40 protein-coding genes (1 of these 40 cut by a window edge) are annotated in these 57,671 nt (G+C 44.7%); 21 read left to right on the forward strand and 19 right to left on the reverse strand.

The genetic code is table 11. The features are described 5' to 3' along the window. On the forward strand, nt 1-2,764 hold the 3' portion of the coding sequence (locus KDM92_RS11485; RefSeq protein WP_212684545.1) for an efflux RND transporter permease subunit. It extends 323 nt beyond the left edge of the window; only the last 2,764 of its 3,087 coding nucleotides appear in the window; its start codon lies beyond the left edge, outside the window; its stop codon occupies nt 2,762-2,764. Between the two features lie 232 nt (nt 2,765-2,996). Here the strand turns inward: KDM92_RS11485 and KDM92_RS11490 are convergent, their stop codons facing one another. Further along, on the reverse strand, nt 2,997-4,724 hold the full coding sequence (locus KDM92_RS11490) for a cation:proton antiporter domain-containing protein (RefSeq protein WP_212684547.1): 1,728 nt from the start codon (nt 4,722-4,724) through the stop codon (nt 2,997-2,999). Nucleotides 4,725-4,914: 190 nt separating this feature from the next. Between KDM92_RS11490 and argJ the strand changes: the two genes are divergently transcribed. From argJ to KDM92_RS11510, 4 genes are all read left to right on the forward strand, one after another. Further along, entirely contained in the window at nt 4,915-6,153 is a 1,239-nt protein-coding gene (gene argJ / locus KDM92_RS11495; protein WP_212684549.1) for a bifunctional glutamate N-acetyltransferase/amino-acid acetyltransferase ArgJ, read from the forward strand. Between the two features lie 122 nt (nt 6,154-6,275). Next, nucleotides 6,276-7,139 (forward strand): ATP-binding protein, encoded by an 864-nt coding sequence (locus KDM92_RS11500; protein ID WP_212684551.1) that lies wholly within the window; start codon nt 6,276-6,278, stop codon nt 7,137-7,139. Nucleotides 7,140-7,161: 22 nt separating this feature from the next. Then, nucleotides 7,162-7,590: an NUDIX domain-containing protein gene (locus tag KDM92_RS11505; RefSeq protein ID WP_212684553.1), complete on the forward strand. Its 429-nt coding sequence runs from the start codon at nt 7,162-7,164 to the stop codon at nt 7,588-7,590. Between the two features lie 384 nt (nt 7,591-7,974). Then, nucleotides 7,975-10,980 carry a TonB-dependent receptor gene (locus KDM92_RS11510; protein ID WP_212684555.1) on the forward strand — a complete coding sequence of 1,002 codons (3,006 nt, stop codon included), beginning with the start codon at nt 7,975-7,977 and terminating at the stop codon, nt 10,978-10,980. A 158-nt stretch (nt 10,981-11,138) separates the two neighbouring features. Here the strand turns inward: KDM92_RS11510 and KDM92_RS11515 are convergent, their stop codons facing one another. From KDM92_RS11515 to KDM92_RS11525, 3 genes are all read right to left on the reverse strand, one after another. Further along, nucleotides 11,139-13,298, reverse strand: a complete 2,160-nt coding sequence (locus KDM92_RS11515; RefSeq protein WP_212684557.1) for an AsmA family protein — start codon at nt 13,296-13,298, stop codon at nt 11,139-11,141. A gap of 338 nt (nt 13,299-13,636) precedes the next feature. Beyond that, nucleotides 13,637-14,488: an SPFH domain-containing protein gene (locus KDM92_RS11520; protein ID WP_212684559.1), complete on the reverse strand. Its 852-nt coding sequence runs from the start codon at nt 14,486-14,488 to the stop codon at nt 13,637-13,639. Between the two features lie 13 nt (nt 14,489-14,501). Beyond that, on the reverse strand, nt 14,502-14,693 hold the full coding sequence (locus KDM92_RS11525; RefSeq protein WP_212684560.1) for a hypothetical protein: 192 nt from the start codon (nt 14,691-14,693) through the stop codon (nt 14,502-14,504). Between the two features lie 281 nt (nt 14,694-14,974). On the opposite strand from KDM92_RS11525, the gene KDM92_RS11530 reads away from it, so the two are divergent. Beyond that, a complete protein-coding gene (locus KDM92_RS11530) occupies nt 14,975-15,883 on the forward strand; it encodes an EamA family transporter (RefSeq protein ID WP_212684562.1) in 909 nt (302 codons plus the stop codon). Between the two features lie 63 nt (nt 15,884-15,946). Here KDM92_RS11530 and KDM92_RS11535 read toward each other — a convergent pair whose 3' ends face one another. Next, nucleotides 15,947-18,766, reverse strand: a complete 2,820-nt coding sequence (locus KDM92_RS11535; RefSeq protein WP_212684563.1) for a coiled-coil domain-containing protein — start codon at nt 18,764-18,766, stop codon at nt 15,947-15,949. A gap of 362 nt (nt 18,767-19,128) precedes the next feature. On the opposite strand from KDM92_RS11535, the gene KDM92_RS11540 reads away from it, so the two are divergent. From KDM92_RS11540 to KDM92_RS11550, 3 genes are all read left to right on the forward strand, one after another. Next, nucleotides 19,129-21,501, forward strand: coding sequence for a M1 family aminopeptidase (locus KDM92_RS11540; protein WP_212684565.1), 2,373 nt, complete (start codon nt 19,129-19,131; stop codon nt 21,499-21,501). Nucleotides 21,502-21,605: 104 nt separating this feature from the next. Next, nucleotides 21,606-22,127 (forward strand): DUF6702 family protein, encoded by a 522-nt coding sequence (locus KDM92_RS11545; protein WP_230408307.1) that lies wholly within the window; start codon nt 21,606-21,608, stop codon nt 22,125-22,127. An 86-nt stretch (nt 22,128-22,213) separates the two neighbouring features. Beyond that, nucleotides 22,214-24,250, forward strand: coding sequence for a TonB-dependent receptor (locus KDM92_RS11550; protein WP_212684567.1), 2,037 nt, complete (start codon nt 22,214-22,216; stop codon nt 24,248-24,250). Between the two features lie 118 nt (nt 24,251-24,368). Here the strand turns inward: KDM92_RS11550 and KDM92_RS11555 are convergent, their stop codons facing one another. After that, nucleotides 24,369-26,279 (reverse strand): M20/M25/M40 family metallo-hydrolase, encoded by a 1,911-nt coding sequence (locus tag KDM92_RS11555; RefSeq protein WP_212684569.1) that lies wholly within the window; start codon nt 26,277-26,279, stop codon nt 24,369-24,371. Nucleotides 26,280-26,855: 576 nt separating this feature from the next. Here KDM92_RS11555 and KDM92_RS11560 point away from each other — a divergent pair. Next, nucleotides 26,856-27,767 (forward strand): ATP-grasp domain-containing protein, encoded by a 912-nt coding sequence (locus KDM92_RS11560; RefSeq protein ID WP_212684571.1) that lies wholly within the window; start codon nt 26,856-26,858, stop codon nt 27,765-27,767. 3 nt (nt 27,768-27,770) lie between these two features. On the opposite strand, the gene KDM92_RS11565 is transcribed toward KDM92_RS11560, so the two are convergent. The 6 genes from KDM92_RS11565 to KDM92_RS11590 all read right to left on the reverse strand — a co-directional run bounded on the left by KDM92_RS11565 (nt 27,771) and on the right by KDM92_RS11590 (nt 35,844). After that, nucleotides 27,771-28,301 (reverse strand): DUF1697 domain-containing protein, encoded by a 531-nt coding sequence (locus tag KDM92_RS11565; protein ID WP_212684572.1) that lies wholly within the window; start codon nt 28,299-28,301, stop codon nt 27,771-27,773. Between the two features lie 34 nt (nt 28,302-28,335). Beyond that, nucleotides 28,336-29,910, reverse strand: coding sequence for a DUF3667 domain-containing protein (locus KDM92_RS11570; protein ID WP_212684574.1), 1,575 nt, complete (start codon nt 29,908-29,910; stop codon nt 28,336-28,338). A gap of 163 nt (nt 29,911-30,073) precedes the next feature. After that, nucleotides 30,074-32,902 carry an ATP-binding protein gene (locus KDM92_RS11575; RefSeq protein ID WP_212684576.1) on the reverse strand — a complete coding sequence of 943 codons (2,829 nt, stop codon included), beginning with the start codon at nt 32,900-32,902 and terminating at the stop codon, nt 30,074-30,076. Between the two features lie 6 nt (nt 32,903-32,908). Next, nucleotides 32,909-33,712 (reverse strand): hypothetical protein, encoded by an 804-nt coding sequence (locus KDM92_RS11580; RefSeq protein ID WP_230408308.1) that lies wholly within the window; start codon nt 33,710-33,712, stop codon nt 32,909-32,911. A 114-nt stretch (nt 33,713-33,826) separates the two neighbouring features. After that, the gene (locus KDM92_RS11585) at nt 33,827-35,188 is read right to left on the reverse strand and encodes a hypothetical protein (protein ID WP_212684578.1); all 1,362 of its coding nucleotides are present in this window, start codon (nt 35,186-35,188) and stop codon (nt 33,827-33,829) included. Between the two features lie 383 nt (nt 35,189-35,571). After that, entirely contained in the window at nt 35,572-35,844 is a 273-nt protein-coding gene (locus KDM92_RS11590; protein WP_212684580.1) for a hypothetical protein, read from the reverse strand. A 173-nt stretch (nt 35,845-36,017) separates the two neighbouring features. On the opposite strand from KDM92_RS11590, the gene msrA reads away from it, so the two are divergent. After that, on the forward strand, nt 36,018-36,581 hold the full coding sequence (msrA, locus tag KDM92_RS11595) for a peptide-methionine (S)-S-oxide reductase MsrA (protein ID WP_212684582.1): 564 nt from the start codon (nt 36,018-36,020) through the stop codon (nt 36,579-36,581). A 183-nt stretch (nt 36,582-36,764) separates the two neighbouring features. Here msrA and KDM92_RS11600 read toward each other — a convergent pair whose 3' ends face one another. Beyond that, nucleotides 36,765-38,156, reverse strand: coding sequence for an eCIS core domain-containing protein (locus KDM92_RS11600; RefSeq protein ID WP_230408309.1), 1,392 nt, complete (start codon nt 38,154-38,156; stop codon nt 36,765-36,767). Nucleotides 38,157-38,522: 366 nt separating this feature from the next. Here KDM92_RS11600 and KDM92_RS11605 point away from each other — a divergent pair, with 366 nt between their 5' ends. The 5 genes from KDM92_RS11605 to KDM92_RS11625 all read left to right on the forward strand — a co-directional run bounded on the left by KDM92_RS11605 (nt 38,523) and on the right by KDM92_RS11625 (nt 45,922). Beyond that, nucleotides 38,523-40,925 carry an eCIS core domain-containing protein gene (locus KDM92_RS11605; protein WP_230408310.1) on the forward strand — a complete coding sequence of 801 codons (2,403 nt, stop codon included), beginning with the start codon at nt 38,523-38,525 and terminating at the stop codon, nt 40,923-40,925. Nucleotides 40,926-41,017: 92 nt separating this feature from the next. After that, on the forward strand, nt 41,018-41,491 hold the full coding sequence (locus KDM92_RS11610) for an FKBP-type peptidyl-prolyl cis-trans isomerase (RefSeq protein WP_212684584.1): 474 nt from the start codon (nt 41,018-41,020) through the stop codon (nt 41,489-41,491). 376 nt (nt 41,492-41,867) lie between these two features. After that, nucleotides 41,868-43,544, forward strand: a complete 1,677-nt coding sequence (locus KDM92_RS18880; RefSeq protein ID WP_212684586.1) for a methyl-accepting chemotaxis protein — start codon at nt 41,868-41,870, stop codon at nt 43,542-43,544. A 360-nt stretch (nt 43,545-43,904) separates the two neighbouring features. Then, nucleotides 43,905-44,741, forward strand: coding sequence for a helix-turn-helix domain-containing protein (locus tag KDM92_RS11620; protein ID WP_212684588.1), 837 nt, complete (start codon nt 43,905-43,907; stop codon nt 44,739-44,741). 74 nt (nt 44,742-44,815) lie between these two features. Beyond that, nucleotides 44,816-45,922, forward strand: a complete 1,107-nt coding sequence (locus KDM92_RS11625; protein WP_230408311.1) for a serine hydrolase domain-containing protein — start codon at nt 44,816-44,818, stop codon at nt 45,920-45,922. A gap of 71 nt (nt 45,923-45,993) precedes the next feature. Here the strand turns inward: KDM92_RS11625 and KDM92_RS11630 are convergent, their stop codons facing one another. Beyond that, on the reverse strand, nt 45,994-47,250 hold the full coding sequence (locus KDM92_RS11630) for an RNA polymerase sigma factor (RefSeq protein ID WP_212684590.1): 1,257 nt from the start codon (nt 47,248-47,250) through the stop codon (nt 45,994-45,996). Nucleotides 47,251-47,256: 6 nt separating this feature from the next. Beyond that, complete coding sequence (locus KDM92_RS11635) at nt 47,257-47,604, reverse strand: YciI family protein (RefSeq protein ID WP_212684592.1); 348 nt, start codon at nt 47,602-47,604, stop codon at nt 47,257-47,259. Between the two features lie 373 nt (nt 47,605-47,977). Between KDM92_RS11635 and KDM92_RS11640 the strand changes: the two genes are divergently transcribed. Both KDM92_RS11640 and KDM92_RS11645 read left to right on the forward strand, forming a co-directional pair. Beyond that, nucleotides 47,978-48,394: a BLUF domain-containing protein gene (locus KDM92_RS11640; RefSeq protein WP_212684593.1), complete on the forward strand. Its 417-nt coding sequence runs from the start codon at nt 47,978-47,980 to the stop codon at nt 48,392-48,394. 148 nt (nt 48,395-48,542) lie between these two features. Next, nucleotides 48,543-48,926 (forward strand): VOC family protein, encoded by a 384-nt coding sequence (locus KDM92_RS11645; RefSeq protein WP_212684594.1) that lies wholly within the window; start codon nt 48,543-48,545, stop codon nt 48,924-48,926. Here the strand turns inward: KDM92_RS11645 and KDM92_RS11650 are convergent. Next, nucleotides 48,923-49,657, reverse strand: a complete 735-nt coding sequence (locus KDM92_RS11650) for a helix-turn-helix domain-containing protein (RefSeq protein ID WP_212684596.1) — start codon at nt 49,655-49,657, stop codon at nt 48,923-48,925. The two genes, KDM92_RS11645 and KDM92_RS11650, sit on opposite strands and share 4 nt — an antisense overlap. A gap of 133 nt (nt 49,658-49,790) precedes the next feature. Between KDM92_RS11650 and KDM92_RS11655 the strand changes: the two genes are divergently transcribed. After that, nucleotides 49,791-51,173: a hypothetical protein gene (locus KDM92_RS11655; protein ID WP_212684598.1), complete on the forward strand. Its 1,383-nt coding sequence runs from the start codon at nt 49,791-49,793 to the stop codon at nt 51,171-51,173. Nucleotides 51,174-51,363: 190 nt separating this feature from the next. Here KDM92_RS11655 and KDM92_RS11660 read toward each other — a convergent pair whose 3' ends face one another. Continuing rightward, nucleotides 51,364-53,736 (reverse strand): M1 family metallopeptidase, encoded by a 2,373-nt coding sequence (locus KDM92_RS11660; RefSeq protein ID WP_212684600.1) that lies wholly within the window; start codon nt 53,734-53,736, stop codon nt 51,364-51,366. Between the two features lie 240 nt (nt 53,737-53,976). Next, nucleotides 53,977-54,501 carry a DNA-deoxyinosine glycosylase gene (locus KDM92_RS11665; RefSeq protein ID WP_212684602.1) on the reverse strand — a complete coding sequence of 175 codons (525 nt, stop codon included), beginning with the start codon at nt 54,499-54,501 and terminating at the stop codon, nt 53,977-53,979. A gap of 708 nt (nt 54,502-55,209) precedes the next feature. Here KDM92_RS11665 and KDM92_RS11670 point away from each other — a divergent pair. Beyond that, a complete protein-coding gene (locus KDM92_RS11670) occupies nt 55,210-55,596 on the forward strand; it encodes a hypothetical protein (RefSeq protein WP_212684604.1) in 387 nt (128 codons plus the stop codon). Between the two features lie 108 nt (nt 55,597-55,704). After that, nucleotides 55,705-56,052 (forward strand): hypothetical protein, encoded by a 348-nt coding sequence (locus KDM92_RS11675; protein WP_212684606.1) that lies wholly within the window; start codon nt 55,705-55,707, stop codon nt 56,050-56,052. A gap of 105 nt (nt 56,053-56,157) precedes the next feature. Here the strand turns inward: KDM92_RS11675 and KDM92_RS11680 are convergent, their stop codons facing one another. Beyond that, complete coding sequence (locus KDM92_RS11680) at nt 56,158-57,594, reverse strand: MFS transporter (protein WP_212684607.1); 1,437 nt, start codon at nt 57,592-57,594, stop codon at nt 56,158-56,160. Between the last annotated feature and the right edge of the window lie 77 nt (nt 57,595-57,671).

Raw genomic sequence — 57,671 nt, forward strand, 5'->3', positions numbered from 1 at the left:
GCAGGCAGCATTGTTACGCGCGCAGCGATCTTTGCCTATCGAAATGACTTCGTTGCCATCGTATCGCAAAGTGAATCCCGCCGATTCCGCTGTGTTGGTATTGGCATTGACTTCTCCATCGCTCAGTTTGTCCGAATTAACCAATTATGCTGAACATTTGATCTCGCCTAATTTGTCGACTTTAGCTGGCGTTGCGCAGGTCAATATTTTTGGTATTCGTCGCTATGCGGTGCGTATTAGAGTTGACCCAGGTGCATTGGCAACACGCAATATCGGTTTCGATGAAATTACGACTAGTATCCGAGCTGCCAATTCGATTGCCCCTGTTGGCACTTTGGATGGTGACAAACAAACCTTAACCATCGTCGCGAATAAACAATTACAAAACGCTGCCGAGTTTGCCAATATTATTGTCAGCAATAAGGGCGGGCAAGTTGTTCGTTTGCGCGATGTCGCGAGTGTTGAAGATAGTTATGAAACCGTGAAGTCGGTTGGTAATTTCAACGGCGAGCCAGCGATTATGTTGGCGATTCAACGTCAGACCGACGCCAATACGGTGAAGGTGGTGGACGCGATTAAGGCGGCGATTCCAGGCTTTAAAGCGCAATTGCCAGCGTCGGTGAATATCACACTAGCGAATGATCGTTCGGTCTCGGTGCGTGATGCTTTACATGATGTGAATTTGACTTTGCTGCTAACGATTTTCCTCGTGATCGTGGTGATTTTCTTATTCTTGCGTCACATGGTCGCGACCATCATTCCGGCATTGTCTTTGCCCGTATCTTTGGTTGGCGCGGTCTTTTTGCTATGGGCGTTTGACTATACCCTAGACAATATTTCGCTACTGGGGATTACCTTGGCGGTGGGCTTGGTTGTCGATGATGCGATTGTGATGTTGGAAAATATTATTCGACATGTAGAAATGGGTGAGTCTCCGTTTGAAGCGGCATTAAAAGGGTCACGCGAGGTTGGGTTTACGATTATTTCTATCTCAACTTCATTGATCGCGGTGTTTATTCCGATTTTCTTTATGCCCGGCGTGATTGGTCAACTGTTCCATGAATTTGCGGTCGTGGTTAGTTTAGCGATCATCGTGTCAGCCTTTGTTTCATTGACTTTGGTACCGATGTTAGCAAGCCGTTTCTTGAAGGCAGAGCGTGACCATGCGGCGCCATCCAAGTGGATGGGTGCCTTAACACATAGTTTTGAACGTGGCTTTACCGCTTCTTTGCATGCTTACACGCGCGGTTTGGATATGGCGCTGGCGCATCGTAAGTTTGTGTTATTCGTTGCACTGTTGACGTTTATTGCAACTGCTTATTTGTTCCATACCATTCCAAAGGGTTTCTTCCCTGAAGAAGATATCGGACAGATTAATGTTTCTACCGAAGCAGCTGAAGATACGTCGTTTCCGGCGATGGTGATCTTGCAAGAAAAGGTCGCCAAGATTTTGCGCGAAGATCCTAATGTGTTGACGGTTTCTTCGTTTCATGGCGGTGGCGGTTCGCAAAATACTGGACGTGGTTTTATTAATCTGAAGCCGCGTGGTGAACGTAAGCCGATGAAAGAAGTGGTTGAAGGATTACGTAATAAATTGAAGGCGGTACCAGGAATCACGGTGTTCTTGCGACCAACCCAAAACTTACAGTTAGGTGGTCGTCCAAGTAAGAGTCAATACCAATTCATCATGCAAAGTGTGGATGCGAGTGAACTCAGTAGCTGGGCTTTCAAGATGCAGGACAAAATGCGTGCTGATCCTGGTTTTAAAGACGTTACGACTGATTCACAACTGAAAGGTTTGCAAGCGTCGATTTCAATTGATCGAGATCGTGCGAATTCTCTAGGCGTGGGTATCGATGCAATTCGTGCTGCTTTGTATAGTGCATTTGGTGAGCGACAAATTGCGACTTTATTTACCAGTGTTGATAGTTATGCCGTGGTACTTGAAGTAGGGCCAGAAAATCGTAAAGACGAGTCTGCAATTGGCAGTATCTATGTGCGTAGTAATACGGGTAATTTAGTGCCGATGTCGAGTTTTGCGACGGTTACGCGTACAGTGGGCCCAACGGCGATTAATCACGTCGGTCAGTTACAAGCAGTTACGGTGTCATTCAATCTTGCGCCGGATATGCCTTTAGGTGATGCGACCAATAAGATCGATAAGTTTAAAGATGAAATCAAATTACCGTCATCGATTATTACTTCGTATGGAGGTGATGCTGCGGTGTTTAAAGATTCGCAAGCTGGGCAAATGATTTTGATCATATCTGCTTTGTTGGTGATCTATGTTTTGCTAGGCGTCTTGTACGAGAGCTTCATTCATCCGATTACGATTTTGGCTGGTTTGCCATCGGCTGCGGTTGGTGCTTTGCTGATGTTAGAAATGTTTGGTAAAGACCTGACCTTGATTGCAACTATCGGTATCTTGCTATTGATCGGTATCGTCAAGAAGAACGCGATTATGATGATTGACTTCGCGCTCGATGCACAACGCAATCGCGGCATGAATCCGACTGATGCAATCCGTGAAGCCTGTATTGAGCGTTTCCGTCCTATCATGATGACGACTCTGGCGGCGCTAGTTGGTGCTTTGCCGATTGCTCTGGGATTAGGTGCGGGTGCTGAGTTACGTCAGCCTTTAGGTTTGGCGGTGGTCGGTGGTTTGATTTTCTCACAAGCGATCACGCTCTTCATTACACCGGTGCTCTATCTCGCTCTAGATAAGTACAGTGGTAAAGGACCAATTGTTGGGAATACGATTTAGGATTTACGTGATTGAATCAACACAAATTGCGTTCTGTTTTGCTTTGTGTTGATCATCTACTAGCAAGAGTGAAAGCTACGTCAAAAGTTAAATTAAAGCTGAAGTAAAACTGAAGTAAAACTGAAGTAAAAGTAAGCGGCTAAAAAAACAAAGCCCGCCATTCATCCTTTGTACAAATGATGAATGGCGGGTTTTGTCATTGCGGCGACCGTCCTAAGAAGATCGCTGGTGTTTAGTGAGTTTTGTGATCCTTAACTGTATCTGTTAAAAAGCGTGTTAGCACATGGTTCGCCATACCTTTTGCTAGCTCTTCTTCGCCCAAGAACACAATGTCTGAGTTCGCTTGAGTTTCTTCCTTGAGCAATTGCATTTCGTCGGCACTATCTGCCCGCATAATAATTTCTATGTTGGGATTGAGCGTGCGGGCAGTGTGAATCATTTGACGTGCGTTTAAGGTATCTGGTGTCGCGATCACCAGCATCGCGGCATCATGTATGTGAGCCTGCACCAAGACTATTGCATCAGCCGCATTACCAGATACCGCAACGATGCCTTGACCGCGAATTTTTTCAACCAGTTCGCGATTTTGTTCAGCCACTACAAACGGAATATGCTGTGCGCTTAATGCGGCACCGATTCTGCTACCTATTCGACCATAGCCAACCAATACGATTTGTCCCTGCAAGTATTTATTGTCTGTCGATTGCGGTAACTCGGCATAAGGATCTTGTCTTTGCTCTAGATTACGCGCTAATTGTGAGTTGGCCAGCGCCCATCGACGTATCGGCTCAACAGTGGCAAACAGAACCGGGTTGAGCGCAATAGAGATTAATGCACTCGCCAAAATTAAACTCATGCCTTCAGCTGGCATTAAGCCAAGACTAACACCAAGGCCAGCGAGAATAAATGAGAACTCACCGATTTGCGCCAAGCTCGCTGCCACTGTTAGTGCGGTATTGAGTGGATAGCGAAATGCAATGACCAAGGCAACTGCCGCTAAGGATTTGCCAAAGATAATAATTGCTACCACGCCCAATACACGTAATGGTTGTTCGAGTACGATCACAGGATCAAACAACATGCCGACTGAGACAAAGAATAAGACTGAAAATGCATCGCGTAATGGCAGTGATTCTTCGGCAGCACGATGACTAAATTCTGACTCGCGCATCACAGTGCCAGCGAAAAAAGCACCGAGCGCAAACGACACACTGAACAAGGCAGACGCGCCAAACGCGATGCCGATCGCGCAAGCAATCACCGATAAAGTAAATAACTCACGAGAACCGGTGCGTGATACCTGCCATAACAACCAAGGTAATACACGGCGACCAACAACCAACATCAAGACGATGAAAGCGGCCACCTGTAATAAGGTTTTTCCTAACGCCATCCACAGCGGTGTTTCTGGTGTTGCAGTGCTGACCGTACCACCCAACACGCCAGCCAGCGCTGGTAATAAAACCAAAAAGAGCACAGTCGCTAGATCTTCGACCACCAACCAACCTACTGCGATGCGGCCATTCATAGAATCTAAAATGCCACGTGCTTCTAATGCCTTTAGCAGTACTACGGTACTGGCACACGAGAGAGATAAGCCAAACACCAAACCGCTACCAAAACTCCAACCCAGCCACCATGCCATCAACATACCTAAGCCAGTGGCCAAGCCCATCTGTAATACCGCACCAGGAAGGGCGATGCGTTTGACAGCTAATAAATCTTTTAAAGAAAAATGCAGACCGACACCAAACATCAATAACATGACGCCGATCTCAGAGAGTTGCGAAGCGATATTGGCGTCGGCAACAAAGCCTGGTGTGGCTGGGCCTATCAAAATCCCTGCAACGAGATAGCCGACTAAGGCGGGCAGCTTAATCTTTTCTGCAATGAAGCCGAAGATCAGTGCAAAGCCAAAGCCTGCTGCTAAGGTGGTAATTAAGGAAATATTATGTGTCAAAGTGGACTCTCCTGAAATTGATGCTTAGCATTGGAAATGCATTTTAACATCATGATTTAATTCGATTTATTTTGGGCAAAATTCGCTGCGGATAATTTTTCCGAATTACAAAGAACATCCTTACTAAAACGTTCTGCAAATAAACTAAAATAGCGGCTTCATTGTTCATTTTTACGCTAGGACTGACACCATGGCCGTTAATTCTCCGATTCCACTCGCCGCCGATTTAAAACCAGTGAAAGGTATTGAACTGGGTTTTGCTCAGGCAGGTATTCGCAAGGCAAATCGTAAAGATTTGTTGGTGATGAAGTTAGCACCAACAGCGACAGTGGCAGGGGTATTTACAACGAATCGTTTTTGCGCAGCTCCGGTGCAAGTGTGCAAAGCCCATTTAGAGAGTCCGCACATGGCGGTTGGTCCAATTCGCGCACTAGTGGTAAATACCGGTAATGCCAATGCAGGAACTGGCGATGCAGGACTCGCCGCAGCGAATGCAACTTGCCATGCCTTGGCAGAATATTTGGGATGCGAGCCATCACAAATTTTGCCGTTCTCGACAGGCGTTATTTTGGAACAATTGCCGGTTGATCGTTTGATCGCTGGTATGCCGGCAGCAATTGCTAGTTTGAGTGAAGATAATTGGTTTGCCGCTGCAGAAGCGATTATGACCACCGATACGCAGCCAAAAGCAGCTTCAAGCTCAGTCGTTATTAACGGTATTCCAGTGACTTTGACTGGCATCAGCAAAGGTGCTGGCATGATCAAACCAAACATGGCGACGATGTTGGGTTACTTGGCTTTAGACGCAAAGGTGTCGCAAGCGGTTTTGGATCATCTGGTAAAGAAAGCGGCAGATCATTCTTTTAATTGCATCACGATTGATGGCGATACATCGACCAATGATTCCTTTATGTTGATTGCGACCGGCACTTCGGCCTTAGAGATCAACGAACTGGATACGCCAGAATATAACGCGCTCGCGGAAGCGGTGATCGCCTTGTCGCAAAAATTGGCGCACATGATTATTCGCGATGGCGAAGGCGCAACCAAATTTATTAGCATCGTTGTTGAAGAAGGTTTGGATGTAGATGAATGCCGTAAGATTGCCTACTCGATCGCCCATTCACCTTTAGTTAAAACCGCCTTCTTTGCATCCGATCCAAATCTTGGTCGGATTCTCGCTGCGATTGGTTATGCGGGTGTGAATGATTTGGATGTTAGTAAGATCAATCTGTATTTGGACGATGTTTGGGTCGCCAAAAATGGTGGTCGCAATCCAGATTATCGCGAAGAAGATGGACAACGCGTAATGAAGCAAAGTGAAATCACGATTCACGTCAAATTAGCGCGCGGCACGGCGAAGACCACCGTATGGACTTGCGATTTGTCGCACGACTATGTATCCATCAACGCTGATTATCGTTCTTGATTTTTGATTGGCTTCGTTCGCTTCTTCACCGATGAGGAGAAGAAGTGAGCGTGGAAGCCATTGTAATTGCCGTATAACCCATCCAGAATTTGTTCCTCTGCGACTTCATTGCGCCATTTCTTATGTCCCAACTTGATCAATTTTTGCAACGTGCAGAGCAGTTACTCAATCGTATCGAGATTTACTTGCCAGCGGCTTTGCCAGCACCCGATTGGCAGGCAGCGACGGCCTTTCGTTGGCGGAAACGGGCTGGTCAAGGATATTTGCAAGCAGTAAAACATACGAGTAAATTGGTGTTCGAAGATTTACAGCACATCAATACACAAAAAGAATTGATCGCCCAAAACACGCGCCAATTTGTGCAAGGGAAACCTGCGAATAATGTCTTATTGACCGGTGCACGCGGCACTGGAAAATCCTCGTTAATTAAAGCCTGCTTGCAAGAACTTGCGACGCAAGGATTGCGTTTAATTGAGATCGATAAGGCCGATATGAGCGATTTACCAGACATCATTGATCTGATCGCAGAACGCCCAGAGAAATTTATTCTGTTTTGTGATGATCTTTCATTTGAAGATGGCGAAGCTGGTTATAAAGCCTTAAAAGTTGCACTTGATGGCAGCATCTCAGCGCAATCAGACAATGTGTTGATCTACGCAACTTCGAATCGACGCCATCTAATGCCAGAAAAGATGTCTGACAATGCGAGCTATACGCATGATGAAGATGGTGATTTGCATCCAGGTGAAACAGTAGAAGAAAAGATTTCATTGTCTGAGCGCTTTGGTTTGTGGGTGTCGTTTTATCCGTTTAAGCAAGACGATTATTTAGATATCGTTGCATATTGGTTGCGAAGTTTTTCTTGTACACCAGCCCAGATCGAGGCGGCGCGAGCAGATGCACTGCGTTGGGCCTTGCAACGCGGTTCACGATCAGGCCGTGTCGCGTGGCAATTCGCCCGCGATTTTGCTGGTCGCCAAGCATAAATTTTCCTTACATTTTTCTGAAATGCAAACTATGAGCGCAAGCCCAGTGAATGTCGCTGTCGGCATTTTGATGAAGCCGAATGGCGACGTCCTATTAGGACAACGACCACAAGGCAAACCTTATGCGGGTTACTGGGAATTCCCCGGCGGCAAAGTGGAGCAAGATGAATCCATACTGGATACACTTAAGCGGGAATTTATGGAAGAGCTTGGGGTACAAATAATCCAAGCTGAACCCTGGTGTGGCGTTGAATACATTTACCCGCATGCCCACGTACGTTTGCATTTTTATATTGCACGTGAATGGCGTGGCGAGCCACAAAGCCTAGAAGGGCAAGCATTTGCTTGGCAAGGCACTGTCGCGGTTGAACCTTTATTGCCAGCCACCATCCCTTTGATTGAATTCCTCAATCAATTGCGTTATGAAATGGATGCTGCTACCAGTAAATAATTCTAACTAGCTTGCCAGCTTAGTTTGAAACTCCTTTTTATTTTTGATAATTCCCCCACAGGCCTTCGATTTTTATCGAGGGCCTTTTTGTTTCTACTTGAAACTATTTAGTCGCTGTTGAGCAGTAAAAAACCCGACAGCAAAATGTCAAAAAAGTTTCAATTAAGTTGTGTAAAAAAGCCTTCATTAAAAATAATTCAATGACGTTCAAATTTACTTGTTGTGAGAATGAGATAGATTGCGTTTTATTTTTTAAAATAGCCTATAAAGAAAGATTTTTGATTGTTCATACTTTTCTAGCTGTTTAATATATTCCTTCCATATGTGCAAATATCTTTTCATTTTTCATATATGGATTTTATAAAAACACAAGAAAGGATAAAAATGACAAACAACAAACAAGCAGCCTTTGCCAGAAGGTCTGCAATTGCCTTGGCTATCAGTATGTGTTTTGCGACAGCAGCAATGGCGCAAAGCTCAGAAGGGTCGATTTTTGGACGGGTTGCGACACCTAAAGCAAAAGTCACATTAGAAAACGTCGAAAACGGTAGCGTACGTCACATTGATGCGCACGCTGATGGTAGCTTCGCCATCAGCAAGGTGGCCCCAGGGCGCTACAAAATCACATCAGGCGGTATCACGCGTGAAATTGAAGTTGCGATTGGCACTGGTACCGAAGTCAAGTTGGATGGCACTTCTGTTGTGGTGAGTGGTTCGCGTACACGTAGCCCAATTGATGTTTCAAGTTCTGAATCAAATACAGTTTTCACGCAGGCTGAAATTCAATCTATGCCAATTGCACGTAACGCAACCGCAGTCGCGATGTTGGCACCCGGAACGGTACAGGGTGATGCTGGTTTGGCTAATTTACCGTCGGTCGCTGGCGCATCTATCGCCGAAAATGGTTACTACATCAATGGTATGGATGTGACGAACATTCGTAATTTGTTGACGTTCGCAAGTTTGCCATTTGATGCAGTTGAACAGCAGCAAGTTAAAACGGGAGGATATAGTGCGGAGTATGGACGTTCTCTTGGTGGTGTCATTAGTTTGACGACGAAGCGTGGTACCAATAAATGGAAAGGTGGCGCCTCGATTATTCATGCGCCTGAGAACTTCCGCGCCAAAGGAAAAAATGTCGTTGATAAAGAAGTTCTGGATAATCCAAACGGTTATTTCGTCTTTGGTCGCAACAATACAAGTCACTCAACTGAAATTAACGCGAATTTGGGTGGTCCGATTATTAAAGACAAATTGTTTATTTGGGGGATGGTGACACAACAAAGAAGTAGTAGTGACACTTACAGTAAGACATCGAGTCGGCTAGAAGAATCAGGACGTCCAAATGGTATGTTGAAGTTGGATTACGTCATTAGTGGCGATCATCGTATAGAAGGAACCGCAATTTCAAATCATAGTACTTTGCGTCGAACAGATTGGTTGCATCCGGCAGGCCAAAACTATGTGGTTGATCATCTAGGTGCGCCTCGAATCAGTAGTCAAGATGATTTATCGACGGTTTTTATTGGCAAATACACAGGTTCGATTACGGATGATTTGGCGGTTTCTCTTTTGACTGGTGGAACCAATGCTTATTATGGATTGTGGAAAGGGGTTAATGCCTCCCGTCCATATGATCCTACATGTCCAGCGGTAACAGGTCCATCTACAGGACAGCGTCAAGGTTGCTATGCTTTCCCAGCAGTGAGCACTCGTGATCCCAACTTTGGCGAGAACTTTGATAAACGCAGAAATACTCGCCTTGATCTCGAGTATAACTGGGGAACCCATACTATACGCGCGGGTATCGATAATCAGAAGTTCACCTCTGCCCAATCTGGATCAGTAAATAGCTCCGGCGGTAAGTCATATGCGTACGCTTATTCCTTAAACGGTGCAGTTAATGGCGTACCTAATGTTGTTGCAAAAGGTGGTGAGTATGTCGTTGTATCTTATGGATATAGTTCTTCAGGCATTTACGAAGTACTTAACGATGCTAAATACTTAGAAGATACATGGCAAGTTACACCAAATGTGCGTATGACGGGTGGCTTGCGCTGGGAGTCATTTGTTAATAAGAATGCAGAAGGTGTTGCATTCGCTGAAAAGAAAAATTTGTTTGCGCCACGCTTAGGTGTGTCATGGAATGTCAAAGGTGATTCGACCTTGAAGATCTATGGTAATGCTGGTCGTTACTATATTCCAGTCGCATCGAATACGAATATTCGTGGAACACAGATTTCGTATAGCGAACAAAAATTCTATACATTTACGGGTAAGGATCCAAAGAGTGCGGTGCCAACGGGTTTGACCGAAATTGGGCAAGCCATTATCAATGGATCAGAGCGCTTGCCGCATCCAGCAACCGTTGCTGATCCTAATCTGAAGCCAATGAACAAAGACGAGGTTATTTTTGGTTTTCAGCAATCGATTAACAAGTCACTTGCCTACGGCGTAAAGTACACCAAGAATCGTATTAATGCAGGTATGGACGATTATTGTGGTACCGCACAAATCGCAAAGTGGGCGAAAGATCAGGGCTATACCAAATTCAATCACAAATCTCTAGCAGGTTGTGTATTGATGAATCCGGGTGAAGATTTGACTTTGTTAATGGACTTGAATGGCGATGGCAAACTGGTTCGCGGAACAATTCCAGCGAAGTATTTGGGTTTGGCGACATACGAGCGTGATTACGATGCTTTAGAGTTCACATTGGAACGCCCGTTTGACGGCGCCTGGGGTGGTGGTGCATCGTATGTCTGGGCGAAGAGCCGTGGTACCGCCGAGGGCTACGTGCAGTCGAACTTGAATCAAACTGATGCGGGTATTACGCAAGACTTCGACTTTGGTTCGTTCACCGATGGTTCATATGGCTATTTGCCAAATGACCGCCGTCATCAGTTCAAACTGTATGGTTCATACAAGTTTAATGAGACATGGACAGCTGGTCTGAACTCTCGTATTACGTCAGGTCGTGCAACCAGTTGCTTGGGTTTTGTGCCAACTACGGTACCTGATTACTTGGGTGCAGATGGAACAACCAATGGAGGTTCTGGCGCATACACTAGTGCTTCGAGCTACTACTGCATGAATAAAGATGGGGTAAGCGAATTGCACCCACGCGGTACTGGTCCACGTACGCCTTGGACTGCGCAGTTAGATTTGTCGGTGAACTATAACAAAAAGTTCGGTGATCATTTATTGACTGTTCAATTCTCGTTGGTCAATGTATTTGATACACGCACTGTGCAAGAGTGGGCTGAACGTAGTGATTACAGTCGCAGCACAAGTAAAACGCCGCCAGGTCGTTTTAATCAAAACTATCAGTCACCAACTGTGTTTCAAACGCCACGTAATTTGCGTGTAACTGCACGTTATAACTTCTAATGCTCAGGTTTGCTTCACTGAGAAAAGCTAAGTTTTTTTGATGTGAAGTTGTGGGTTAGATGGTAGGGAAAAAGGCGAGTCTGCGCTGACAGATTCGCCTTTTTTCATGTTAGTTTAATTTCAAAATCAGATTTAAATTCTAGAAATAGCTTGGCATTTCATTGCCCAAACAATCCCTTCAATTTCCCTTTCAACTCCTCATTCACTTTCTCTTTTAATTCTTTTTTCTTCTCTTCAAGAACAGGAGCTGCTTTTGCTTTGAATGCTGATTTCAAGGCTTCGCTGCCGATTTGTGAGAATAAGATTTGATAGCCTAGTTTGTCGAATGGGCCGCTGATTCGTACTGGAATGCTTAGGTCTTTTAGTTGCGATAAATCAGCGCCATCTTGTCCTGCTGATGTATTCACAAGGGTTGTGCGTGCGGTGTAATCGAGGCTGCTATTGCGTAGATTCACTTGTCCTTTACCACCAACTCGCAAGAACGGTGATTTCATATCGAGATCGTCGCTGTTACCTATGCCGTCAACAAATTGCATTGAAACTGAAAATGCTGAGAAGTCGGTTTTCTCATTTTTGTTTGCAGCTTGTTGCTGATCTGCCTTATTGAGAATTTTCGCTTTAAAGTCGCGCAAGGATTTTGCTAAGTTAATCCCTTTCACCGCACCGTCAGTTAATTGCGTCCGTACGCTGCCGTTTAAATTATCTTTAAATTGCGATACGCGTTTGCCGTGGGTGTTGATGTTGAGGTTGAGGTTGCCGCGACCTTCAACAATATCTTTTTGCATGAAATCGACCAAGATAGGATTGATCTGCACATTACTTAAATTTTGTTGCATTTGAAAGTGGTTTCCGTCGACGTCAAATCCCATATTGCCAGCGACACTGCCTTGATACAGTTGTGCCGTAATACCGTTCATGGCGATCTTTCCTTGGTTTGCTTTAATTGGTAAAGCAACTTGATTGATCTTTAGGTTTTTAACTTGAAGCGCTCCGATGCGGATCAGACCATCTAGGTTCAAGGATTTGAATGCACTTAGATTGAGATCTTCTTCTTTGCTGTTATCTGCTTTTGCAGGTTCCGCTGCATTTTTAATATAACGATCTAGATTGATTTTATCGATATCGACCTTAAAGCTGATTGCCGGATTTGAAAAATTATTCACTTGTACTGATGTTTGCAATTTGGTTTCGTCAAATTTTGCATCCAGCTTGGTATCAAGTGACTTATCCTTTAGATTGGCACTGAATTGTCCATTGATAGGGATAAGGATTTCGGTTTGCGCGAGTTTTGGATCATTCAACTTAATTTGTAGCGCTAACTGCGGCAGTTGCACAACTTGGGTATCGAGCCCCATGCTTAGACTAGATTTCAAATTGACTTGTTTGCTGCTGCCAGCCTGTTTGCTTTGTGCTTGCGCACTGAGCTCGGCAATTTGCAATTGTTTATCCTGTATCTGTAACTTACTCAACACAATTTGCGTATTCAATTCTTGAGTACCACCTAGTTTGGCGGCTAGCTGAATTTGTTCGCTAGCACTTTTGTTCGGGCTGAGTTGCATTGCTGCTGTGCCGATTTCAACATCAAAAGGATTGCTGCCTAGTTTGCCGGCGATTTGTGTTTTGAGATCTTGCAGGTCGAGCAGTTTTTGTTCGATGTCGAAGCGCAATTGCGTATTGATGTCGATTTTTGCTTCCGCTTTGGGTTGCGCAAATTGGAATTGCGCGCTGAACTTGATCGGCGTTTTATTTTTGTCGCTGATTTTTCCGGTACTTAAATTGAGATCGTGAATGCGTCCTTTTAATTCACTTTTTTGATCGTCAATTGCAAAATTCGATTGTGCAATTTCAATACCTTCAATATCGAAACGCATTTGCTGCGTTGCTGAGCTAGTCGATTCGGCTTCTTTGTTTGTGGATTCTTGCTTGATTAAGTCGTCGATATTTGATTGACCTGCCGCATCACGTTGATAACGTAGTTGTAAGCCTTGTAGTGAAATTTTATCGACGACGATTTGCTTTTGTAGCAGAGGAAAAAGCGCGAGAGAAACTTGTGCTTTATCGACTGCGGCAAATTGCGTTGTTGATTCAAACTCGGACAGTTTGATCTTTTCTAAACTGACGCCCAGTTTAGGAAAAAACTTGAGTTGAATATTGCCATCAATCGCCAAGTCTCTATGTTTCTTGTTTTTAACCAGCTCAATCAATTGTGATTTGAATTGATTTGGGTCGAATACAAAACTCAGATAGGCGATACCAAGACCCAGTAAGAGTACGATAGCCGAGAGCGCGACGGCTAAAATCTTGAAAGGCTTTTTCATAGCAAATTCCTGATTGAGAAGAAGATCACAGCGATATGATCATAGCACCTTCACAACGATGAATTTGTTAAATGTTTTTACTTGTGGAATTTGAAATATTTGCTGCGCAAGTTTGGGAGATGAGTAAACAAAAAATGGAATTTGTGTCCTAGTGCTGTTTGGTTCAACCCTGCAAGTTGAGCTGTCATTCCCGCGGCGACGGGAATGACGAACCGAACTAATTTACTTGAGCTAATAAACACGAGCTAATCTAGCTTAGCTATTTAACCGATAGCATTTGAATGCTTGTCTCCGTTTAGACAAGCGCACTCCAAGCTTCGGATTATTTGTGTGTTTATTTACTTATTCACGTTCACTAAGGGCGTGGCATTGCCTAACAAAACCGTATTGCCCGCTTTTGAAGCGATTGCAATTGCCGCGTCTCGTTGGATTTCCGCCAAGCGTAGTTCTTTCAAAGCAGGTGTAAGTGATTCGCTGATAATTTTATTTGCCTTTGCTTCGCCTTCTGCTTGCACGATTAAGCGTTCTGCTTCTGCTCTAGCTAAATCAACTTCTTTAAGTTTCTTCTGAATCGCTTGATCCGTTTCTGCACGTTGACGAATCGCTGCCTCAATTGCTGGGTCGGTTAACAAGTTTCGTACATTCACCGCTGTGATTAAGAAAGCGCCTTTATCATTGTTGTCTAACTCTGCTTGCAAACTTGCTCTGACCATCTCGGCTAATTCGGTACGCTTGGTATGCATCGTAGTTGCGTCTAATTGCGCGATGGATTTATAGACAGATTCACGTGCTTCGCGTGAGACGCGACTATATGCCATCACCAAGTCGCTAGTACCATCTCTAACTACTTGTTTGTGTTGCACCACGTCACCTTGGTACTTGGTGTACAAAGCAGGAATTGCGGCTGGCATCGTCTTGAAATAAATATCGATGTCGACATCTTTCATCGTTAGATTATCGCGACTTTTTGGCGTCATATCTTGCAGCTGAAAATTCACTTCTTTTGCCGTGAATTCATCAACTGTCTTAAATGCAGTGAAGTAGATGCCTGGTGGTAGTGCATCTTTGCCGACTTTACCTAAAGTTCGTTCGACCCCGACATTACCAGTATCAATCTGGGTGCAACCAGTTAAGAATGCTGCAATTGAGATTAAACTTAGTGGCGCTAATTTGGAGAGGATTTTTTTCATTTTTCTTCCTATATCAAAGTAAGTGTAGAGCAGGTGTGTAATACGCGATGATTAACAAGATGAGTAGTAACATGCCAAACGCAATGAGTCGCAGTGCATGGCGGGCAAATGTCTTGCTTGCATTTTTTCTGGTGAGTGGCGAGGTTAATTGCCATCCTCCATAAATTAGCACTGCGCCTATCAGTATCATCACAAAATGTTTCATCACCACTCCTTTCTATTTATTTTTAAATTAAATCGCGAAACCAAAGTGTAGTTTTTTTATGGCGGACCTACTAGCAAAAACATGAGGTAATCGTTGCTAGAAAAAAACGGAATTCTTTGCTTGGATACGAGCCGCCGATTGATTGGATGTGGCAACGATATTCGCAGTAAGACTTAAATTGAGTCTAATTTGCTCTGATCGTAGTCTTAGTTTGTTACACTGTACTTACTTGCTTTGAACTGTGCTTAGGCATGGATTCGTAATTTTCTTCTAGGCTTTTTGTGTCACATTCCGCTTTTCTCTTAGTCATTCTTGCTGGTCTAATTCACGCCCTATGGAACATCGCCGCCAAAAAAGCAGGGGGCGATGTGCGCTTCGCTGGCTTTACTGCCTTAATCATGGCAGTAGTGTGGGCACCCGTTGGTATCTTTGTTGGTTGGGATGTGGTGCCGACTTGGGGATACCTAGAATGGGGATTTATCAGTGCGAGTGGCGTTTTACATGTCTTGTATTTTGTGACTTTGCTGCGCGGTTATCGCAAAGCTGATTTAACGGTGGTCTATCCAATAGCGCGCGGCTCGGGGCCTTTGATCTCTTCAGCAGTTGCCATATTGTTTTTAGGCGAGCATCTGAGTTTGCTAGGTGGGCTCGGTATCTTGGCAGTTGTTGGTGGAGTGTTTTTGATTGCGGGTGGTCCCAAGTTATTGCGTTCGCTACGTCAAGAGCAAGGAGAACGTGAGCAGCAGATAAGAGTGCGTGGAGAAAAAGTACGTAGTGGAATTTTCTACGGCTTATGCACAGGTTTATTTATCGCGGCCTACACGGTCCTAGATGGTTACGCCGTCAAAGTATTGCTGCTCTCTCCTTTGTTGGTCGATTACTTTGGCAATTTCATTCGTATCGCGCTGCTGTTGCCGGTCTTGCTACGTGACCGTGTTGCAACGCGTGTGTCGTGGAATAAAGAATGGAAATACGCGTTGATTGTCGCTGTGATCAGTCCTATTTCGTATGTGCTTGTTTTGTATGCGATGCAGGAGGCACCACTCAGTCACGTCGCTCCCGCACGCGAAGTTTCCATGCTATTTGCGGCACTGATTGGTGGTCATTTATTAGACGAGGGCGATCGTTTGCAACGCATCTGCGGTGCTCTATGCATTGCGGTCGGCGTGATTGCATTGGGAAGTTTTTAGTTGTGCCGCCTACACTTATTCGACTAGGAAATGAGCTCTGTATCCTTGGCGAGCTCAGCTAGATCATCGTGGGATTTGCTCGAAGCCTTTATCCAACCTAGGTTGGAATAATTGGCCGTCAGAGTTTGTTAGGTTTGAACTTGCGTTCGTATGCTCTTTTGTGTTTGCGCTGCTGGTGGCGCCCAGATTGCTGCGCGATTGTGGCTTGCCTGCTGTTGATGTCGCTTTAAGCGTTTTTTGTTCTGCAGGTTTGGGCTGATTTTCCACTTGTTGATTCCACCACCAATAAATGCCGATCGCGATAATCGTAGTCAGTAGCAGGGCGATTGTGCTGTTACTCCAACGCGATTTGGAGCGATTCGCTGTTTCGAGATAGAGTTCAAAATTATCTTTGCTATCAATGCAGGCTAAGGCGGTCTCGGTGGAGGTCGATGTCGATGCTGAATTGGTCTGGTATGCCGTGGAAGTGTTAGATGAAAAATTTTCGTCATGACTCGATGCTGCATTTTGCACAGTCTCGTCTGCCGCTTGCCGCTCTGGCGGTTGTTCTACTTCTATCGGTAAAGGTAATTGCGGATTTTCTAGTTCGGCAAGTTGTTGATTTTTCTCTGCCAGTGTTTGTGCTAATTGTTGGTGTTGATCAGCGAGCGCCTGTGCAGCTTGTTCTGCCGCGATTCTCGCTTGTTCAGCTTCAATCGCTAATTCTTGTTGTTTTATTTTATCTTGTGCTGCGTTGATGGCTTGCGTTTCGAGTGCTGCATTTTCTTGTGCTAATTGACGTAATTCTTGTTCGCGCAACAGGCGTTGTTGTGCGATGACAGTCGCTGCTTTTTCAGCTTGTAGTCGTTGTTTCGCTTTGCTAATACTTTCTTTTTCTTGTGCGATTTTTTGATGTGTCTGTGTTAGTAGCAGACGTTCTTGATCAGCTAGTTGTTCTAGGCTGTCTAATTCTGCCTCGGATTGTGTGATTTGCTGTTCTAGCTGTTCGCGTTCTAGAATTTTCGCGTCAAGGTTTTGATTATCTTGTTGGTGTTGTGCCGTTAATTCGGCGAGCGCTTGTTGCGCTTCTGCGATTCTGGTTTGTAATCTCTCTTGTAGCTCGTTCAGTTGCTGTAACTCTTGCGTGTGCGAATGCAGTTTTTGCTCTGCTGCCAAACGTTCTTGTATCAACTGTTCTGTTTCTGTGTCTAAAGCAAGCTGCGATTTCTGCACGCTTAGCAATTCAGCTTCGCTTAAAATTCTTTGCTCTAAAAGGCGCTTAGCGTCGTGCTCTGCTTGTTGCCGCTCTTGTGCCTGTTTTTGCGCTTGGATTGACACAGAAACGCGTTCACGTGCGACGGTTTCCGCTTCTAACTCTGCGGCGGCGAGACGCTGTGCCGCTTCCAGTAAGGCGGTTTCGTGCGCCAGTCTTTGTTGTTCTGCCAGAATTGCTAAACGGTCGTTCTCTTGCCTTTGTGTGGCGGCACTGATGGCGTCGAGTTCGGCTTGCAGGCGTTTTTGTAAGCTTTGCTCTGCTTCTTGTGCTGTTGCAAGTTGGGCCGCAGAAATTTGCTCCGCTCTTTGCTCTGCACTGGTTCTGGCCTCGACTTGACTTAACAGACTTGCTTCAGCCGCTAGTCTGCGTTGACTATCTGCTAGTGCGCGTTCTTCTGCGAGGATTTTCTCTTCGATTTTTTGTGCCGCGAGTTGTTCTAAGTTCTGTTTTTCTTTTGCTGCTTGTTCTGCGGTGTTTTCAGCGAGCGACAAGGCGACTGCGGATTCAACTAGTGCGGTTTCAGCTGCAATTTTTTCTTCGATTAGCTTGGCTAGCTCAGCTTCTGCGGCGATGCGTTCTTGTAATTTTTGTTCAGCTAAACGGCTGACAAGTAAACGTTCTGTACTTTTGAGTTTGGCTTCGCGTTCGACTGCGATTTTGAGTTTGTTTACGCGAATCAGTTCATTTTCTGCTTCGATCCTCGCATTTTCAGCATCTAATTGTGCGTTGGTAGTTGATTCTTGTTGAGTGAGTTGGGCGATGGCATCTTGTTCTTCCGCGATGCGTTGGCGCGCCAGTAGTTCTGCGGCTTGATCAGCAGCGATACGTTGTTGAATTTTTTCGTTTAGCGCGTGTTCTTGCGTTTGCTTTTTTTCAGTCAGCACCTGCAATTCTTGTTCAGCTTGTAGACGCTGCTGCGCTTGGCTTAGCGCTGCTTGTTCGGTCTGGGTTTTGCTTTCTATCGCTTCTAATAACGCGGCCTCGGCTTGTATTTTTTCTTGTAGCGCTTGCTTTGCTTGTTGTTCTGCATGTAAGCGTTCTGCCGCCACTTTTTCGATTTGACGTACTTCTTCTAGTTGTGTCTCGGCATTTGATTTCGCGAGATTTTCCGTGGCAATCAATTTTTCGGCGATAGCGCGCAATTCGGTTTCCATCGTTAGCGTCGATTGCACGGTTTTTTCGGATGCTTGTTCGGCGTTGATGCGTTGTTGATGTAGCTCGAGCGCTTGTCGTTCACTGTCTAATCTTTGCTGGGCTAACTTCTCTGCTTGTTTCTCTGCCATCAAGCGAGTTCTGACTTTGACCAATAACTCTTGTTCAAAGTCGATACGGCTATTGGCATCAATTAACAAATCACGCTCAACTTTGGCTCGCGCGTACGCCGCTTGCTGCAGATTCCATTCTTTGTCAATTTGATCCAAGATGCTTTGATCTGGTTTTTCGGCTGCGTCATGTAGTTCATTAGTCGCAACTTCATGTATTGCGCTTATAGCCTGCGCTGATGGCATCTCTTGAGCTGAATGATGGAAGGCGCTATTGATAGCGTCTTGGGTCTGATCACTGTTCGCATCTTCATCGCTACGGTTGAATGTACGATTGAGTAATGATTGCTTTAGTTGTTTGAACATGGAAAAGCCTAGTGATCAGAAGTCGTCAGAGATTGCAATTGCGAAGATGATAAAACCTTCTCATTTTACCGAAATTGACCTGTAATTTATTTATTTTATAGCAATCTTGTTTTGGATTTTTTGTGCTTCTGGCGGATAAAACCACAGATAGACGCGATTATGGATAAGCTGCGATCAGTTCGGTTTGGCATGAGTGCGTGATTTCGCTACTTTTTTGCTGTTTTTGCGCGGGTTCTGTCGTTATTTTTGGAATTATTCATGGTCTTTTGGAACTTTTCATCCGTGCTGCGCTCCAATTTGCGGGGAATTTTTATAAAATAATTCACACCTCCCATTTTCTTCCACTTCATGGAGTAAACATAATGCGTTTGCCAGTGTCATTAGGGCTCTTATGTCTGAGCATGTCTGCCTTTGCGGGTGGGCAGTCCGACGACAAGTTTCGTCAAATAGAAAATTTATTGCCTACACCAACCTCCGTGCGTACTGCATCTGGTGCGCCGGGTCATGCATATTGGCAGCAGCGTGCTGATTATGTGATTCGCGCAACTTTGGATGAGTCTAAACGTGCGATCACTGGCGCAGAGACCATCACGTATCACAATAATTCTCCGGATACTTTGAATTATCTGTGGGTGCAATTAGACCAAAACATCTTCCGTCCAGATTCGGATGCGAATAAAACCCGCACTTTACCGTCTCGTGATGCTTGGAAAAACCCGAATGCGGTCAGTTTCCAAGCGATGAGTGTGATGAATGAGCGTGATAATTTTGATGGTGGTTTCAAAATTACCTCAGTTAAAACCGCCGAAGGCCAAGCATTGAAGCATGTGATTAATCGTACGATGATGCGTATCGATTTGCCGCAGCCATTGAAACCAGGCGCGAAATATGTGTTCAGTATTGATTGGAACTACAACATCGGCAATGGCAAATTGCTAGGTGGTCGTGATGGCTATGAGCATTTCAAAGAAGACAAAAACGATATCTTCGAAATCGCACAATGGTTCCCACGTATGGCGGCTTATTATGATGTTTATGGTTGGCAACATAAGCAATTCTTAGGTTCTGGCGAATTCACATTGGAGTTTGGTGATTACGATGTGCAATTGACTGTGCCAAGCGATCACGTGGTTGCTGCAACAGGTGAATTGAATAACGCAGATAAAATTTTGACTGCAACTCAGCGCGAGCGCTTGAAGCAAGCGCGCACGGCAAAAACACCGGTAGCGATCGTGACGCAAAAAGAAGCGGAAGAAGCAGAGAAAACACGTGCAACTTCTAGCAAAACTTGGCATTTCAAAGCAAAAAATGTACGTGATTTTGCATGGGCAACTTCACGCAAATACATTTGGGATGCGCAAGGTTACAAGTCTGGTACTAGCAATGGCTTAGCGATGTCTTTCTATCCAAAAGAAGCAAATCCTTTGTGGGGACAATATTCTACGCAAGCGATCATCCACACGATAGAACAATACAATAAGTTCTCTTTAGATTATCCATATCCAACAGCGCAATCTGTGAATGGTCCACAAGGCGGCATGGAATATCCAATGTTGTCCTTTAACGGCGGCCGTCCGACCAAAGATAAAAAGACTGGTGAGTTGACGTATTCCAAGCGCACTAAATATGGTTTGATCAGCGTGATCATTCATGAAGTTGGCCATAACTATTTCCCGATGATCGTCAATTCAGATGAGCGTCAATGGACTTGGATGGACGAAGGTTTGAACTCTTTCGTACAAAGTTTGGCGGAACAAGCTTGGGAAGAAAATTATCCGGGTACACGTGGTGAGCCACGCGGCATTGTTGATTACATGAAGAGCCAAAATCAAGTGCCTATCATGACCAATTCTGAATCCATTTTGCAATTTGGTCCAAATGCTTATGCAAAACCAGCAGCTGGTTTGCACATTTTGCGTGAAACTATCTTGGGTCGTGAATTGTTCGACTTCGCGTTCAAAGAGTATGCGCAACGCTGGAAATTTAAACGCCCAACACCAGCAGATTTCTTCCGCACCATGGAAGATGCTTCTGGTACTGACTTAGATTGGTTCTGGCATGGCTGGTTCTACACAACAGATCCAGTCGATATCAGTATCGACGGTATCGTTGAATACACGATGTCAACCAAAGATCCAGAAGTGGAAAAAGCATGGCGTCGTGCGCAGTTTGCGTCTCAACCAACTTCAACTGCTAATCAGGCAGATAAAGGTAAGTTGGAACGTCGCTTGGATTCACACCCAGAACTCAAAGATTTTTACAATCAATATGATGACTTCACTGTCACCAATAAAGATCGTAACAATTACATGGATTTGATGAAGAGCTTGGAAGAAGATGAAAAAGCAATGCTGAAATCTGGCAAGTATTTTTATCTGGTGGATTTCTCCAACGTCGGTGGTTTAGTAATGCCTTTGATTTTGGAAATTGAATTGAAGAGCGGTAAGAAATTAATTCAACGCATTCCAGCAGAAATCTGGCGTTACAACTCCAAGAAGTTCACCAAGCTGATCGTTACCGATGAGCCTATGGTTGGTTTGACGCAAGATCCTTATTTGGAAACTGCAGATATTGATACCAACAACAATTCTTGGCCACGTAAGATCACGCAATCACGTTTGGAATTATTCAAAATGAATATGCAACCAAGCGACATGATGATGGATTTCAAAACACCTTTGAAGACAGATAAACCTGAATCCAAAGATGCAGCGAAACCAGCTGAGAAGAAGTAATGTAGTTCATCTGAGGTGCGCGTGTCGTACTTCAGATCGATTCTTCGTTGTGCATGCGCGCTAATGCGCATGCACAACAAACAAGATAGAAAATTGAGATAAGCATGTTGCGTCGTATTCAGGGTTTTAAATTCGTGTTGTTAACTTTCGTTGCTAGCACGCTCTTCTTTGCGTCTTTGGGCTTGAGTCCGCTCGCACACGCACATCGTTTTCATGCGGGCATCACCGATATCAGCATGAATCCCAACACCGGCAATACTGAAATCGTGCACACCTTCATGGCGCACGATGTCGAAGCGTTGCTAGAAAATTTATATCAACGTCAATTTGATTTGAGCGATCCAGAAGATATTGCGGTGTTCAAAAAATATTTCGAAAAGCAATTTGCGATGGCTGATACAGCAGGCGTTTTGCCGCTGAAGTGGGTGGGATTAAAAGTTGATCCGAATAGCGTGATTGTGTTTCAAGAGTTGGAACAACGTGCGCTACCTGAGCAAGTCAGTATTCGTCAGGCGGTATTAACGGATTTTTTGATTGATCAAGTAAACACCTTAAATATCACCCAGAACGGAGTGACACAAACGCATACCTTTACACGCAGTAAACGCGAGCAGCAATTACCTTGATTTGATCGCATAAGAGTATGAGCAACTAGCGCCAGTTGGCGCTTTTTTTTAGTTAGTGAATTAATTTTTAGACTTTTATTTTATTTATGAAACAACGATTATTGGTTGGCTTGATTGTCACGATGTTCCATCAAAGTGTGTTTGCGGACGACTCCGTTTTGCATCGTGTAGCGATTGATGGTTCTAAGATGAGTCAATTAGGTTTGTTGGATGCCGCAAATGCAGGCGTGATTGGTAAAAAAGAATTGGCATCAATGACCACCTATCGTCCCGGTGAATTACTCGAATCCATTCCTGGTTTGATCGTAAGTCAACACAGCGGAGAAGGAAAAGCGAATCAATTTTACTTGCGTGGTTTTAATCTCGATCACGGTACTGATTTACGCACGACGCTCGATGAGATGCCCGTGAATCAACGTAGTCATGCACACGGACAAGGTTGGACTGACTTGAATTTTCTCATCCCCGAATTAACGGCACGCATGGAATTCAAAAAGGGTCCTTATTCATCGACCACAGGCGATTTTTCTGCGGCGGGTAGCGCTGCCATGCTGTATGCCAATCGTTTGAGCCAAAGTATTGCCAGCGTCACTTTGGGGCAAAATGCTTATCGTCGTGCCTTGCTGGCTGCTTCACCAGATTTCGCTGATGGCAGTTTGTTGTATGCGCTGGAGTTGACCGGCAATGATGGCCCTTTTGTGAACCCAGACAAATTTAAAAAAGTAAATGCTGTGCTGCGCTATAGCGAAGGATTTGCAAATAATGGATTTAGTCTTAGTGCGATGCTGTATCGCGGCAAATGGAATGCAACCGATCAAATTCCCTTGCGCGCGGTAGAGCAGGGCGATATTAGTCGTTTTGATACGATTGATAATACTGATGGCGGTGAAGCGCATCGCTATAGTTTGTCGGGTACTTGGCGTCGTACCGCGACCGATGATGCATCGAAGATTAGCGCGTATTTGATTAATACGGGTTTGGATTTGTATTCGAACTTTACCTACTTTATGGATGATCCAATTAATGGTGATCAGTTCAGCCAGCCAGATCGCCGCGTGACCAGTGGATTGAATGCAAGTCATACTTGGCATTCGCATTTGAATGGAAAGAATACTGACTTCACTATCGGAACTCAGCTACAAAACGACAATATTTTTAATGGCTTGCATAAAACCAAAGCGCGTCAGCAATTATCGACAGTGCGACAAGACCATATCGTTGAAACTAGTCTAGGTTTGTATGCTGATATCAGTACCCGCTGGAGCGAAAGTTTCCGGACTAACTTTGGTGTGCGCCACGATCAGTATCGCTTTCAAGTCGACGGTGATCGACGCGAAAATTCAGGAAAGGCTAGTGATCACATTACTAGTCCAAGCGCCAGTTTGATTTTTGGCCCATGGAATAAGACGGAATTCTATTTTAACTTCGGTACAGGCTTTCACAGCAATGATGCCCGCGCCACTTTGACCACAATCGATCCACAAAGCTTGGAACCCACAGGTAAATCGCCGGGGTTAGTGCGTGCGCGTGGAACTGAATTAGGTATGCGTACCGAAGTAGTGCCGGGCTTACAAACTTCGATATCGCTCTATCGACTTGATTTCGATTCGGAACTCAGCTTTGTGGGGGACGCTGGAACAACCGAAGCAGGGCGCCCAAGTCGTCGTCACGGCGTTGAGATTTCTAATTCTTATCAGGCCAATGATTGGTTATCGATTGATTTTGATGCCGCTTATGCGAAAGCGCGTTCACGTGATTTCGACCCTGCTGGGAATCGTATCGTTGGCGCGGTTGAAGGTGTTGCGCAATTATCCGCAAGCGTCGATAAACTAGGCGCTTGGTCGGGCGCGCTACGTTTACGCTATTTTGGGCCGCGAGCTTTGCTTGAAGATAATTCCGTGCGTTCTAAAGCAAGTAGCACTTTGAATGGACGTATTGCTTATAAATTTAGCCCAACACTCAAATTGGAATTGGAAGGTTTTAATCTAACTAATCGTCGTGCCTCTGCAATCGATTATTATTATGAATCGCAACTCAAAGGTGAAGCGAGTCCAAAAGAGGATATTCATTTTCATCCCCTGGAATCACGTTCGTTCCGTTTGATGTTGGTGAAGACGTTTTAAATAATTGAACGTATTCGTCCGAAAAAAGCCAGTGAGACTAATGTCGCACTGGCTTTTTTACTGCCGACGTCTGCGTGAATATGTGCATCCGCGCAGAAGTTCTAGTATCAATACCTTGTTATTGGATCGTCGCCAACACACTAGCTCCGCTCATAGCTGCATAGGCTTTGATCAATAAATAGTAAGTGCCTGCTTGTGGAGTAGAAATCGTAATGGTTTCGGCATTGGTTGAACCATCGGATTTTTTGTCGTAGACAGTGGTGCTTGGTGCTGCACCAAATTTGGCATAGATATCACCATCACCAGTGCCACCTGACAATTTGAATGTCAGTGAAGTCTTACCCGCTGGAACGGAAATGGTGTAAGTCTTGGTCGCATTTTTCGCTAGACTGCCAACGCTGACTGCAACGCCGCTAGTTAATACATTTCCAGGAGTTATCCCTGTTTGATAGCTAGCCACTAAAGAAGCACCGCTTACGGTAGATGCCGCATTGGTGAGTAAATAATAGGTGCCTGCGCTTGGTGCTGCGATGGTGATGGTTTCTGTGTTTGTTGCACCATCTGATTTTTGTAAGTAAGAAGTGGTGGTCGGTGCGCTGCCGAGTTTGGTATAAATATCCAAGTCACCGCTGCCGCCAGTGGTTTTGAATGTCAAATTGCTGGCACCTGTTGGCACGGCAAAGGTATAAGTTGCTTGCGCATTGGTCGCACCATTGACGGCGACTGCCACATCTTTCGTTAACACCGTCGTAGCTGGCGGCAAACCAGGACCATCGCTACCCAACTCAACCGCAAATGAAGTTGCTAAGCGTCCAAATTTTAAGGCATGATTTGCTTGGCTTCCCATGTTCGCATAAGTATCGCCAGTGCCATGAATGCGTGGATTACTCTCGCTCATCGTAGTTTCAAATGGCATAGAAGTCGCATAGCCTTGGGCATGCCAAGACGCATGATCCGAACAGCCGTAACCGCAGCTGTCGTAACCAATCGTCAAGCTAGGTTGATATGTGCTGATCAAGTTGGCGACGAAGGTGTTTTGGCCTGCATTGGTGTAATCGGTGTACAGATAAATGTCTTTTGCTGAGCCTTTGTAGTTAGTCATATCTAATTGCATGACACCCACCACATTGATGCCGTCCGCTTTAAATTTTCTGGCGATTTCACCTGAGCCTTTTAAGCCGACTTCTTCGGCAGCATAAGCCATGAACTTGATGGTACGGCGTGGTTGGTAATTACTCGCCAACATAACCCGAATTGCTTCAGTCAAACTTGCGATGCCCGATGCATCGTCATCTGCGCCGGGTGCTCTGGTGGTCTCGGTGGTGCCAGCGGTGTTGATGGAATCTTGATGGCCACCAAGTACCACAACTTCTGACGCGTTATCGCTACCTTGGATCGTTAAGATTACTGATTTCTGCGGGAAACCAGTGTGCGTGAACTGTTCTACTGTGACATTGCTACGACCACTAGCAAGTTGTGTCCATTTATCTTTAATCCAATTAGAGCCATTCACCCCACCCGTGGTGGTGTAGTAGCGATTCACGAATGCGGAGAGGTCAACGATGGTTTGACCAATATTACTTGCCTGCATTTGCGTTAATAGTGGGTTCACGATGGTTTGATTGTCGATACTGTACGACGGTGCAATAGCCGCAATCGCTGGCGCAAAGCCATTCGCGGTACTGCTCAATGAATTGAGTCCAGTCGTTTCGCTATCATGCGCGATAAAGCCGCCACAACGTTTGAGTTTGTTATGGATGGCACCGGATAAAGCTTGCATCATCGATTCATTGATCTGAACTAAATGGACGCCTTCACTTTTTGCAAAACCAGCAGAGCCCGCATTGACCATACGGCTTTCTTTGATCACCAGTTTGGGTGAGATTTGTTTTAGCTCATTAAAAGCCGCGTCGCCGATGGTGATCCATACTTTTTTTTCGGCGCTGATTTCCGTGGTACTACCAGTAACGCTGGCTGAAGCGCTGAGGATTAAGCTCAGCATAACGCCAGATAAAATTTTCTTTTGCATCTGTCCCTCCCGGACTTTTTTGATATTGATTTGATGATGGTGATGAGCATGATTGTTTCGACTTAGAGAATGAGCGCTTCATTTCGCCGCATTGATTTGTGGTGTATGAAGTGTCTATATCGATTCGATTTTTTGACAATCAGCAGCGAGTAGAACAGAGAAAGAGATTGACGGAAAGTTATCAGTTGTTTTTTTAGAAAAATCAAATAAGTGATTTTTTCCTATAAACCAAACAAAATTTTGCAAAGGAATCATCTACCCATGAAATCGATACGCGACACTGATATACCTTGATTAATACGAAATTGAGTTGAAAAAAGTAAATGGTATTAATATTTTTTATGTCGTAATGTCCTCAATTCAGCACAATTCATCCTCAAATATGTATGGCGTAGCTTTTGATTGACTCGATGCGTCCGGTAGACTCAGTCTAGTTTTCATCCGTCATTTTTTTGAGTGTTATTGGTGCAAACGCATACTGATAAACTTAAATAGAAGCCGCAATCACGAGATTTTCTGTCTGTAAACCAGCCGCTTTCGGTATCATGTTGCCGATAATCATCATAGGAAATCTTCATGCAAGCGAACTTGGAATCTCAACAATGGTCGTCCCAAACTTCACCACACATCGCTTTGGTGACTAGCGCGGAATTGCCGGATTTATTCGGGGGTGAACAATTATTGCCGGCAGCATTAGCTGCTTTGGGGGCACAGGTATCTATTTGTATTTGGACCGATCCGCAAGTGCAGTGGAAATCCTTTGATGCAGTGATTATTCGTTGTCCTTGGGATTACCATGAAAAGCTGTCTGATTTTTTGACATGGCTAGATCGCCTGCGTGCATTGAAGGTCAAGGTCGTGAATGATTTAGATACTCTTGCATGGAACCTGAATAAAAAATATCTGTTCGAGTTAAGCCAACAGCAGTTAGCTGTGATTCCTAGTTTGTGCGTAATGCCAGATCAACAAGACAGTCTTACAGAATTGATGGCGCGATTAGATAGTTCACAGATCGTCGTCAAACCGGTTCAGTCTGCTGGAGCCTGGCGCACTTTGCGTGTTACTGCGGACAATCTGTTAGAAACCGAGCGTGATTTTTCTATCTGGCGACAACAGCAAGATTTTTTGGTGCAGCCTTTTATGCCAGAGATTATGTCGGAAGGCGAATGGTCTCTGATTTTCTTTGATGGTAAATTCAGTCATGCTTTGCTCAAACGCGCTAAAGCGGGTGACTTCCGTGTGCAGTCTGACCACGGTGGTACGGTGCATGCAGTTGAGGTTTCAGCGCAGATGCAAGCACAAGCACAAACGATTTTGAGTGCCTTAAAGCGAATGCCTTGTTATGCGCGTGTGGATGGCGTATTGCGCGATGGTCAATTTATGTTGATGGAATTAGAGTTGTTAGAGCCAGAATTATTTTTAGAATTAGATCCACAAGCGCCACAGCGTTTTGCGCAAGCGATTATGCGCGCATTGTCTGCGTCATAAACTTTACAATGCCAAGCCAAGTTCGCACAGTTTGCTCACGGTATTGATGTTACGTGCGGTGCCATTCTTCGCCGCAGGGATCAGCAGTTTTGAATTTGCCATCCCTGCGCCGTAATAGATGTAAAGCGCACCATCACCACATACCAGCTCTTCATCACGCTTATTTTTTACTGTATCGATGATTGCCGTGGTGATGGGTTCATCCAAAAATAGACAGACGCTACGATTACCTTCTTTATCGGCAAACGGATTGTCGGCTAGTAGTTTTTGTAGCTGTTGGGGTGTTCGTATGAAAACCCCCACAAACTTACCCGCATAATCGGCCAGTGCTTTTTCTAGTAAGTCTTGGCAAGCCTTCGCACTTAGCTTGCTAGTAAAAATCACATTGCCACTGGCAATATAAGTTTTTACCTGTTGAAACCCAAGCGCCTCACACATGCTAAGCAAATCTTTCATTGGCAATTTGCCAGTACCGCCTACATTGACTGCGCGCAGTAAGGCGATATAGGTATTGCTTGGGCTGGGATTATTCATCTAAGGATCTCTGTTTAAAGCTTAAGCCATCGTTTTAGGCGCTGGCAATAGTAACGACGGCGGCAAATAGCGACAGTGAGATCAGTGCGATAAATAGCAATGCAATCGTGCGCCATAGAGTTGCGAAGGTTCCTAAGCTATACGCATGCCGCAATTGTGCATACATATGTACTGGCGGAACGAATGCGAAGAGTAATGCGGTGATCATTTCAAAGCCAAAGTAACTGAGTATGGAAATCGTACTTAACAAAAGACACATGAAGGACAGTGAATAAAGTGCAAATACCGCGTGATCAAACATCACAAATTTCCGATTGAATGCGAATAGTAACCATAGGAATGGCAAGGTCAGCGGTACTAAAAGGAAAGCCAATCCTGAAGCATTCTTTTTCATCTTATACAGCGTCAACTCAGGATTACTCTTTGCATGGTCGATGAGGTCGGCGACATAGGGAATAGAAGACGAATTTTGAATATCTATATCTGTTCCAATACCTTTTTTTGCCTTCTCACCAGCAGCATTGCTCGCGCTTGCCTTGGTATCAGATGCTGTATCTGGGGACTGGTCGTCGCCATTTTTTATGGCCTTTAAAGCGTCCTCAATTTGTGAGTTTTCTTGTTCTTTAGCTTTATCCTTTTCGCCAGCCGCGATTTGTTTTTTTAAGTATTTCACTTCGCGCTCGGCAAGTTGAATACGCGGATTGATTTCCCACGGCTGTAATTTTTCGATAGGCAGAGTTGCCTTCGATGCGCTATCGTCTTTTGTTTGTTCATTCGCATTTTGAACAGAGCTTGATGCGGCATTTTCTTCAAGGCTTGCGCTAGCGCTACTACTAGCAATAGCACTTACACTTGATGTTGCTTCAGCAGCTACACTCTCTTTTCCTTTCCTTTTCAATTTGAGTTTTGCTTCTCTCAGTAATTTAAGATTGGCTTCAGTAATGGCTAACTCTTTATTGAGCGCTACTAAATCTTTTTTCTTGCCATCGCTTTCATTGAGCACATCTTTTAACTTTCGAATTTCAAATTGTGCATCGCTGATTTCAGATTGTAATTCGAATGCGTCTGCGCCAAACGGCCCTTGTTTTACTTGTTCTGCAAGTTGTTGGTTTAATTTTTCTTCTGCATTGCTTAATTCTTTGACGATCTCCTCACGTGTATTTGGTGAGCTCAGCAGCGCGTTACTGGACTCAGTGGAAGTATATGAAAAAATAAAAAACATCAAGAAGATTAAAAACAAAAACAAGGCGAGTGGTGACACAAAGGATGTGCGTTTACCTTCGATGTATTGCTTGGTCAAATGTCCCGGTCTAAAAATTAAGGCAGGAATAGTGCGCCATGCTTTCGTATCAAAATGCAGAATACCGTGCAAGGCTTCTTCCACCATATGCAATAAAGAACGATGGATGTGCGCAGATTGACCACAGGCATGACAAAACGCTCCTGTGAGTTGAGTACCGCAGTTAGCGCAATCTTTGTTTGCGTGATCATTCTGATCGCTGTGATCGTCCTTATGGCCGCTTGGCGATTTGCCGACTTCTTTACTTAGTTCATCGCTGACGACGATGGCTGTTAAGGCTTCACCTGCACCGCTGAGTTCAATTCCCATGACTTACCTCAATTTGTTGAGCTAGAGATTGTGCCTTATTCAGCTTTGAGTCTCAAGAAAAGCATCGCTGATGATGCAAAAAAAAGCGAATCTGCGCAGAACGCTGATTCGCTTATTTACTCGAATACACTTTAGGTGATGCGCTGGGTAGAGTTTGTATTGATCAAGCTCTAGCGTCTTTGACTTTCTCTACGCGTCTTTGCAATACAAAAATCGGTTGTGCCCATTCAGTGTCTTTCTTTTTCTTACTAGTAATTAGCGTCAATTCAGATGGGTCATAGACATCGGTGTTATGTGTCAATGGGGTTGTCATCAAGTATTGGGCGTCGGTATTTTTTAAGAACTCGCCGACTAATTGAATATTACGAATATCTAAATGCGCAAATGGTTCGTCAATGAAGACAAATCCGCCGGAACCATCTTCTGATTTCAAGAGCCCGATCAAGAGAATCAAGGATTTCATCACCTGTTGGCCCCCCGATGCTTCACCATCGTTCATGCCGATAGGCCCTTTGCCATCAAATTTGAAACGCACGTGTAAGCCTGCTTGCGCCAACATCACATCGTCATTTTCTAGTTTAACGGGATCGGTGTGTACTTCAATGCCCGCCAATTCGCCCAGTTGTTTGATGTTTTTACTGTAGGTCTTAATTGTGTAACGTAGTCGGTCCATGTACGCCGCACGCGCGTTGACAGTCGCTTCCATCGCGCGATTGTTTTGGTAGCGTCGCTCATCAGTTTCTGCTTGGCGGTTTTGCAGCAAATTATTCAGACGTGTGTATTGGTCAACCACCGTAGAGTCAGTCTCCCAGTCATCACGTGCCAAGTTATTGCCTAAACTACGCAAACGTAATTCAACCTGATGGACGTTTTCATGCTCTGCCACCAGTTCTTTGCGATGTGAACTACGCTTCCAATTGAGTGGCAAGGTATGCCAAGTTTCGCGCATACTGCGCAGCGTTTCAAACTGTGCTTTGCGTTCTTCAGCATGACGTTTTTCTGAAATACGTTGTTGAGATTCGGCGTCGGCAATTGCTGCCTTCGCTTGTTCCCACTTGAGGTGAGCGACAGTACGTTGTTCGGTGGCCGCTTTTAGTAGTGGTGCGATTTCACCAAGACGTGTGCCGACTTCGATGCGTTGTTGTTTGAGTGGCTGCGTATTGCGCGACGCTTCCTCAAACTCCGCATGTCGCGCGCTTAATTCCTTGGCGGCATCGACGCCCGCTAGGCGCGCTTTGTATGATGAAATTTCACCGGCTAATTTGCTGATTTTGATCGTTAGTTGATCTTCTTGTGATTGCAGTCGTGGCAGTGCTTTTTGTAGAGCTTCTAGACGCTGGGTACGACCCGCATTACCAAAGCGATAGCGTGACACTTCGACGAACAGAGAGCGCCCACCGCGACGTTCGAAGTGATACGCATCTGGCGTAATCCACTCTTGTGACTTCGGCAGTTTCATGCCGATATCAATACTGTCGACTGTTTCTATGCGTTCTAATTGTTCGATCAACCAAGCGGGTGCTTTGGCATTAAAACTGACGACGGATAATAAACTATCGTCTTTCACTACTGGCGCATTGATGCGATCAGGTACGATGAAGTGGCTGTAGCGTTGTTTTTCCCCGATGCGATAGGCAGCGCTGGCATCACTAGGATTGTCGAGCAGAATGACCGAGGTATAACCGCGCAGCACGCCTTCTACCGCGCCTTGCCATTTGGCATCGGTGACTTCGACGATCTCTGGCAACATGCTGTGCGGGATATTCGCTTCATTCAAGGCACGGCGCATTTGTCGCACGTTTTCTGGATCGGGCAAACTTGCTTTGCCTTGCAAGGCAGAGATGGTTTCCATATCCGCGGCAATCCGTTGACTCAAGGCATCGCGCTCTTGTTTTTGCTGCGCTAGTTCTTCTTCTTTCTTTTCTAACTCATCGGCGATATTCGCAATGTCGGCATCGGCTTCAGCAGCGAGCTTTTGCAAACGCGCTTTTTGTTCGAGCAAGCTTTCTTGTGGTTTGAGCTTGGCATTGACTTGTGCGAGTTTCTCGCGCAGGCTCGATTCTTCGGCTTCTAAAGCGGCTTCTGCTTGTTGTGCTTCGCTATGATTTTTTGCCTGTTGTGCCAGTGCTTGACGACGCTCAGACAGCGCTTCGTCCTGCGCTTTTAAATGACGCTTGCTGGCACGTAATGCCTGACTAGTCGCTGCTGCACGTTCCAAATCTTCGTGATATTGCAGGGTTGGTAAAATCTCTTCCTGCAAGTCACGTTTTTCTTTATTCAAACTTTCCCATTGATGGAAGTTGGCAACCTTTAAACGTAAACCTTCTAGATTGGTTTTGGCACCCTCGAGTTCGGTTTCAAAACGTTGTAGTTCGGATTCGGTATCGCGTTGATGGCGCTTCGCATCATCGTAGGCATCTAATACTTCTTTATCGCCAAATACTTGGAAAACCAGATCAAGCAATTGACGTGGCGCATATTCGCACAGCTTATCGGTTTCTCCTTGTTCCAGTGCCAGCACTTTACCCATCGCAGATGATAAGCCTGCGTGCGACAAACGTTTGCGGTAGGTTTCTACACCCAGCCAATCGCTCGCTTCTTGAATCTCCTCAATTTCAATACGACCGCTACGCATTAGATATTGGCGTTTCCAATCACCGCCATTTTTTTCGATTTTGCACAGTAGTGTCACTTCGTCTTCATACAGACCCGACATACGGAAAGGGCGGTTCGAAATTTGCGGACCGACTGCACTATTATCGACCACAGCGCGTATCCAAGCGGTTTGCTGACCAGAATGACGCGCGTAATGTTTGTAAGAACGTCCCATTGAACATTCCAAACCAAACAAGGTGCGAAGCGCATCCAATAAGGTTGTTTTGCCAGAACCATTTTGACCCGCAATCGTAATGATCTTTGCGTCGAGCGGGATATTCTTAATCCGTTGCCAGTAATCCCAATGAACCAGTTCGAGTGATTTGATATGAAACATGATGGCTTATTCTTTTTCTGTGATGTTAAGTGTAGCGTCGCTGGAATTTAATTCTGAGCTTGTGGCAGAAGTGTCTTGATTTCTTGGCTCGATTGCCTCATTTGGCTCAATCGTCTGAATTGCCTCAGTCGGTCCTTCTGCTTTACTTTCAGTCTGCTCGGCTTCGATTACCGCTGGCGTACGTGGCATAGGAATATGGAAGATATCAGAAAGCGCACCATTGATGATGCGATCTTTTAGTGCATCGGTATCCATCAATAAATCTAACAATGGACCCTCCATAATTAGGTCGGATTTACGTTCAATAAATCCCAAGCGTGCGAGCTGCCCTAGATTCATATCCATGCGTGTTTTCTTACCTAGTTTTTCGCCAAAATCCGCGAGTAGGGTACGGTAAGAAATTCCTATCGATGTATCTTCAGCGCGCGGTAAAGGTTTTTCTTTGCCGAACATATCGTTCTGATCTTCTTGCGCCATTTGATGCGCTTCTTGTCGTTCACGTTTCGGCAAAATAATTAATGACCACAACACGACTAATAAGGCGACGCCATCACGCGCTAAACCAAAATTATTGTTCTGCCAGGTGTCTTTGGTACCAAACACTTTCGATTCGCTATCGCGCGTTAAGGCCAGCGTGACATAGTCGGCATAGACATTATCAACAAACTTCATCCCGCAAGCTTTTAAGCGTGCATCGACATCCGTACGAAAATTCTCATCAGATAATGCGCGCTTAACTAACTTGTCTTCGCGACGTAAGGTCTGGTGTGCCAACAAGCGCGCGATTAGGATTTGTGCATCTTCGTTCATGGAAATTCTCTATCTAAAAAACATTATTGGTAGCAGTGCAGTGTGCAGCGCTGTATTGCAGCCAATCTTTGACAGCTGACACTAATACGATCAAGTGACTACGATTGATCTGCATTAACTTGGATTACTTGGCTCAATTGGCGGCTTTTCCAACGGCACTAAGCTCGCTACGGAAATCGCTGCAACATGCGGATCAGAGACTTTTTGCATCTTATCTTTCGATGAAAATTCCAAAGATAAGCGCGCCAAGGTCGCAGTCGCACCTTGTAATGAAGCTTCGTTCGCATCACCGATTAAAGGCAACAGTGAAGCTCGATAAGAGGCGATCGCAAAACTGGCAGGCAATAAGATCTCTTGCAATGGTTTCGGTTTCTTCGTTTCTGGGTCTAGCGTTTTGCCATCAATTTGGCTGAGCAAATCAAGCCAGTGGTCGAGTTCTAACAAGGCTTCGCTATTGTCGTTGGCAATTGATGGTGCATCTTGACCTGTGGGCAGCACACCAAGCACAGCCGATCCGCGATTGCTGAGTAGTTCGCTCTCTGCCACGTCTATCATCTCTGATGGGGTAATGAAATGTGGCGTTACGGGATGCGATAAAGCGCCGTCGGCAAGTGAGGCCAAGTCTTCGCGCTGTAATAACCACATTTTGATGTCGGTCGTGGATAAACCGGATTGCCCAAGGTGTACACGCTGCCGTTCGATTTGATTCAAAGCGCGTGAGAACATGCCTTGCATATTCAATAGCGCACTTTGGGCACGACCAATTGCCTGCGCGGCGCGATGCGTTGCCGAATCTGCGCGACTATCGTTGGTGATTGCATGAATAATCTGCGAGCCTTTTTCTACCCAATCACAAGCGGTATGCCATTTCTGTTGGGCAGTGCGTAATTGAAACTCCGAGCCAGATGCAATCGCATCAGAGAATTCTTCCGTCAACTCGATCAAGCGACCGAGCAAATGATGTAACTGTTCAACCGAGACGCCACCAACAGCTTGCGCTCCCGCTACTTGCGTCAACATATAGCTGACTTCGGAAGGATCTTCTTGTTGTTCCACTTGAACTAAAGATTCGATTGCCGCCAATACATTGCGTGCCATTGGTGCGATGCGGTACACCGATTGACTCGGGTCCCACACCAATAATCCGGTACTACGCAAGCGGGTCAATACAGTTTCAAGCGCTTCCGGCTCTAAATAGCCTAACTTGGCATTGATGTCAGCGCGGCTGAGCGAAGGCGAATCGACATCGGCCGTCAACTCGCGCAAAACCAGCAGGCGCATCAAAACACTGTTGATGCCGCCGTGAAATAGCGCAGTGAAGGCTTGCAGCATAGGCTGCGCGCGCCGCAAAGGGGCGAGAGCAACAACATCATCGGGAGTTAAGCTGGATTTGAAGTAAGATTTGAGACTTAAATCGTTCTGATCGGATAAATCGTCTTCTATTCTTACTATGGATTCGTCATCAAAATTTTGCATGCCGCATTTTACCTTCTTGAAGGCGGCTTGAGTATTGGCAGAAAAGTACTAAAAAACGATTGTTGTTTTGCGACGACTGGCAAGACTCAATGAGACAAATCCAAGCTTGAAGCAGTTTCATCTGTTTTTGAATTGCTAACTTTTGATGAAATATGCGAGCCGATAAATGCAAATAAGTCAGCTAACAGACATTTGATTCCCCACATGAGCAAAAACCATAGAACAAAATGGTAAAAATTGAGCGAGTCAGTGAGGATATTTGTCAATTTAATTAAGAATTTGGAAATGAAATACGCTAGAAAGCCACTAAAAAAGACGGTCCATGACCAATTTTTGAATGTGAACATGGTATTTTTTCCCTTCTTGCGCATCAGATTTTTGGATTAATGCTGGTTTTTTGGTTGATTGAAAGCTTCGGCAACTATCGCTTTGTTCTTTAGATCTCTTAGATCAATCTGTTTTGCTTGCACTGGCAAAATAATGTCAAATATTTTCGTAACAAACTTCAACATGCCAAGCAATACGAAAAAGAAAACAAGGAAGTAAGTCCAGTTTAATGAAGCTTGATAAAATCCTGTCGTGCCCAGTAAGAAGGCGGAGAAGAATCCGGATAAACCATAAATGCCGACTTCTCGAACAAGGGTTTTGAATTTCATTTTGAGAGCTCGTGGTGTGGTTGATAAGAATTTATGTAATTTGTATTAACTTATCATATCTATACATGATTCAAAATAACAAACTTCCAAATTGTGTGGAGATAGTCGATCAGGGCAGGGTAAGTAAGTCTGTATTGCAGCAGTCAATACAATTTGTGTCATAAGGAACAGTCATGAGTGAACAAACCCAACAAACGCTACAAGCGCAACGAACGGAACAAACCGCAACCCTCGGTGGTGGTTGTTTTTGGTGTACCGAAGCTGTTTTCCAACAAATTCGTGGAATCCATACTGTGGAATCCGGTTATTGCGGTGGGCAAGTGAACAACCCAAGTTATGAACAAATTTGCACCGGTAGCACAGGACATGCGGAAGTGGTGCGTTTAGGGTTTGATCCGGAAGTGATCACCTATGCAGAAATTCTAGAAATCTTTTTTACGATTCACGACCCGACTACGCTTAATCGCCAAGGCGCCGATCAGGGCACACAGTATCGTTCGGTGATTTATTATCATGACGAGCAGCAGAAAAAAGTGGCGCAAGAAGTGATGCAAAAAATGCGTCAGGTTTGGGATGACCCCATCGTTACCGAATTAAGCATGGCGCCGCAGTTTTATTTGGCTGAGACTTACCATCAAAATTATTTCCGCCAACATCCACAACAAGGTTATTGCGCTTTTGTGGTTGCACCGAAAGTAGCGAAAGCGCGCAAGTTGTTTGCTAGTAAATTAGCTTAGATAGTGACGAAAAGCACACAAATTTACATTCTTGTTTGCATGCTGCTACGAGCAAAGCGGCTACAATTATCGTGGCGTATGCGTGATGTTTTATACGTTTTTCGTGTCTTTAGCAAACTTCCCCGTGAACTAGCATTAAGCTTAACTGTCGTTTGATTGAGTGAACTCAGCTGCAGACCTTGATCATCCTCTCGTCCATTTGATATTTGGAATCAAGGTTTTGCTATTATCGTCATTACGTAATTTAACTTCAAAATCCTCTAAGCCACCTACGCTATTTGCTGGGTTGCTGAATCCTGGTGGTTTTTTGGGATTCTTTTCGCGATCAACTTCTTCAGATGAATCATCCATGTCTTCCACATCGTGATAAGCTCCTTTCGATCCATAATCATTTAAATTGGATGTCACCCCGACGTTTAAAAGTTGGTCTCCAGTTTTATTCGTTTTTGGATTCCATTCTTTGATCAAGCAAATAAATCTCGCTTCTGGCGTGTTGATGTTTGCTGCACCATCCACATCGACCCGATAATAGATGCCCTGACCTTGCTTCCACAATTCTAATTTCGCGACGTTTTCGACATAGCCTAAATGTGCAGAATTTGCGCCTTTCGTAATCGGAAATAAATTGTTGCTTAGTGCGCTTCCGCCTAAATTGTCGTTCAAAAGATGACCTTTAACGACGTTGCCACCTTTAATCCCATAACTGTCGCGTATCGTGTTCATCATGTCATCTTGACTGGTGTTCAAATTGGCACTTTGACCACGTATCGGCTGTGCAGGATCTAGCCATGCCTCCATGGTTTTGCCGACCATTTGTGTTTTGTTCTTCGCATACGTGTAGGACTGCGAATAGTTATTAATGGTTGTTTTGAGTTGAGTGGTTTTTGCTGAAGGTGCGTAGACACTTATCTGATTGATTTTATGGAGCTGTGTATGCCCAATGCCTAGAGCCTTTGCTCCCATTACGTCTGCTTCGCTTTCTAAACCCGCATCATCATTGATTGGGATGCCAGATTTCATTTGTGTTGTTGGCTTCACCCTATCTTGTGCCTGTTGCACGATATGCCATGCCTCATGCGGCAAGTGTTGTTCTTGGCCCGGTCCGACATGAATCTCATTTCCTTGCGCGTAAGCGTGGGCGTTGAGTTGCGCTGGTTTATCGGAGTTGTAATGAACTTTGACATGATCCATGCTGATACCAGATAGTGATTCGATTCCGCTCTTTAATTGACGAGGCAAACCAGAACCTGTCGTTGGGCTCAAGTTCGTCTCATCTGATTTTGCTTGCAGCGGTTCTTCATCTTTTACTTTTTGCACGGTAGCTAACATTGCTTGGACAGGCTCTTCCTCGTCGATGCGTTGGATTGTGGACTGTGTCATCAGGTTTTGCATCGCTTTGAGCTGTATTGCGCTTGCGCTAGTTTGGGTCATGTGCTGATAAGCATGCAATTGATGAGTATGTGTGTTGCATGCTTGAGCATTGCTTTGATTCGCTTGGCTATGCTGGTGAAGATGGTTTACATGCGTTTGCAATGCCGTGTGTTCGACTCTTTGAAACAGTGCTTTTGTGCTCATAATAAACCTCGATTACTCAAGAATTGAAAGACCTCAACGCGCTCTATCTATTCAAATTTACCGCAAAATTCATGCCATGAGCGTTTTATTATCATACCTTCAAATTATTGCTAGTTCGACCAGCTCTAAATTTTCCTGAGAACTGGTTTTGTTTACATGTAAATTGAACTTTTACGATCTTCGCACTGTAATAACTTGCAGAACAAGTTGAAGAATTATTGGTTCGATATTAGATATCAAGGACTACTTGAATTTGGATTGATTAAGGCATAATTTTTGCTGAACGTTGATATTAAAACCTTTAATCCTTGATTGAAGAAGCTTCCCTAATCCATTAGCTAAAAGTTTTCGTGTAAGGAGCAGTAAATGAGCGCCGCTGAGCCAATGCAACATCCAGCAATTAGCACTCAGAACATGCAAACCGTTAATCAATCTGATCAGCACTTGGGAGAACCGCGGTTTGATTCTCGAACTCAGAGTTCAGTGCAGCAACATCGACAGCAAATAATGTCTGGTAGCCATAATCTTGTTCAGATGCGAGCTAAGGCTTCTCAGTTGCGAGCAAGCAAGAGTCAACGTCAGTTAATGGCGATACAGGCAAAATTTGTGCAATCAACCAAACTGTCTTCAGACTTGGAAAACCTTGATTCTAACGCTGACTTGGCAAATCACCGACAGTCCTCGATATCAGACGCGTCGCAAAATCAAGTAATAAAAACACAGGATGCTGTAGCGTCAGAAAATATCGAGAGCGATCGTATTTCACCAAGACCTGACTCTTCACGCGGATTGCCAAAGTACCTAAAGATGGGTATCGAATCACTATCAGGTATTTCTATGGATCATGTGCAAGTTCACTATAACTCGGATAGACCCGCACAACTCAATGCTTACGCTTATGCGCAAGGGAGCCAGATCCATCTTGCACATGGCCAAGAGCATCATCTGCCACACGAAGCATGGCACGTAGTACAACAAGCTCAAGGTAGGGTAAAACCAACGATGCAAATGAAAACTGGAGCGTTGATTAATGATGACTCAGGTCTTGAAGCTGAGGCAGACAAAATGGGAATGCAAGCTTCGAATTTGTTAGGCATAAAAAACACTATGCAATTACATAGCAGTCTCCCCAATTTTAGCGCTATGCCGATGCAGTTGTCGTATAAATTTGAGAAGAGGGAATGGGGAGAAGGTAATAGAAAAATGGCACCGAAGTCATTCGAAGAGGAGGGGTCTGATGGTAAGTTTACCCGCGTTGAAGCTGACTCCGAATTGCCGACCGCTTATGGGGTGTTAAGCAGTATATTTGGTAAAAATTTACGAAAGGAAGTGTTTAAAAAGACCAGTATGCTTGCCTCAAACTGTACTCGGCCACATTTGGTCTCAGCAAGTTTGGAGCGTAACGTAAATCGAGACGTTCGAGGCAGTGATGACGCCGCTATAGTCACAGCTATAGGTAATTTAGGCGACGAAGAATTCTTGATTCGGAATGGCCCATCTAAGTTGCGTACTGTAAGTTATCATGGGGGGCATTTTATTGGAAATCAGGTGATGGGTGGGGACATCAGCAACGTTCCTTGGAATGTCGCTCCGCAAGATGCAAATAATAATCAATTTGCTTACAATTTTACGATAGAGAAAATGCTTAGAGATGCGGTTCCAGGAACGCAATACTCCTATGAAGTGAAAGTTTCCTACCGTAGTTTAAATTATCGTGTAAATCAGCAGACACTACTGGATAATAAGATCATAAAAGAACTTGATCCGAAGTTGGCTTGGGAAATTCAAATTCCCGCGCGTATTCCCCAGATTTGGGAGGCGACCGCAACAATGACAAATGACGGCCAGTTTGCCTCGCCGGCAAAAACCGAGGGCACGACATACGACCAACTTTCGCAAGATTTGGAAGGAGAATTAAACGAGAGGAACAAAAGGCATAGTGCGCATTACAAGCTGGATTTTGAAGACGAAGACAAAAACGAGCTAGCATTAGAAGATGTAAAATACGATGCGTCAGCGGTAAAGAAAATCAGTTTCGAGATGCACCAGGTACAACCGTCTGATCTTGAAAGTTCACCGCCTCCGAAAAATTGGGGCGAGAACGTTATGACTGATTTTGGTGAGGTAATGCTTGAGAAAGTAACGGTAGAAAAAGTAGAGAAGTTGTTGAAAGAGATTAGAGATCAATATGAAAAAATTGACTTTACTCAAATGGAAGATGATATTGACATCAAGGATGAGGAATTCTCTAGAACTCTTAATACTTTTCAATTTGGATCAGAAACTAATTTAGATTTCCAGATTCAATGCGCCGACAAAATAATTGGTGAATTTGAGAAATTTAATTACTTTTTACAGCATAAGAATTACTGCCAGAAGTTCAATACCGAACTAGATGAGTTGAATCAACTCAACGAAAAATTGCAAAAAGAAGGAGCAGTTGTTGAGAAGATTGGGATTGAAGACATCAAACTTCTAGACCAAAACGAGTTGCGGCAAAGGAAGCGTACTTTAGAAGCAGTTAATTCATCTATCCAAACACTGCTAGACAAGAAAGCGAATATAAGGATGAAGAGAGACGTCATCATGGAGAATAAGACGGGATTCGAAGACTTTTGTAACAAAATAAAAAAGGAAAGAGTTGTCCGTAAGAGATACTCTAACATCCGTAGTTTTGTCGGCAAAAGAGGACAACTAGAAAAATCTGATTTAATGTCAATTGAGAGTAGGATCTTAGAAATCAAGCCATCTGGAATAGTGTTTAAGTAAGTTCCCACAATTTACTTGGCTCTTCAGTCGCCGAGTACGCAACAGTAGGTTAAGATGTTAGCTTTCCACATTATTGAACTGAATACAGCATCATGACTATACAAAAAGACAGTGCAGTGACTATCCGCCTCACGGTAGTTGACGGCAAAGGTAAAGTACTAGAAAGCGGTAAAACACCGGTCGCGTATTTGCACGGATATGACAATCTCTTACCAAAAATTGAAGTAGCACTACAAGGTCAAGAGGTTGGTTTTAAATTGGCTATGAATTTGTCGCCAGAAGATGCCTTCGGTGTACGTGATGAAAGCTTGCTCAGAACGATTTCTAAAAAAGATTTCCCGCCTGGTATCAAGGTTGGCGGCATGATGGAAGGCTACAGCGAGACAGGTGAACAGATGGTGTACACCGTGCTGAAGATTAAAGGTGATCAAGTCATGTTAGATGGTAACCATCCGCTCGCTGGCAGCTCTCTAAAAGTGAATGTGCAAGTGTTAGATATCCGCGCCGCTACTGCAGAAGAAATCGCACATGGTCACGTACACGGCGAACACGGCCACCATCACTAATCTTTGCCATTTTATTTAGTAAGATATTTTGAGCACCATGGATGATTTTTCATGGTGCTTTTTTATTGGCTCACTTACAAATAAGCGCTTGTAATTGAGTTCGTCACGTTGAATTTGATCAAATCAAATATTGCTGTGCGCCAATGCAACTCAGGAGAGTACTTTTTTTGATTTTGCGCAAGGTTTCGATATCCAATCATCAGGAACTGACATTTTTTAACAATTCATTTTAGGGTTCTCAATATACTTCCGATCCAAGAAGGCCAGCTTTTTAGAAAAAATTTTTGAGAAGAAGTTTTGTTATTTCACACTGTATTTTTCTAAAGCTAGCGATCTGTCACATCCACAAGATTGATTACGAAGTAGAGAGCTTCAAATGCGTCAGAATTTACCGGTCACGCAAGTTGAGTATGTCTTGCACGAATCAGAAACCATCGTCTCCAAAACAGATTTGCACGGCAATATCACTTATGCGAATGACGACTTTATTCGTATCAGCGGCTACACAGAATCCGAGCTCATCGGTGCACCTCAAAATATACTGCGACACCCAGATATGCCAGCAGAAGCTTTTGCTGACTTATGGCACACAATTCAAGCCGGAAAATCCTGGACCGGTTTAGTAAAAAATCGCTGCAAAAATGGTGATTTTTATTGGGTCGAAGCGACCGCGGCGCCACTCATTAAAGACGCAAAAGTGGTGGGTTATACTTCGATTCGCGTGAAGCCTTCTCGACAACAAATCAATGCTGCCGAAACCGCATATCGTGCCATTAAAAACGGTGATCATCGCTTGCAGATTCATGAAGGTGCAGCGATACCACGTCGTCGTTGGAGCCCATTGCAATGGCATGCACAGCTGCCTATTTCGACACGCTTATTAAGCTTCGTTGTGTTGATGGCTCTGCTTAATGCAGCGATTGCGTGGTCTAGCTATAGCGGTAGAGTGAGTGGCAGCAGTGATTTACTAGGATTCACTTTGGCGATGTGCGGCATGGTGATGGCTATTACCTTTGGACTTAATTGCTATCAATCGATTATCCCACCTTTGCAGCAAGCCGCCAGCGACATCGCTGTGATGAGTGCCGGTGATTTATCTGGAAAAATTCAATCGCATGGCGAAAATGAAATCGGTCAAATGACGCAATCCTTGCGGGTATTACAAACTAATATTAAATTATTGGTAGGACAAATCAAGCAAGCTACCGAACAAGTTAGTCAAGGTGCCAATGAAATCGCGATCGGCAATCACGATTTATCAGCACGTACAGAAACCCAAGCCAGTTCACTAGAAGAGACCGCATCATCGATTGAAGAACTTACATCTACTGTGAAACAAAATGCGGATAACGCGCATAAGGCAACCGATATCGTGGTGGAAACCGCTGCCTTTGCAGATAAAGGGGGGCAAGTCGTAGCGAATGTCGTGCAGACGATGGGATCGATCAAAGAGAGTTCAGCAAAAATTGCCGATATCATCGGAGTGATTGATGGCATCGCTTTTCAAACCAATATTCTCGCCCTAAATGCCGCAGTCGAAGCCGCCAGAGCCGGTGAGCAAGGACGCGGCTTCGCGGTGGTAGCCTCAGAAGTCCGTGCGCTAGCGCAGCGCAGTGCAAATGCTGCGAAGGAAATCAAAACATTGATTAACGATTCAGTAGAAAAAGTCAGCTTGGGTAGCCAACAAGTTGATGAGGCGGGCAAAAACATGACTGAGATTGTCAATGATGTAAAACGCGCGGCCGAAGTCATGCGCGACATCACCATCGCAAGCCATGAACAAAGTGCCGGCATCGATCTGATCAATCAAGCAATGACGCAAATGGACGATATGACACAACAAAATGCCGCCTTGGTGGAACAAGCTGCGGCAGCAGCAGACAGCATGAAAATGCAAGCAATAGGCTTAAGTGAGTTGGTGAATACCTTTAAATTAATCAAAGGAAATCAAGTCGCCACGACACGAAGTTCAAGTATCCACTTGCATAGTGTTAGCCCCGAACAAACGCTTGTTGTCGCGCGTAGCCAAGTCCAAGTAAAGCGGCTGGCTTAAAGGTTGATCTTAGTTGCAGCGTCGTTGCTGAGTCATTGCCGAGCCATTGCTAACTTACTGCTGACTTATCGCTGGCTCGTTGACGAGCTTGAGCCATGTCGACGTGACAAGCGATGATGCAAAGCCAAGCAAGCAGATGATTCTGAGCAGTCCAAGCAACGTTCATTTTGATTAACTTGGCAACTTGTGTACTAGCCTAACCACTTCTCTACAAGCTCTCACTCCCAAATTACGCAGCCTAGCCATCGAATTTGCCATTTGATCTGAATCAGATCGAATGGGTTTGCGTTTGTCTTTAAGATCGTGATTTTCATTCAGACTTCGAATGATCGTGTTTTCAAGATGCTTGGGGATGTGGGCATGATAAATAAACTTGCGACAGGGCAGTATTACGGTACAAATGCATTTGATCGCCGTTTTTCGCGTATTGGATTGAGTTATTTACAGGCGACGGTGCCTGAGTATGATGTGAGAGAGCATAGTCATGCTGGAGCACATATCGTGTTGGCGACGCGCGGGCGGTATTTGACTTCGGCTGCTGGACCTCAACGTGAGGGGCCAGTATTAGTTTTTAATCCACCTGACGTGGTTCATCGTGATCGCTTTGCGGGTGATGGTGGTTGGTTCTTTGCGATTAGTTTTGAGGCAGAAGAGTCGCGAGAACTCTATGAGCAAATCAAGCTGCCTGATTTCGCACTTCGTTATCATGACCCACTCGTCATGAAACAAGCGTTTGGATTGCTCAAAGCAGCTTCTTCGCTTGACGCGCTTAAGCTTGATTTGGAAGCGCTTAGTTTGAATGTGTTAAGTAGCATTTATACGAAAATTCCCTTGTCCAATAACCCGCCACCGTGGTTGAAACGTGCGCAAGAAATGATCGCTGATTTATCGGATCAAGACTTGGGCATCGCTGATATTGCGAATGCGATTGGTGTACATCGTGTCTACTTGGCACGTCAGTATCTGCGTCATCTTGGCTGTACGCCGGGCGATGATTTACGTCGGCGTCGCGTCGAGCGTGCCACTCAACTGATGATGACTAGCGATCAAACCCTAAGTGATATCGCGCTGAGTTGTGGATTCTGTGATCAAAGTCATTTAAATCGAGCATTCATGCAGCAGTGGGGATTGACACCGACCAGTTTCACCAAGCTCAGTGACCAAAAAGCTGGTTTCAAATATCCAAGACTGCATTGATTTCTTCGTTCAAGATTGAGCTTATTCAAACGAATAAATGAACGATGTAGCGAACTAACGAATGGAGATTTGATATGAAACGACAACCTGCCTTCGGATTTGCGATCTGCGCGATGCTATGGAATAGCTATGCAATAGCGCATCCTCAAAATGACAAAAGTGATTGGGTGAAAGCATCACCCGCAACGCAAAAATTAGATGCTACAAAACTGGCGGCGATGGACGAAGCGATTAAGAAGGGGACATTTCAGCAGATAACGAGTGTCTTGATCGCTCGACGCGGTCAACTCGTTTATGAGTCATATTATGATGACGCTGGTGTAGAAGCGCTGCGTAATACCCGTTCTGCGACCAAGACGGTTACTGGAATGCTGGCAGGAGCAGCAATTGATCGCGCTCACATGAAACTCTCGACACCTATCCTTAGTCTATTAAAGCCCAAACAAGCATTAGAAAATCCAGATCCGCGCAAGGCAAAAATTACGGTGGAAGATTTATTGACCATGAGTTCGATGATGGAATGTGATGATCAAAATCAGTTCTCTCGTGGCAATGAAGAGCGCATGTATTTGATTGAGGATTGGGTCAAGTTTTACCTCGATTTGCCGATCAAGGGCTTTCCTGCCTGGATTCCAAAACCTGCTGACTCTCCTTATGGTCGCTCGTTTAGTTATTGTACGGCTGGGTCCACCACCTTAGGCGCAGTAGTGCAAAGCGCGAGCAAAATGCCGTTACAGGATTTCGCAAAAAAAGCGCTGTTTGCTTCTTTGGGCATCACGAAAGCGGAGTGGCAATTTTCTCCTTTAGGCTTAGCACAAGGCGGTGGTGGCTTGGGCTTGCGTAGCCGTGATCTTTTGAAACTCGGACAGTTGCTCGCCAATGGTGGAACATGGCAGGGACAGCAAGTGTTGCCAGCGGCGTGGGTGAAGGCTTCAGTGTCACCGCAAGCGCAGGTTGATGAAGGGCGTAATTACGGCTATTTGCTATGGTTGTATCCGTACAGCGCAAAAGGCGTGAAGCATCATTCGTATCAAATGGCTGGCTCCGGAGGGAATAAAGTTGTGGTTTTTCCTGATCTTGATATGGTGGCGCTGGTGACAACGACCAACTATGGCGTACGCAATCCGCATCAGATCACCGATAAACTGATTGCTGAGCACATTCTTGGCGCGCTTGAATAAAATAAAGGAATGAATAAAGAGATCCTTGGTCGCTCAGAATGCAGCATTGGCTTGAGGAAAATGAAATGACACTAACTCATTTGCCTCAAGCGTTTCTGTAAAAAACCACGAGCTATCTGATTAGTACATAGGCCGATAGCTTGTTGGTAGGCGTGTTTTGCGGCATCACGATTGCCACATCGCTCATGTAAATGCGCGCTGGCTGCCCAGTAAGGTTGGTAGTTGTTTAGACGCTCTTTCAATTCTGTGTTGTTACTTAGTTGCTCTAATTGGGCGAGGGCGATTTGTGGCTCTATGATTTCTGCCAGCGCCACGGCATGATTGATCGCCACTACGGGTGAATCGGTCAGTCGGTAGAGTTGCGCATAAAGTTTGTTGATAGCGTGCCAGTCCGCTTTGCCTCGGTGTATGCGGACCGTGTGGGCGGATTGAATCGCTGCTTCAATTTGAAAACGTCCAGATCTTTGCATGCTACTGGCATGACGTAGGTAATGTTCTGCTTGTTCGATTTTTTTGAGATCCCATAATTGGCAATTTTGCTCTTGCAGCGGTACGTAATTGCCATCCATATCTTGCCGTGCTGCGTGCCGTGATTCGGCATAAAGCATTAAGGCGAACAAACCAAAAACTTCAGGTTCTTGCGGTGCTAGTTCGCTTAATAGTTGCGTCAGCCAAAGTGCTTCTTCGGCCAGATTACCGTGTTGAATATCTCCATCGCTGCTTTGTGACCATGCAGTGGTGTAGATGCTATAGATCGCATCGAGTACGGCATCCAAGCCATCGCGAATCGCACTTTGATCGGGAATGTTGAAACGTATGCCCGCCACGCGGATTTTGTGTTTGGCGCGAACTAAGCGTTGCGCCATACTGCTAGGTGCAATTAAAAATGCCGATGCAATGCTGGCGGCATCAAAGCCCAATAGAGTTTGCAGCATCAGTGGTGCGCGTATGTTGCGATCGATTGCTGGATGCGTACAGGCGAACATCAATGCCAGCCTTTGGTCAGGTATCGCGAGCGGATCGCATTCGATGACCGCTTCGTCAAACAGATAACTCAATTCTTCTTGATGCTGATGTTGAGTTTTTGCGCTTCGTGCCAGATCGATTAATTGACGACGTGCGACAGTAAATAACCAAGCTTCGGGATTGCTTGGGGTGCCTTGCTCTGGCCAGTTTTTTAATGCAATCTCAAATGCTGTGGCAAGCGCGTCTTCGGCACTTGCCAAATCACCAGAGCGAGCGGATAGCATCGCCAGCAAACGACCATAACTACGCCGTACTAAGGCTTCAATTAAGCGCGGATCACTATGGTCGTTTTGTTTTTGCATAACGTTTTACATCGGCCAAATTGGGCGCACCTCGATAGAACCAATATGCGCACTAGGGCAGCGTGCAGCCCAGCTGATCGCTGTATCAAGATCCGGTACATCAATAATATAAAGGCCGCCTAATTGTTCTTTGGTATCGGCATAAGGGCCGTCGAGTATTTGGGTTTTGCCATCGCGGATGCTGACTGTGGTGGCAGTAGTAGATTCTCGTAGTCGCTCGCCGCCGACCAAGACGCCTGCTTCTATCATCGCGTTGGTGTAGGGGCCATAGGAAGCGATGATTTCGCCCAGAGCATGTTGATCCATGGCGGCTTCGACCGCCTCGCTGGTGGCGATGAGTAGCATGTATTGCATGGTGTTCTCCTAAAAATAATCAAAAAATCAAGCTAAGTAGGAAGCTGGCTTGGCTTGCAATCGCGCTTATGTTCAAGATGTTTAAGCCTTGTGTGCGAGTGCACTAGATCAATCTTTGCCAGTTTCAAAACGATGACGTTTGAACCAAGTGTAAATCGACATGCAACTGCATTTTATGTCGAAAATAATTTTGAAACGCCTCAGTTTCTTCAATTAAAGGCACTTTCGTCGCTGTTTTTGTCACGAAAATTTGCTTGTATGCGTTTCGGCAGGCGTGAACATAACTCTCTATAATCGGTGACATTATGTCGTTATGTGGTGGTTTATCCTTTATCCGATTTTCTATTGTGATCTTTGAAAGCATTGAACAATTATGATGATCCGTTTAATTTATGCCAGCCGTGCAGTGAATTTGGGACCTGCCGACGTTAAAGATATTTTGGCGAGTTCGCGTAAGAATAATCAGCAACTTGCCGTCACTGGCGCACTTAGTTTGTCGAACGGTATTTTCTTGCAATGCTTGGAGGGTGAACGCTCGGCAGTGAACGCGCTTTATCATCATATTTTGAAAGATAAGCGACATAACAAACCGGAGGTGCTGGTACTGGAGGAAATCACGCAGCGCCAATTTACTGGTTGGAATATGGGCTTGATCGCCGCTACCACTGAGAATGCCGCACTGTTCCTCAAATATTCTTCCACAGCGGAATTTGATCCGTTTCGTATGTCAGCCGCTGCATTGAAAGAGTTTTTTGCTGAGGTAATCAGTAGCGCACGTTGGTTGAGTTAATGTAGACTATAAAATCACCCTAAAAAACTAGCGCGTGTCGCTAGTTTTTTGTTTTTGGCGGTTTTATTCAAGACAGCAATCGCGTTCGACTTTATGATGAGTCTGCGTAACCACCGAAAACATTTCTTATTTTATGAACGGAGTAATGATGCAATTTGCCTACACAATTCTTTATGTGAATGATGTCAAACAAAGCTTGGCGTTTTATGAAAAGGCTTTTGGTATGCGGACTCGATTTCTGCACGAGAGTGGTGATTATGGCGAATTGGAAACTGGCGGCACAGCACTTGCGTTTTCGTCACGCGCTTTGATGCGCCAATTGGGAAAAGAAGTCAGTAACTCTGATCCGCATCATCCTAGTTTTGAGATTGCCCTAGTGAGTGAAGACGTTGCGGCAGCGGTGCGCACGGCTGTTGATGCTGGCGCTACACTGATGCAAGCGCCAAAAGAAATGCCTTGGGGCCAAACGATTGCTTATGTCGCAGATCTTGATGGTGTCTTGGTAGAAATTTGTACCTCGATGCAGGCCTAGGCATAACCATCTGCCATGATTAATTCTTGGTAGATGGGAGAGCGTAGCATGGTGCTCGGACTGCATCCAAACCAACGTTGGAACTCGCGACATAAATGTGCTTGATCGGCATAGGCAAAATCGGCAGCGAGTTCCGCCAAATTCATACGATTACCCTTATCCTGATTTAAATTCATGCGCGCTAGCAAGGCTTGTGCAGCTTGTCTGGCGCGTGCCAGACTCCGCCAATAAGTTGGTGAGCGCCCAGTTTTCTGGATCAGCCATCGTTGCAAACTACGTTCTGATACGCCTAGTTCACGTGCGGAATCCGGCACGCTGTGACGTGTTTTCAGGCTATCTAATGCATCCACAATTTGGGTGTCAAGGTCGAATGCGTCATCCAATACTTGCAAGATTTGCGCAGTATGGTGTTGTGGATCTATTGGGAATTGCGTTGTTAAATTATCGAGGCGCTCTATCAATTTTGTTGATCTTGCATGCGCTTGATTGAAACTCGCTGCCGGGTGTAGTCGCCATCCAAAGTAGCTATCCCCTCGATCACTCTCAACATAACGTGCGCCGTCATCGAGTGGGCTCAGCATGTGTAAAGACGTGCCTTGATGATTCGATCGAATAATAAAATCGCGGCAGCCATCTGGCAGCACCAGCATACGTGTTGCCGTATCGGTGGTGTGCTGCCACACACTTAACACCGTATTTGGTAATCGCTGAGATTCATCGCAGTTGGGCATAGCTAAGAATAATTTGGTGTGTTTGTAAATGTAGAAATTGTATCGATCTAGGTTGTGTAATACGAGTACTTAAGATATTGTCTTGCAACATAGATTAATTTACATTTTTTATCGGTGCGAATTTGGGGTAGCTATGCTTAAAAGAATTATTTTACGGAGTTTGTTAGGAATCATCTTCGTCGTAACCAGTATCGTTCTGATATTTGTTGTCGCCAACTGGCAAGATCAAGCTTTGCGACCAGAAGTGCAGGCAAGCTTAGATTGGAAAGCACCTCAACATATCGAAGATGATAATGGCTATTTGATTTTACTTGGGATCAATGCGAAGAATGGGTTTGATCCTTTGTCGGTAGGCAAGCGTAAATTAGAGTTGGATTTAATTCGATATGAGCGTGAGCCTAATTCAAGCGAATATGAATCAGAAGAAGAATCGTTTAAGAAGTCGGACGACGAAGTTTGTGAATATGCAAAGACGGTGAATTGTGTCGACTTTTATATTTCGCGTTCGCTTGGGCGAGAGCAGGAAATCATTGAATCTCGCCGTGTGTTGAGTGAACACCTGAACTTGATTTTAACAAGTAAAGACTTTACGGAAATTGCCCCCCCGTTTATTGCAGCAAGTATTCCGCCATACTCGACAATGGTTCATGCTATGGAAATTGAACGTATGCGCGCAATTCGTTTAATTGCAAACGGGCAGAGCGAGCAAGGGATGGCTGCATTGATGAAAATTGCCACGTTCTCCCAGCGTTGGTTAGAGAATTCCACTTTCTTGATTTCACACATGATTGCGTTGTCAGCGGTGCAGCGCGATATTCGAATTGTCGATGAATTGTTACAACGGTTTCCAAACTTAAATAATCAATACGCTGCAATCAAAACTTGGCTAGAAGGTTTCTCTGAAAAGAAAATGAGCATTAGTCGAGCCCTCAATTTTGAATCAAGAATCAGCCTGCGAATAATGCATGACTTACGCCTAGAATCAGGTGATCCGCAAAATTCTTGGTGGCAAGGCTTTATGTTTAATTTGTTGAATAGACCGAATGCAAGCTTAAATTTAGCTTATGACTGGCAGCAAGTTTGGCCTACTTTGGCAGATCAATCTGGTCGAGATTACCTTGTGAAAAAGAACGAAGTTAAAGCTAAGCAAGATGCATTGCTTGGTTTCGGCTTCTCTAAAATTTACTTACGTGACCCTATCACCAAAGTGTTGTTAGATGTTAGTACCCCTGGATACGAGGCTTATATAGAGAAGCACATTGATACTTTTGCCCAGATCCATCTGTTCGCAACGAAGATGGAATTATTAGTGGGCAAAGTGCCATTATCTGCGATCCCACAAGCTGTGCAAGATCTCGCCAAACGGTATCCGAATCCTTATGACGGTAAGCCAGTTGGATGGGATGTGAAAAAGAATCAGTTGTTCATCCAACTACTCCAAGAATCAAATCAGCGATATCAAAAATCGAAAGATTTGCGGCTTGATGTATTGAGTGGTGCGGCTGTTGAAACATAACATTGCTCCTTCATGCTGTTTTTTTACGATTGATTGATCACTTGATTGATCAATTGATTGATAGATAAATTGATTGAGGTTCACAGCATAAATAGTTGAATAAAAGAAGCGAGATAAGATTGAATCCTTATCTCGCTTTTTATTTTTTACTTTCTATTCTTCTTTTGTAGAGTCTTATTTATTTACATCTTTATTTCTCTACAGGCTTCTCTTTCTTTTCATCCTTTTCATCTTTTTTCAGCGGCGTATTGAAATCAATCATCATATTGCCCGTGGGTTGATTCATCTTGAATAATTCCAAACGAGATTTGGTGATCTTGCGTGGCCAAGAATTATTGTTGAGATCGATATCTGCTGTTTCCAAGTAAGGATCTTGCGTTAGACTGACCATTGGTTCATCTGTGACAACCAGCTTAGTAAGCTTCTTGGAGTTGTAACGCCATACTTCGGCAGGAATGCGTTCAATGACTTTTTTACCGCTCTTGAGTTCGATTTCTAAAATCAAAGGCATCACCAAACCGCCAACGTTGGAGAAGTCCACCAGATAGTAATACTTGCCCGATTTAAGCATGGCTTTCTCTTCATCATCGAGACTCTTCATCAAATCATTGTAGTTATTGCGATCTTTATTCGTGACAGTGAAATCATCATGTTCGTTATAAAAATCTTTTAAGCCTGGTTGCGTATCGATGCGACGTGCTGGCAACGATTTATTTCTTTGCGCAGCTAAAGAAACTGGTTCTTCATTTTTTCGTGCGCGTTGCCAAGCTTTTTCGATTTCAGGATCTTTGCTAGAAACTTGATATTGCACGATACCATCGACGCTGATATCAACTGGATCAGTGGTGTAGAACCAACCACGCCAGAACCAATCCAAGTCGGTACCCGAAGCGTCTTCCATAGTGCGGAAAAAATCGGCTGGCGTTGGGCGTTTAAACTTCCAGCGACGCGCATATTCTTTAAAGGCAAAGTCAAATAATTCGCGGCCTAAAATCGTTTCGCGCAAGATGTGTAAGCCAGCCGTTGGTTTGGCGTAAGCATTATTGCCAAATTGCAGAACCGATTCCGAATTGGTCATGATCGGCGTTTGATTTTTACTGCGCATATAGTCGACGATGCCGCGTGGTTCGCTAGGGAATAGATCTTGATAATTTTCTTCCCAAGCCCGTTCTGCCAAGGTCTGTAAGAAAGAATTTAAACCTTCATCCATCCAAGTCCATTGACGCTCATCCGAGTTCACAATCATCGGGAAGTAATTGTGACCAACTTCGTGAATGATCACACTGATCATCGAATATTTTGTTTGCTTGGAATAGGTCAATTCACCAGTCTTTTTATCTTTGGTTGGTCGACCGCCATTAAATGCGATCATCGGATATTCCATCCCGCCTTGTGGGCCATTGACCGATTGCGCAACTGGGTAAGGATATTCAAGACTGTATTTATTGTATTGCTCTATCGTGTGAATCACTGCTTGCGTGGAATACTGACCCCATAAAGGATTTGCTTCTTTCGGGTAGAAAGACATGGCTAAACCATTGCTGTTTCCAGTTTTATAGCCTTGTGCATCCCAGATAAATTTACGCGAAGATGCCCAAGCAAAGTCACGCACATTTTTCGCTTTGAAATGCCAAGTCTTTTGAGTAGTTGCGCGTGACTTCTCGGCTTTTTCTGCTTCTGCTTGCGTCACGATCAAAACTGGTTTTGACGCATTGCGTGCTTGCGCTAAACGCTCACGTTGAATCGCGCTGAGTACAGCATCTGGATTGCTTAATTCACCCGTAGCCGACACCACATGGTCACCCGGCAAGGTGATTTGCACATCAAAGTCGCCAAACTCTAAGGTGAATTCACCTGAGCCCAAAAATTGTTTGTGCTGCCAGGCATACACATCGTAATAAGCGGCCATGCGCGGATACCAGTGAGCAATTTCAAAGATATCGTTTTTATCTTCTTTGAAGTGTTCATAGCCAGTGCGCGCCCACAACACCATGCCATCGTTGATGTTGTGTTTCCAGTCCAAACTAAAGGTAAATTTTTCACCCGGTTTTAAGCTTTGCGGCAAGTCGATACGCATCATGGTGCGATTGATAACGTATTTCAAAGCCTGGCCATTTGCTGCTTTAACCGTGCCAATCTTAAAACCACCATCGAACTTTTCTTTTTCGTTCAATGTGTGCATGGCAGTAAAACTCATCGCGTTCGGATTTTTCCATGCATCGCGTGAAGGGTAGGTCGCTGTCGTGTTGGCGTCAGAATCAGGCTTGAAAATATTTTGGTCGAGTTGCAACCACAAATAATTCAACGTATCTGGCGAGTTATTGTGATAGGTGATGGTTTCAGAGCCAGTAATACTACGCTTGTCTTCATCCAAGCTAGCGCGAATTACGTAATCAGCCCGTTGCTGCCAATACGCATGCCCAGGAGCGCCAGAAGCAGCACGGATGGAGGTCGGGGTGGGTAATAGATCTTCCAGTTGTCTAAATTTGTCTTCAGACTGCTGGGCAGAAGCCATCACCGGAACGCTCATGCAAAGCAGCATAAGCCAGGAGGAAATACGCATGATAGAAACTCCAGAAAACGATTGATGTAGTGGTTTGGTCGTGATTCTCGCGAAAACCTACTGGCTTCCTTATCAAAAAATCAGATCAGGGCTTGCAGAAACTTGGACGCAATTTGCGCGTTTAAGTTCTGGCGCAGACTGAAGAATCGTCCAGATGGTGCTGGATTGTCAATTATTGTGGTCGCGATTGTTGTTTGTGGCTGAAGTGTATTGCCGAGTTAGCTACCCACTTGGTCGTTCTTAAGCATTCCTGAGTGTACTTAATTGCTGCCAAGCGGCCAATTTCAAGGCATAAGACATAGTGTGGGCTGGGCTACTAGAAGGTAAGCTGAGTAGTCGATATGATGCACCGTGTTCTTGCAAAATCTTGCTACCCAATTTATAAGCAGTTGCCCCATTAAACGCAATCGTGTGTAAATTCGGTAATGTGTTCACTAGGCTGATTAGATCGTTATCGCTGTGATTGCGGATTTGGCTATCCAAACTCCCGCGTCGATGGGCATGCGCAATCACATCCCATAAACCAATTTGATGCATTAACAAAGTTTGCAAGCGTGTTGGGTAATCGAGATTGACCAAATCGGTTTGTACAACATCAGATAGCAAATGCCAAAATCGATTTTGTGGATGTGCATAGTATTGTTGTTGCGCGAGCGATGCATCTCCGGGCAAGCTACCTAAAATCAAAATCCTTGTATGCAGATCGACGACGGGCGCAAAGCTACGTTTCGCAAGGCCTGGCTGTGGTTCTGATTGTGATAGCATCGTTGTTAGTGAAAGCAGGTGTGAGGAGAGTTGATCTCTATAATCTTCACACGTATTTTAACTGGCTTCGAGCTCTTGTCGGTTTTGTAGTTGTCGAACATAGTGCGTAATTCGGGGAATATAGGTCTTTGAGGCGATCCTCTAGCTTGGTAGAATGCAGTTCTATTTGAATGACGTTTCCCATAGAAATTTTAATACTGATCAAATACGCAGTACATCTCTGGAAAGCTAATATGCGAAAGACTTTGGAGAGTTTCTATGAAAAGTATTATGCGACAAGTCGCTTTTTCACCAGTCATTTCACCTTCTATATTTAGTAATGCACGACATGAATGAACGGCAACGATACGTTTTTGGGCTTTGTGAATCGTCCATTGCAGCTTTGAAAAATTCAAACAATCAGACATTCTCAGATGCAATGACGACCCAGCTTTTAAATGAAATTCACCAAATGTCGAAGTCGCTTGATCCCAATCTTTTTTCGCCAACCTTTGCCCGCATATTAACGGATTCGTATGACGGGGATCTAACAGATCAATTACTATTATTGAACTATGAATATTCTCGAATTCGAAGAAATGAGTAGCTACGTTAGGGAAGTCCTTGTGCATAACGGGATGGTCGATCCGGCTGACAGTGATGTGGCTCAGTGTTTTATAAATTTGTGGGCCGCCTTCCGCTTACCGTTGCTTTAGGCATCTACAATATATGAACGCATTGGAATTATTGAAAACAGAACTTTGTGAAGCGGAGAATATTCTAAGCACCGAGTTTTCATTTGAAATGGCTGAGCCGTCGTATCAAAGATTTTTAGCTCTAGTAAATGTAGGCGAAGTTAGTCGAGAAGAAGTGTCGACGCTGATTACCTCAATGTTTAAAAATGGTGAAATATCTGAGGAACCTGTCGCATATTTAATGCATGTTTTGCGCTGGGGTGAGGTAAAAGAATGGGTAGAGAGAAGTTTGGCGGGTATGGCTAATCCAATGCTGCATGGTCGTCAGTTGGAAAAAATACTAGAAGCCTACAGCGACTCTTGGGAGAACCGAGAGTTTTATTCATGTCTGAAAATAAATGGTGAGGCGTTTAATGTTTAACAAATCGATCATAGTTGTTCATATTTGTTCGCTGGATAGCTTCAGTCTGTGCATGCATCGCATTTTATGCACACTTACTCTGCCTCCAAGTTCAGCGTTATGATAAAAATGACGATTGATGAGACCGCATCCGCGATTAGTCGTACATCACCGGATGTTATTGTTCAAGGCTTGTCTAGACTGTTGGTCGAATGGAAGCTCAGTGCTGCCAATGTGAATGAGCTTCAAATTCAAGTCGAGCGTTACATTGGCAATAGTTGGATTTCTGACGATTCGACACATGCTGCCGTTGATGCCCTTTGGTCGGCATTCTGTAAGACTGCGATTGGTTGTATCGGCGGCATGAGTATCAATGAGCGCCTTTATCACTTTGGACTTTTAGAGATGTTTGATAATGCCAGTTCGTCGCACGCAAGGGAGGTAATTTATGCAAAGCTCCTCGCGGTTCAGATGTAGCGTTGATGCTGTATTCTGAATCCCTTACTAGCAAATTCCCAAACAATGTAACCGCACTTTATGAAGCTGCACGTCAATTATTCAACCAGAAAAATCAAACCAAGCTCAATGCCCCGCAGCAGCTTTTTTATCTAAATGAATTCCCTGCTTAGCCAAAATGCCTGGCACCAACAAAGCATAGAGGGCTAAGTAAGCGAAGCAAGCAACACCCACTACATAACTCATTTGTATACCAATTTTCTCGGACACCATGCCTTGTATCCAACTCACTATGCCGCCGCCCATAATCATCATGATTAGGTAGTTGCTGCCTTGGCCTGTATGTTTGCCCAAGCCGCTGATCGCCAAGGTAAAAATGCAGGGCCATAAGGTGCTGCAAAACAATCCTATGCTGGTGAAGGCATAAACACTTAGCATGCCGCTGGTGCTCATTCCCAACACTAAGCCTGAGATGCCGAGCAATGAAAAAATCAGTAGCATTTTGGCGGGATTGCCTTGGCTGGCGATATCGGCGGCAATTAAAACTAGCACGACAGCACCGTACACATAGAAGTGGCTTAAATCGTGTTGTGCGATGGCATTGACTAGCAAAAATACGCTGAAGGCAGCATACGGCACTAGGAACTTGGCGATCTTGGCAGCACCTGCCTGCAAATTAAATGCTTCAACGCCGCCAGTCCAACGTCCTATCATCAAGCTTGCCCAGTACAAAGAGATAAACGGCGCGATGTCTTTGGTTTGATAGCCCAGCGTGGTTTCCATATAGCCGGGTAGATTACTGGCAGTGGAGACTTCAACGCCCACATAAACAAAGATGGCAGCCATGCCCATCAATAGCTGCGGGAACTGCAATGCAGAAGTTTGCGTGCTCTCTTGTTCGAGATTGATGACTGTTGGATTTGGGTGATTGGGTATCGATGAAAATTTGAGAAAGATGGCGACCAGCACAAACGCAGCGCCTAGCACCAGATAAGGGATTTTGACACTTTCGATGCTCATTTCGTTGTTACCAGAAGGTGCGCCAAAAATCGCAAACGCGATAATCAAAGGCCCTATCGTTGTACCAAAATTATTGACACCACCCGCCAGCGTTAAACGTTGTGAAGCAGTGTTGGCCGTGCCCAGTGAAATAGCTAAAGGATTGGCGGTGGTTTGTAGTAGCGAGAAGCCCAGACCAACGATAAATAATCCCGACAGCATTAAATCAAAAGACGCCAAATTGGCAGCGGGGTAAAACAATAAAGTGCCAAACGCAGAAATGCACAAACCAATCACCAAACTATTCTTGTAACCGATGCGTTTTGTCACATCTTCTTTGATGAGTTTTGAGACCAATAAATACAGTACTGATCCAACTGTGTATGCCACATAAAACGACAAAGAGACAAATTGACTTTGGGTTTGCGTCAATTGAAAAGCGTGTTTAAAAACTGGAATCAGAATGTCATTACCCGCTGCAACAAAGCCCCAAAAAAAGAACACCGATACCAAAGGAATAAATTGTCCCCAATGTGTTTGCGACTGCGCTGGTTCTTGTTTCATTTGTCTCATTCTGATGTAGGTAGGTTGCTATCTGATATGCAAATTTGCTTTGCTGCTGCCACGGTAGTCGTCGCTTT

The organism is Affinundibacterium baiyunense (assembly GCF_018139645.1).
Lineage (GTDB): Bacteria > Pseudomonadota > Gammaproteobacteria > Burkholderiales > Burkholderiaceae_D > Undibacterium > Undibacterium baiyunense.

Coding starts and splice junctions, on each gene's coding strand:
- KDM92_RS11620 (WP_212684588.1), top strand. CDS start 43,905: ATGATAAATAAACTTGCGACAGGGCAGTATTACGGTACAAATGCATTT.
- KDM92_RS11550 (WP_212684567.1), top strand. CDS start 22,214: ATGAAACAACGATTATTGGTTGGCTTGATTGTCACGATGTTCCATCAA.
- KDM92_RS11625 (WP_230408311.1), top strand. CDS start 44,816: ATGAAACGACAACCTGCCTTCGGATTTGCGATCTGCGCGATGCTATGG.
- KDM92_RS11545 (WP_230408307.1), top strand. CDS start 21,606: ATGTTGCGTCGTATTCAGGGTTTTAAATTCGTGTTGTTAACTTTCGTT.
- KDM92_RS11565 (WP_212684572.1), bottom strand. CDS start 28,301: ATGAATAATCCCAGCCCAAGCAATACCTATATCGCCTTACTGCGCGCA.
- KDM92_RS11635 (WP_212684592.1), bottom strand. CDS start 47,604: ATGCAATACATGCTACTCATCGCCACCAGCGAGGCGGTCGAAGCCGCC.
- KDM92_RS11500 (WP_212684551.1), top strand. CDS start 6,276: ATGTCCCAACTTGATCAATTTTTGCAACGTGCAGAGCAGTTACTCAAT.
- KDM92_RS11510 (WP_212684555.1), top strand. CDS start 7,975: ATGACAAACAACAAACAAGCAGCCTTTGCCAGAAGGTCTGCAATTGCC.
- KDM92_RS11575 (WP_212684576.1), bottom strand. CDS start 32,902: ATGTTTCATATCAAATCACTCGAACTGGTTCATTGGGATTACTGGCAA.
- KDM92_RS11555 (WP_212684569.1), bottom strand. CDS start 26,279: ATGCAAAAGAAAATTTTATCTGGCGTTATGCTGAGCTTAATCCTCAGC.
- KDM92_RS11505 (WP_212684553.1), top strand. CDS start 7,162: ATGCAAACTATGAGCGCAAGCCCAGTGAATGTCGCTGTCGGCATTTTG.
- argJ (WP_212684549.1), top strand. CDS start 4,915: ATGGCCGTTAATTCTCCGATTCCACTCGCCGCCGATTTAAAACCAGTG.
- KDM92_RS11605 (WP_230408310.1), top strand. CDS start 38,523: ATGAGCGCCGCTGAGCCAATGCAACATCCAGCAATTAGCACTCAGAAC.
- KDM92_RS11585 (WP_212684578.1), bottom strand. CDS start 35,188: ATGCAAAATTTTGATGACGAATCCATAGTAAGAATAGAAGACGATTTA.
- KDM92_RS11515 (WP_212684557.1), bottom strand. CDS start 13,298: ATGAAAAAGCCTTTCAAGATTTTAGCCGTCGCGCTCTCGGCTATCGTA.
- KDM92_RS11650 (WP_212684596.1), bottom strand. CDS start 49,657: ATGCCCAACTGCGATGAATCTCAGCGATTACCAAATACGGTGTTAAGT.
- KDM92_RS11610 (WP_212684584.1), top strand. CDS start 41,018: ATGACTATACAAAAAGACAGTGCAGTGACTATCCGCCTCACGGTAGTT.
- KDM92_RS11680 (WP_212684607.1), bottom strand. CDS start 57,594: ATGAAACAAGAACCAGCGCAGTCGCAAACACATTGGGGACAATTTATT.
- KDM92_RS11590 (WP_212684580.1), bottom strand. CDS start 35,844: ATGAAATTCAAAACCCTTGTTCGAGAAGTCGGCATTTATGGTTTATCC.
- msrA (WP_212684582.1), top strand. CDS start 36,018: ATGAGTGAACAAACCCAACAAACGCTACAAGCGCAACGAACGGAACAA.
- KDM92_RS11645 (WP_212684594.1), top strand. CDS start 48,543: ATGCAATTTGCCTACACAATTCTTTATGTGAATGATGTCAAACAAAGC.
- KDM92_RS11525 (WP_212684560.1), bottom strand. CDS start 14,693: ATGAAACATTTTGTGATGATACTGATAGGCGCAGTGCTAATTTATGGA.
- KDM92_RS11560 (WP_212684571.1), top strand. CDS start 26,856: ATGCAAGCGAACTTGGAATCTCAACAATGGTCGTCCCAAACTTCACCA.
- KDM92_RS11535 (WP_212684563.1), bottom strand. CDS start 18,766: ATGTTCAAACAACTAAAGCAATCATTACTCAATCGTACATTCAACCGT.
- KDM92_RS11670 (WP_212684604.1), top strand. CDS start 55,210: ATGAACGCATTGGAATTATTGAAAACAGAACTTTGTGAAGCGGAGAAT.
- KDM92_RS11665 (WP_212684602.1), bottom strand. CDS start 54,501: ATGCTATCACAATCAGAACCACAGCCAGGCCTTGCGAAACGTAGCTTT.
- KDM92_RS11580 (WP_230408308.1), bottom strand. CDS start 33,712: ATGAACGAAGATGCACAAATCCTAATCGCGCGCTTGTTGGCACACCAG.
- KDM92_RS11600 (WP_230408309.1), bottom strand. CDS start 38,156: ATGAGCACAAAAGCACTGTTTCAAAGAGTCGAACACACGGCATTGCAA.
- KDM92_RS11520 (WP_212684559.1), bottom strand. CDS start 14,488: ATGAAAAAAATCCTCTCCAAATTAGCGCCACTAAGTTTAATCTCAATT.
- KDM92_RS11570 (WP_212684574.1), bottom strand. CDS start 29,910: ATGGGAATTGAACTCAGCGGTGCAGGTGAAGCCTTAACAGCCATCGTC.
- KDM92_RS11540 (WP_212684565.1), top strand. CDS start 19,129: ATGCGTTTGCCAGTGTCATTAGGGCTCTTATGTCTGAGCATGTCTGCC.
- KDM92_RS11660 (WP_212684600.1), bottom strand. CDS start 53,736: ATGCGTATTTCCTCCTGGCTTATGCTGCTTTGCATGAGCGTTCCGGTG.
- KDM92_RS18880 (WP_212684586.1), top strand. CDS start 41,868: ATGCGTCAGAATTTACCGGTCACGCAAGTTGAGTATGTCTTGCACGAA.
- KDM92_RS11675 (WP_212684606.1), top strand. CDS start 55,705: ATGACGATTGATGAGACCGCATCCGCGATTAGTCGTACATCACCGGAT.
- KDM92_RS11630 (WP_212684590.1), bottom strand. CDS start 47,250: ATGCAAAAACAAAACGACCATAGTGATCCGCGCTTAATTGAAGCCTTA.
- KDM92_RS11655 (WP_212684598.1), top strand. CDS start 49,791: ATGCTTAAAAGAATTATTTTACGGAGTTTGTTAGGAATCATCTTCGTC.
- KDM92_RS11640 (WP_212684593.1), top strand. CDS start 47,978: ATGATGATCCGTTTAATTTATGCCAGCCGTGCAGTGAATTTGGGACCT.